At 52.2% G+C, this 57671-nt stretch carries 48 protein-coding genes (2 of these 48 cut by a window edge); 20 read left to right on the plus strand and 28 right to left on the minus strand.

Annotation, left to right across the window (positions count from 1 at the left end):
- From NSS79_RS05805 to NSS79_RS05875, 15 genes are all read right to left on the minus strand, one after another.
- A protein-coding gene (locus tag NSS79_RS05805; protein WP_342438628.1) for an STM4012 family radical SAM protein crosses the window boundary here: on the minus strand, positions 1-597 show its 5' portion. It extends 795 nt beyond the left edge of the window; only the first 597 of its 1392 coding nucleotides appear in the window; it begins with the start codon at positions 595-597; its stop codon lies beyond the left edge, outside the window.
- A 39-nt stretch (positions 598-636) separates the two neighbouring features.
- Positions 637-1422, minus strand: a complete 786-nt coding sequence (locus NSS79_RS05810) for an STM4013/SEN3800 family hydrolase (protein ID WP_342438629.1) — start codon at positions 1420-1422, stop codon at positions 637-639.
- Between the two features lie 64 nt (positions 1423-1486).
- Positions 1487-2791, minus strand: coding sequence for an STM4014 family protein (locus NSS79_RS05815; protein WP_342438630.1), 1305 nt, complete (start codon positions 2789-2791; stop codon positions 1487-1489).
- Entirely contained in the window at positions 2764-3609 is an 846-nt protein-coding gene (locus NSS79_RS05820; RefSeq protein ID WP_342438631.1) for an STM4015 family protein, read from the minus strand. The genes NSS79_RS05815 and NSS79_RS05820 overlap by 28 nt, the downstream gene beginning before the upstream one ends.
- Positions 3610-3829: 220 nt before the next feature.
- Entirely contained in the window at positions 3830-5239 is a 1410-nt protein-coding gene (locus tag NSS79_RS05825; RefSeq protein ID WP_342438632.1) for a nucleoside recognition domain-containing protein, read from the minus strand.
- Complete coding sequence (locus NSS79_RS05830) at positions 5217-5948, minus strand: FeoB small GTPase domain-containing protein (RefSeq protein WP_342438633.1); 732 nt, start codon at positions 5946-5948, stop codon at positions 5217-5219. The genes NSS79_RS05825 and NSS79_RS05830 overlap by 23 nt, the downstream gene beginning before the upstream one ends.
- A complete protein-coding gene (locus NSS79_RS05835; RefSeq protein ID WP_342438634.1) occupies positions 5945-6199 on the minus strand; it encodes a FeoA family protein in 255 nt (84 codons plus the stop codon). The genes NSS79_RS05830 and NSS79_RS05835 overlap by 4 nt, the downstream gene beginning before the upstream one ends.
- 314 nt (positions 6200-6513) lie before the next feature.
- A complete protein-coding gene (locus tag NSS79_RS05840; RefSeq protein ID WP_342438635.1) occupies positions 6514-6972 on the minus strand; it encodes an SRPBCC domain-containing protein in 459 nt (152 codons plus the stop codon).
- A gap of 127 nt (positions 6973-7099) precedes the next feature.
- Positions 7100-8056, minus strand: coding sequence for a WYL domain-containing protein (locus NSS79_RS05845; RefSeq protein WP_342438636.1), 957 nt, complete (start codon positions 8054-8056; stop codon positions 7100-7102).
- A gap of 112 nt (positions 8057-8168) precedes the next feature.
- Complete coding sequence (locus NSS79_RS05850; RefSeq protein WP_342438637.1) at positions 8169-10115, minus strand: ABC transporter permease; 1947 nt, start codon at positions 10113-10115, stop codon at positions 8169-8171.
- The gene (locus NSS79_RS05855; RefSeq protein WP_342438638.1) at positions 10090-10860 is read right to left on the minus strand and encodes an ABC transporter ATP-binding protein; all 771 of its coding nucleotides are present in this window, start codon (positions 10858-10860) and stop codon (positions 10090-10092) included. The genes NSS79_RS05850 and NSS79_RS05855 overlap by 26 nt, the downstream gene beginning before the upstream one ends.
- 156 nt (positions 10861-11016) lie before the next feature.
- Positions 11017-11220 (minus strand): hypothetical protein, encoded by a 204-nt coding sequence (locus NSS79_RS05860; RefSeq protein WP_342438639.1) that lies wholly within the window; start codon positions 11218-11220, stop codon positions 11017-11019.
- 129 nt (positions 11221-11349) lie between these two features.
- Positions 11350-12351 (minus strand): sensor histidine kinase, encoded by a 1002-nt coding sequence (locus NSS79_RS05865; RefSeq protein ID WP_342438640.1) that lies wholly within the window; start codon positions 12349-12351, stop codon positions 11350-11352.
- Positions 12348-13046: a response regulator transcription factor gene (locus NSS79_RS05870; RefSeq protein WP_342438641.1), complete on the minus strand. Its 699-nt coding sequence runs from the start codon at positions 13044-13046 to the stop codon at positions 12348-12350. The genes NSS79_RS05865 and NSS79_RS05870 overlap by 4 nt, the downstream gene beginning before the upstream one ends.
- Before the next feature lie 140 nt (positions 13047-13186).
- Positions 13187-14335, minus strand: a complete 1149-nt coding sequence (locus tag NSS79_RS05875; protein ID WP_342438642.1) for a phosphodiester glycosidase family protein — start codon at positions 14333-14335, stop codon at positions 13187-13189.
- A 251-nt stretch (positions 14336-14586) separates the two neighbouring features.
- Here NSS79_RS05875 and NSS79_RS05880 point away from each other — a divergent pair, with 251 nt between their 5' ends.
- The gene (locus tag NSS79_RS05880) at positions 14587-15165 is read left to right on the plus strand and encodes a histidine phosphatase family protein (RefSeq protein ID WP_342438643.1); all 579 of its coding nucleotides are present in this window, start codon (positions 14587-14589) and stop codon (positions 15163-15165) included.
- A 123-nt stretch (positions 15166-15288) separates the two neighbouring features.
- Positions 15289-16143 (plus strand): GGDEF domain-containing protein, encoded by an 855-nt coding sequence (locus NSS79_RS05885; RefSeq protein ID WP_342438644.1) that lies wholly within the window; start codon positions 15289-15291, stop codon positions 16141-16143.
- Here NSS79_RS05885 and NSS79_RS05890 read toward each other — a convergent pair.
- Both NSS79_RS05890 and NSS79_RS05895 read right to left on the minus strand, forming a co-directional pair.
- Positions 16140-17372, minus strand: a complete 1233-nt coding sequence (locus NSS79_RS05890) for an SLC45 family MFS transporter (protein ID WP_342438645.1) — start codon at positions 17370-17372, stop codon at positions 16140-16142. The genes NSS79_RS05885 and NSS79_RS05890 overlap by 4 nt on opposite strands.
- 4 nt (positions 17373-17376) lie before the next feature.
- Positions 17377-18114 (minus strand): glycerophosphodiester phosphodiesterase, encoded by a 738-nt coding sequence (locus NSS79_RS05895; RefSeq protein ID WP_342438646.1) that lies wholly within the window; start codon positions 18112-18114, stop codon positions 17377-17379.
- Between the two features lie 198 nt (positions 18115-18312).
- Here NSS79_RS05895 and NSS79_RS05900 point away from each other — a divergent pair, with 198 nt between their 5' ends.
- On the plus strand, positions 18313-18837 hold the full coding sequence (locus NSS79_RS05900) for an NUDIX domain-containing protein (protein WP_342438647.1): 525 nt from the start codon (positions 18313-18315) through the stop codon (positions 18835-18837).
- Positions 18838-18989: 152 nt separating this feature from the next.
- On the opposite strand, the gene NSS79_RS05905 is transcribed toward NSS79_RS05900, so the two are convergent.
- From NSS79_RS05905 to NSS79_RS05915, 3 genes are all read right to left on the minus strand, one after another.
- Positions 18990-20648, minus strand: a complete 1659-nt coding sequence (locus NSS79_RS05905) for an ABC transporter substrate-binding protein (protein ID WP_342438648.1) — start codon at positions 20646-20648, stop codon at positions 18990-18992.
- 158 nt (positions 20649-20806) lie between these two features.
- Positions 20807-21700: a carbohydrate ABC transporter permease gene (locus NSS79_RS05910; RefSeq protein WP_342438649.1), complete on the minus strand. Its 894-nt coding sequence runs from the start codon at positions 21698-21700 to the stop codon at positions 20807-20809.
- A gap of 44 nt (positions 21701-21744) precedes the next feature.
- Positions 21745-22608, minus strand: a complete 864-nt coding sequence (locus NSS79_RS05915; RefSeq protein ID WP_038598724.1) for an ABC transporter permease subunit — start codon at positions 22606-22608, stop codon at positions 21745-21747.
- Between the two features lie 313 nt (positions 22609-22921).
- Here NSS79_RS05915 and NSS79_RS05920 point away from each other — a divergent pair, with 313 nt between their 5' ends.
- The 3 genes from NSS79_RS05920 (at position 22922) to NSS79_RS05930 (ending at position 27529) form a co-directional block, all read left to right on the plus strand.
- The gene (locus tag NSS79_RS05920; RefSeq protein WP_342438650.1) at positions 22922-24502 is read left to right on the plus strand and encodes a response regulator; all 1581 of its coding nucleotides are present in this window, start codon (positions 22922-22924) and stop codon (positions 24500-24502) included.
- 20 nt (positions 24503-24522) lie between these two features.
- The gene (locus NSS79_RS05925) at positions 24523-26295 is read left to right on the plus strand and encodes a histidine kinase (protein WP_342438651.1); all 1773 of its coding nucleotides are present in this window, start codon (positions 24523-24525) and stop codon (positions 26293-26295) included.
- A gap of 106 nt (positions 26296-26401) precedes the next feature.
- On the plus strand, positions 26402-27529 hold the full coding sequence (locus NSS79_RS05930; RefSeq protein WP_342438652.1) for a family 10 glycosylhydrolase: 1128 nt from the start codon (positions 26402-26404) through the stop codon (positions 27527-27529).
- 140 nt (positions 27530-27669) lie between these two features.
- Here NSS79_RS05930 and NSS79_RS05935 read toward each other — a convergent pair whose 3' ends face one another.
- On the minus strand, positions 27670-28278 hold the full coding sequence (locus NSS79_RS05935) for a hypothetical protein (protein ID WP_342438653.1): 609 nt from the start codon (positions 28276-28278) through the stop codon (positions 27670-27672).
- Between the two features lie 210 nt (positions 28279-28488).
- On the opposite strand from NSS79_RS05935, the gene NSS79_RS05940 reads away from it, so the two are divergent.
- The 5 genes from NSS79_RS05940 to NSS79_RS05960 all read left to right on the plus strand — a co-directional run bounded on the left by NSS79_RS05940 (position 28489) and on the right by NSS79_RS05960 (position 33166).
- The gene (locus NSS79_RS05940) at positions 28489-28941 is read left to right on the plus strand and encodes a YhcH/YjgK/YiaL family protein (RefSeq protein WP_342438654.1); all 453 of its coding nucleotides are present in this window, start codon (positions 28489-28491) and stop codon (positions 28939-28941) included.
- Positions 28942-29089: 148 nt separating this feature from the next.
- On the plus strand, positions 29090-30007 hold the full coding sequence (locus NSS79_RS05945) for an AraC family transcriptional regulator (protein WP_342438656.1): 918 nt from the start codon (positions 29090-29092) through the stop codon (positions 30005-30007).
- A gap of 39 nt (positions 30008-30046) precedes the next feature.
- A complete protein-coding gene (locus tag NSS79_RS05950; RefSeq protein ID WP_342438657.1) occupies positions 30047-31123 on the plus strand; it encodes a Gfo/Idh/MocA family oxidoreductase in 1077 nt (358 codons plus the stop codon).
- 342 nt (positions 31124-31465) lie between these two features.
- Positions 31466-32197 (plus strand): ThuA domain-containing protein, encoded by a 732-nt coding sequence (locus NSS79_RS05955; RefSeq protein ID WP_038586852.1) that lies wholly within the window; start codon positions 31466-31468, stop codon positions 32195-32197.
- Positions 32198-33166 carry a sugar phosphate isomerase/epimerase gene (locus tag NSS79_RS05960; protein WP_342438658.1) on the plus strand — a complete coding sequence of 323 codons (969 nt, stop codon included), beginning with the start codon at positions 32198-32200 and terminating at the stop codon, positions 33164-33166.
- 374 nt (positions 33167-33540) lie between these two features.
- Here the strand turns inward: NSS79_RS05960 and NSS79_RS05965 are convergent, their stop codons facing one another.
- The gene (locus tag NSS79_RS05965; protein WP_342438659.1) at positions 33541-34050 is read right to left on the minus strand and encodes a GNAT family N-acetyltransferase; all 510 of its coding nucleotides are present in this window, start codon (positions 34048-34050) and stop codon (positions 33541-33543) included.
- A 145-nt stretch (positions 34051-34195) separates the two neighbouring features.
- On the opposite strand from NSS79_RS05965, the gene NSS79_RS05970 reads away from it, so the two are divergent.
- Entirely contained in the window at positions 34196-34891 is a 696-nt protein-coding gene (locus NSS79_RS05970) for a copper homeostasis protein CutC (RefSeq protein ID WP_342438660.1), read from the plus strand.
- Positions 34892-34915: 24 nt separating this feature from the next.
- Here the strand turns inward: NSS79_RS05970 and NSS79_RS05975 are convergent, their stop codons facing one another.
- The gene (locus tag NSS79_RS05975; protein WP_342438661.1) at positions 34916-36577 is read right to left on the minus strand and encodes a helix-turn-helix domain-containing protein; all 1662 of its coding nucleotides are present in this window, start codon (positions 36575-36577) and stop codon (positions 34916-34918) included.
- Between the two features lie 146 nt (positions 36578-36723).
- Entirely contained in the window at positions 36724-37752 is a 1029-nt protein-coding gene (locus NSS79_RS05980) for an ABC transporter substrate-binding protein (protein WP_342438662.1), read from the minus strand.
- A 280-nt stretch (positions 37753-38032) separates the two neighbouring features.
- Here NSS79_RS05980 and NSS79_RS05985 point away from each other — a divergent pair, with 280 nt between their 5' ends.
- Positions 38033-39088, plus strand: coding sequence for an SPFH domain-containing protein (locus NSS79_RS05985; RefSeq protein ID WP_342438663.1), 1056 nt, complete (start codon positions 38033-38035; stop codon positions 39086-39088).
- On the plus strand, positions 39085-40053 hold the full coding sequence (locus NSS79_RS05990) for a sugar kinase (protein WP_342438664.1): 969 nt from the start codon (positions 39085-39087) through the stop codon (positions 40051-40053). The genes NSS79_RS05985 and NSS79_RS05990 overlap by 4 nt, the downstream gene beginning before the upstream one ends.
- A gap of 100 nt (positions 40054-40153) precedes the next feature.
- Here NSS79_RS05990 and NSS79_RS05995 read toward each other — a convergent pair whose 3' ends face one another.
- Positions 40154-40615: a hypothetical protein gene (locus tag NSS79_RS05995; protein ID WP_342438665.1), complete on the minus strand. Its 462-nt coding sequence runs from the start codon at positions 40613-40615 to the stop codon at positions 40154-40156.
- A 206-nt stretch (positions 40616-40821) separates the two neighbouring features.
- On the opposite strand from NSS79_RS05995, the gene NSS79_RS06000 reads away from it, so the two are divergent.
- From NSS79_RS06000 to abc-f, 4 genes are all read left to right on the plus strand, one after another.
- On the plus strand, positions 40822-41733 hold the full coding sequence (locus NSS79_RS06000; protein WP_342438666.1) for a L,D-transpeptidase family protein: 912 nt from the start codon (positions 40822-40824) through the stop codon (positions 41731-41733).
- 330 nt (positions 41734-42063) lie between these two features.
- Positions 42064-42513 carry a DUF4362 domain-containing protein gene (locus NSS79_RS06005; RefSeq protein WP_342438667.1) on the plus strand — a complete coding sequence of 150 codons (450 nt, stop codon included), beginning with the start codon at positions 42064-42066 and terminating at the stop codon, positions 42511-42513.
- Positions 42514-42518: 5 nt separating this feature from the next.
- Positions 42519-43010, plus strand: coding sequence for a GNAT family N-acetyltransferase (locus tag NSS79_RS06010; protein ID WP_342438668.1), 492 nt, complete (start codon positions 42519-42521; stop codon positions 43008-43010).
- Positions 43011-43478: 468 nt separating this feature from the next.
- Positions 43479-45320 (plus strand): ABC-F type ribosomal protection protein, encoded by a 1842-nt coding sequence (abc-f, locus tag NSS79_RS06015; RefSeq protein WP_342438669.1) that lies wholly within the window; start codon positions 43479-43481, stop codon positions 45318-45320.
- Between the two features lie 139 nt (positions 45321-45459).
- On the opposite strand, the gene NSS79_RS06020 is transcribed toward abc-f, so the two are convergent.
- From NSS79_RS06020 to NSS79_RS06030, 3 genes are read right to left on the minus strand one after another with little or no spacing between them, the layout of a single operon-like run.
- Positions 45460-47784 carry a carboxypeptidase-like regulatory domain-containing protein gene (locus NSS79_RS06020; protein ID WP_342438670.1) on the minus strand — a complete coding sequence of 775 codons (2325 nt, stop codon included), beginning with the start codon at positions 47782-47784 and terminating at the stop codon, positions 45460-45462.
- Complete coding sequence (locus tag NSS79_RS06025) at positions 47774-48112, minus strand: hypothetical protein (RefSeq protein ID WP_342438671.1); 339 nt, start codon at positions 48110-48112, stop codon at positions 47774-47776. Before NSS79_RS06025 ends, NSS79_RS06020 begins: the two co-directional genes overlap by 11 nt.
- Positions 48096-48602 (minus strand): sigma-70 family RNA polymerase sigma factor, encoded by a 507-nt coding sequence (locus NSS79_RS06030; RefSeq protein WP_342438672.1) that lies wholly within the window; start codon positions 48600-48602, stop codon positions 48096-48098. Before NSS79_RS06030 ends, NSS79_RS06025 begins: the two co-directional genes overlap by 17 nt.
- Positions 48603-48931: 329 nt before the next feature.
- On the opposite strand from NSS79_RS06030, the gene NSS79_RS06035 reads away from it, so the two are divergent.
- Positions 48932-57016, plus strand: coding sequence for a chitobiase/beta-hexosaminidase C-terminal domain-containing protein (locus tag NSS79_RS06035; RefSeq protein ID WP_342438673.1), 8085 nt, complete (start codon positions 48932-48934; stop codon positions 57014-57016).
- Between the two features lie 159 nt (positions 57017-57175).
- Positions 57176-57671, plus strand: the 5' portion of a protein-coding gene (locus tag NSS79_RS06040; protein ID WP_342438674.1) for a YjgB family protein. 182 nt of this gene lie beyond the right edge of the window; the window shows 496 of its 678 coding nt (coding positions 1-496); it begins with the start codon at positions 57176-57178; the stop codon falls past the right edge of the window.

Consider the following 57671-nt stretch of genomic DNA (forward strand, 5'->3'; position numbering starts at 1 on the left):
CGCCGATTCGGCGGCGACGAAGCTCTGAATGCCCATGCTGACCCGGTCCACGGTATTGTCCTTCAGGATGGCGAGCTTCTCTTCCGTAATCGTCTCGGGTGAGGTTTCGACTGAGATTGAAGCAAGGGCGGTGTCCAGGCCCATGATCTCCCGGGCGATCCGGAACAGCCGGCTTAGCTGCGGTGCGGCCAGCAGGGTTGGCGTACCGCCGCCGATCGCGAACCGGGCATACGGCTTATGGCCGGTAAAGGCCGACCACTGCTTTGCCTGCCGTTCCAGTGCATCCACATAGGTGGCGTGGACATCTGCACGTTTGTCCGGCAGGGTGAAGAGATTGCAGAAGCCGCAGCGTGCGCCGCAGAACGGAATATGCATATAGAGAAAAAAAGAATCCGCAGGCTCTTCCAGCCATAGTTGTTCCAGCGGAATAGGAGGCTGGAATTCACGATAGGCTGTCTTGTGCGGATAGGAATAGAGATAATTGCGGTAAGGGTTAGCGGTAATCTGCTCTTTCCAGCGCTTAAGCTCCTCCGAAGAGAGAGACGGTCTTACGTCGTTGTCATTAGGATGCTGCAGGAAATTGCCGGTTGACGTCATACGTTTCTCCTTTCTTCCGGGTTGAACCGGGCTGTCGATCTAGAGGATGAATTCCCGGTAAGGGACATTCCACACGGTCTCATGTGCCAGACGGTGCCCCTGATAGCCATCTTCTCCATAGGCTGTGCCGTGGTCCGAGAAGGCCAGGCAGAAGACCGGATTGCCGCGTTCGCGAAAGCGCGCAAACAGGCGCCCCAGCTCTCCGTCGGCATAACGCAGTGCGGCACGCTGGCTGTCCACAGAATCCTTCCGGGCACCCGGAAGGAAGAAATGGTTCGGCCCGTGGATGGCTGACACATTGAGGAACAGGAACAGCCTTTGATCCAGCGGAGTATCGTTCAGCACCTTCAGGGCGTGGTTCACCTGATGCTCCGTGGAGCGCGGGTTCGTGACACCGAAGGTCATCCGCCAGTAGCTGTGCTGGAAATAACCGGGCAGCACGCGGGCAAGCGGGACCTTTTTAGTGAAAAAAATAACCCCGCCAATACATACCGTACGGTAGCCCTCGGCAGCAAGTCCTGATACAAGATCCGGCGTGTCGAACAGCCAGGTGTGCGGATGGGTCTTCATCCCGGTATTTCTGGAATGGAACAGCCTCACATGCGAAGCTTTGTCCGTGTCTGCGGGAGTCGGCAGGAAACCGCCGAAGAAGGCATGATGTGCGGCATAAGTGAAGCTGCCGGGCGTATGTCTTTTCTCCCAGGAACCGCTGCCGCACAGATTGGGGCAGTTCTCTTCCTCCAGAACGGCAGCATCGTAGCGCAAGGTATCCAGTGTGACCATCAGGATGTCATGGGTGCCAACAATGGCATTCATATCTGTCATAACCGTTATAAGCGCCCTTTCTTAATAGATATGGATTAAAAATAGCAATACACTATAAGGTCTCTCATTCATGATTCACAATGGCATTCAGCTTTTTCATTTCCCATTCATAGGTGCCGCAGCCGTCATATTCCACATCGTAGAGCAAGTCGCCAAAAGGATTTACGTCCGCAGCATAAGTGCGCCGGGAACTGCCGGAGGATACCAGGATATCAATCCCGGCAATAGCCGAGCGGGGGAAGGCGGCAAGGGCCTGCACGGCTGTACGCCGTACCTGCTCCTGCACCTCTTCTGTGAGCCCGGCTTCTGCCGGAGACATCCGCTGGCTGCGCAGATGCAGGTTCGTAATGGGCGTGGTGCTGACCCGGGCAACGGAATGGCAGGCTTCTCCAAGCACGACAAGCTGGCGGATGTCGAACGAAACTCCGGCTGCGCCCGGCTTGGGAATCCATTGCTCAGCATACGCGCCATGGCTGTAGAGCCAGTTGATGATTCCGGACAGGATAGCGGAGCCGGTATAACGCCGCAGTTTCCCCGAATTATAGTACACGGGAGGGCGAGTGATATACTGCTCGACCCCAATAGTAGTCACAGCGATTTCGGCTCCCGTAGCGGGATTGATCTGATAGGCGATGACGCCGGAAGCGGCAGAGCCGCAGGACAGCTTGATGAATACCCGGTGCATCCGCTCCGTGATCATCAGCTCCCGCAGGGACGCATAGTCTGACGGAGGATGTCCGCCGCCCAGGGGCCGGGGAACCGGAACACCGGCGTCAGCGAGAATCTGCTGAGTCCGGCGTTTGTCGGTCATGGCGGCTATATCCCCGGGATGGTTCTGCCACCGGGCTTCAGGCATCAGCTCTGCGGCCTCGCGCTGAAGCCTGGCCAGCAGCCGGCAGTAGCCGCGGAACCATTGAGATGGATGATGCAGCACGCCGGGCATGTCCTTCAGCCGCCCGGCGGCCTGGAGACTTAGCGGATGGGGATCAGGATGATGCCCGAAGGGGTGCAGCGAGTCATCCTGTTCCCCGGCATCCGGTGCGCCCAAGGCAATGAGGGCCTGCTCAATCTCGAAGCTGCCGCCGGGTGAATCCAGCCGCAGGAGAGGCGGAGCTGCTGCCGGACGTGAACCGGAAGGCTCTGGCCACAGGCCTGCCTCTCCGCTGGTCTGCAAGTGCAGCGCCTGCTCCAGCAGCTCAGCGAGCGAACTTCCCCGCAGCAGCCCCGAGTACGGGATGAGCAGGGCCGGAGGCATCCCGAGGCGGCTCCGCGCCTGCTGGATACCGTCCGAGCGCCTGTCGCCGGGACAACATAGCAGGATCAGCGGCTGCGGTTCCTGCATCATTCGGTGATGGAAGGATAACGCCAATCTTCCTCGTCATCGCTTTTTTGCTGGTCGCTGACATCGGCCGGCAGACCGCTTGCCTTCCAGCGGGCAATCATTTCATTCGACATATAATGATAGCTCAGGTTAAGTGCCTGCAGGCCTTTAATCCGCTCACTGGCCAGCAGCGCCTCCGCACCCTTGTCACTAAGCGTTCCAAGCGAAAGGTCCAGTGTATGCAGCTGATCCAGAATGGGCGCATCGGCCACGGCCGCAGCAATTTCATCCTGAATTTCACTGTTTTTCAGTCCCAGATAGGTAAGCTTAGGGAACTTATCCGGCTGGATCAGCGGGTAGAGATCTTCCAGTCTGCCATCAAAGCCATAGTTGTCCACGCCAAGGTACAGCTCCAGCTTGCGCAGATTCGGCAAATGACCTGCGGCGATTTCTGCCAGAACGCTTTTGCCAAGTCCGCCGGTAATAATAATCAGTTCCTCCAGCTTGTCATGCTGCAGACTGCTGAGGCTCAGATCATTTCCGCCTTGAATGGTGAGTGACAGAAGCTCTGGATATGCGGGGAGCAGCGGGGAAAGATCGCTTTGTGTAATCCACGAAATTTCGCATTCTTCATAACCCATCTCCCCGATAAACAGCTTTCGCAGAGCCGGAAAATTTCCGCTGTATTTCACAAGGGCTGACACCACCTCCTCGGAGCTGTTCTCATAGGCCTGTCCCCAATCTCCAATGATGAGGCTGGTTAGTTGCGCCGCTTCAGGACTTGTGCTCAAGCGTTCAATCTCCGTGCCTATTCTTTGACCTTCTTCAAATTCGTCGTACCCGACAGTAAGCTTTACTTCCGTCATTAACATTCCCTCCCGGAAAAATATGGCTTCAATTTCACCCTAACATCTGAGAAGGGGGGGAGTCAAATCACGGGACAGAACGGGAGTGGAGCATTGAAAGGAGCCTGTAAGGCAGTTGCAGCAGCAGCGGAAATTCCGCTTTCTCCGGAAATGTGCGGATACACAAAAACAGCCCGGCCCCTCCCTGTATACGGGAGAAGCCGGGTGCGTAAGAATTCTGTCAGACCCAGCCGAACAAGCGCGCTGCCTGTGCAACCAGGAAAGTAACGGCAATGGCTATGCCCAGCGGTATAACGGCTGAGAGCACTGCCCATTTCATGCTTTTGGTCTCTTTGTAGATGTTGATCAGAGTAGTGCCGCATGGATAGTGGAGCAGGGAGAACAGCATCATGTTGAGCGCGGTCAACCACGTCCAGCCATGGCTCAGGAAGATATCCTTGATGCTGCCGATACCGTCGACATCGACCATAGCGCCGGAGGACATGTAGCCCATAAGCAGAATCGGCAGCACGATTTCATTGGCCGGAAGCCCCAGGATGAAGGCCATCATAATGAAGCCGTCCATGCCGAGCAGATGGGCAAAAGGATCAAAAAAAGCGGCCATATGGTTCAGCACGCTGTCTCCGCCAACGAACACATTCGCTAGGATCCAGGTGATAATGCCTGCCGGAGCAGCTACGACGATTGCGCGGGTCAGCACATTCAGCGACTTCTCCTTGGAGGAGCGGACAATCGTCTTCCAGATCTGCGGACGGCGGTACGGCGGGAGTTCGAGCGTGTAGTGGGTGGGAACGCCGCGCAGCGCGGTTTTGGACATGACCCAGGACACCGTTAAGGTTACCGTGATACCGATCATTACGATTCCCATCAGGACAAGGGCTGTCGAGAAGGTCCGCAGCGCACCAGTGGTAGCGGCCCCCACCATAAACATGGAGGACAGCAGAATCAGGGTCGGCCAGCGGCCGTTGCAGGGCACGAAATTATTGGTCAGAATAGCCAGCATCCGTTCACGCGGCGATTCGATAATGCGGGTGGAGAGAATGGCGGCAGCATTGCAGCCGAAGCCCATCGACATCGTTAACGCCTGCTTGCCGTGCCCGCCGGATTTCTTGAACAACCGGTCCATGTTAAAAGCAACGCGCGGCAGATAGCCGAAATTCTCCAGCAGCGCAAATACCGGGAAGAAAATCATCATCGGCGGCAGCATGACGCTGATAACCCAGGAGGTTCCGCGGTACAGGCCAAGCACAAGCACGCCGTGCAGCCAGGCTGGAGCGCTCGCTGCTTCGAATCCGGCGGTTAAATAACCTTCGATGAAGCCGAACAGCGAGGCCAGCCAGCTCGAAGGATAGTTCGCGCCGGCAATCGTAATCCAGAAGACGAGGCCAAGCCCGGCGAGCATAATGGGGAATCCCCATATTTTGGAGGTGACAATATTATCAAGCTTATAAGTGCTGCCCAGCTTCTTTTTGTCCTGGTAGGTAACTGCATCTCTGCAGATCCCCGCAGATACACCATATATTCCGCTTACGATTTCATCACGGATTCCGCCCTTGTCTGCGAGATTCTTCGCTGCAGAGAGCAGGGAATCCATCGGATCGGGTCCCTTAATGACATGCGGTGACTCCATGGCTCACTACCCCCTTCGATCCGGAAATGTTCCTCTGTCCCATATTTGCTTTGAGCGAAGCAAGCAGGCTTTCGTCACCGTCCAGCAGCCGCAGGGCAATCCAGCGTGCCGGATATCTTGAACCGACCGTCTGCTCTACCATAGGGAGGAGCGCGGCGATGCCCTGCTCAATCTCATCGCTATACGTAATCCGCAGCGGCTCCGCTGTGTAAGCACCCGTAGCCACACGCTCGATTTGATCCAGCAGCGCCTCAATGCCGATTTCACTCCGTGCCGAAATTGCGGCTACCGGCACGCCGAGCCGTTTCGAAATAGCCTTCAGGTTAATATCAATGCCCAGCTTCTTCGCTTCATCGATCAGGTTGATGCAGACAACGGCCCGCCCGGTAATTTCCAGCACCTGCAGGGCAAGATTAAGATTGCGCTCCAGCGAAGTGGCGTCCAGCACCACCAGCGTGACATCCGGCTGTTCAAAAATAATGTAGTCCCTTGCGGCCTCCTCATCAGCTGAGTTGGAGTACAGAGAGTAGGTACCCGGAAGATCTACAGCCAAGTAGGTATTGTTCTTGTGGGTAAACTCGCCTTCGGCGGTGATGACGGTCTTGCCAGCCCAGTTGCCGGTGTGTTGGCGCAGGCCGGTCAATAGATTGAAGAGTGTGCTCTTGCCCGTGTTGGGATTGCCTGCAAAAGCTACAGTGTAACGGTTCATGCTCCATCACCTCCGATTAATTCTCCGTAAATCAGAGCGCTTTCTTCACGGCGCAGGGCAATGGTTGTATTGCTTACCCGGAAGGCGGTAGGATCTCCGAGAGGACTGCGCCGCAGTACCTCGACAGCATTGCCGACGACAAACCCGAGGTCGAGCAATCTTCTCCTCAGCACACCCTGCACTTCTATACTGCGGATACGCAGCGTACTGCCGTTCACAGCTTCAGATAATGGAATTACGGCTCCGTCCATAAGATTTTCCTCCGTTCCATCCAGAATGATTGAGCATGTATGATTTATTGAATTATGTTATGTACTTGGGTTAGATTCTTGTAGTCTGCCACAATATTAGTATACGTGAATAAATTTGTCCATGCAACAAAAAAGTTTCCCTAGGGAAAAATAAAAAACCCATGCGTAAAGGCAGCAATTGCTGCTTTTACGCATGGGTTGGGGACTCAGAGCATCCATGCATTCGATTAGACTGAAAAAAAATCCGCTTAAGTGGGGATGTACTGGCTATAATCTGATAAGCACAGAATTCGTCCATGTTCAGGTAGCTGCTTCTACTCCCAGCTACCAAAATCTAGCGTACTGCCTGTCTCTACCAAGGTCTTGATGTTGCTGAGAATCTGCCACCAGGAGCTTTCGCTGGGGCCGTAGGACGGATCATCAGGTTGCCATTGATCATGAATCAGTGTCAGCTTGGTACAGCCGCCAACCGGCTCCAGCAGCCAGGAGATGCGTGATTCATATGGTTCGCCGCCCTTGAGATAGGAGGGGCCGACCTTGTGGGTAAAGCGGAATGCCTGCTCTGGGGAGAATTCCAGCACTGTACCGTATACATGCAAGGTGTCGGGGCCATCTGCCCCCGGCCCGATATATTTCAGCGGCTCCCCTGCTGTAAAGCTGGAGTGGATCGTGCTGCCGTAATAGATTTGCTGTACTTTATCCGGTGAGACGAGGCTGTCCCACACCTGTGCTGGTGTTCCGCCGATATAAAATTGATATTTCAGTTCTTTCATGCTGTATTCCTCCTGCCTTTTATGTTCTTGTTTGCCTTGGCAAAGCCTTATGAATGCTTGCCTCAGGGATAAGCTCACTATACAAAAGAATCACTGACAGCTGCGGTCAGTGATCCGGAAAAAGATATTATTCTTTATAATAATCCGCAAGGTCCGCAGTGATAGCTGCCAGCTTCTGCCTTAAAGCTGCGGGTTCGAGGATCTTAAGCGCTTTGCCGTAAGGCAGCAGGAAATAGGGGGCGTAGCTGTATAACGAGGCTTCATCCAGCAGGAAGCGGGCTTGCTCCGGGGTTCGTTCCGCAAGCGTATGGCCGAACAGCCAATGGCTGCACAGATCATTCAGGACAGCTTCCGCGGACTGGATGATGACAGCCACCAGTGCGGAATCTTTATCCTGGCCGGGAAGCAGGCCGCGCAGCAGAAACTCGCGTGCGGAGAATCCGGCAGGCCGCACAAAGCCTTCCCCGGTCCGCCGCAGCCCCCCAATCCGGTCTACCCGGAAGCTGCGGATTTCCTGGCGTTGATGGCAATAGCCGGCCATATACCACTGGCCCTTCCACAGCACCAGCCCGTAAGGATCTATAGACCGGGCAGAAACATCCGCTCCGTTTCCCTTGCGGTAGTCCATCTGCAGCGTAAAGCTGCCTGCGATGCAGGCCTCCAACTCCTCCAGCAGCGGCTGCAGCGCAGCGCCAGGTGCATGGAGCATCTCCATGCCGGCTTCGTGGCGCTCCATTTGCGACAGCTGCGCCGCATTGCTGTAGCGTTTGAGCTTGGCAATCGCTCCGTCCAGGGCTGCGACATAAGGGTATCCGCTGCCCCGGGCAAAGGCGGAGGCCTGTACGAGCGCTCTCTGTTCCCCGGTGTCGAAGAACAGGGGCGCTGCACTGAAATGCTCAGGCAGGCTGTACCCGCCTCCCGGCCCGGCGTCGGCAATTACGGGAACACCGCTGGCACAGAGCGCGTCAATATAACGGTAGACGGAGCGGACGCTGAGCTCCAGCTCCTCCGCGAGTTCCGCAGCGGTTCTTCTCCGCTGCTGCAGCATCCACAGGATGGACAGCATATGATCGGCTTTGGACATCAGGCAGAACCTCCGGTACGCCTGTTATTCTGCTCTCTGGTTACAATCAAGCAGCGGCGTTTTATTCTCACTCACTGGGACACTGCATTCATTGTAGCCTAACGCCTCCGGGTTACACCATCATCTTCTTCAGACTATGAATATAGCGGGATCTGACAATGATGAAATACACGGTTTGCACTAACAGGAAAGCTGCCGATGTGATCAGTACAGGAACGGTAACATTCGTGATATCCATCACTTTCAGTACGGGACGGACAACTACAAGAGTCTGCACGGCTGCAATAAGAATAGGGATATAGAACAGCAGGGCAATCTGTCTGGTGGCGGAAGCCGACATTTCTCTGGTGCTGAGTCCAATCTTGGAGAGTGCATGGTACATCCGCATATCTGCGTTCAGCTCCGTATGCAGCTTGAAATAGAGAAAGCTGGCTGAAGAGAGCGAGAAGATCAGGGCGATAAAGATACCGATAAAGCTGAGCATTGAGGTTCCCTGCTTGATATCCATATAGCTATCAGCCCGTGCACTTATTAACGTATGCCAGTTGTCAGTCCCATGATTCCTGTCCCTGCTCCATTGCACCAGCTCACTGGAGATGACAGTCTCCGGCTCCCCGGTCTTAGGAAGCAGTGCATCCCACGCCGGGATTTTATAAAAGTAATTTATTTCGCGATCATTGGCTCTAGCCTTACCGGCAGCTTCTGCATACACACTGTCGCTGACAATCATCACGGACGGGTTGTATTGGCCAAAAGGCATGACCGAGGGATTGATAAGATGATTCAGGACGAGTTCCACATCTACTTGATCTGCCAGCAGAATCCTCTCTCCTGCGTTATATTCGAAAATGGCATTCTGGGGGTTAAGCAGCAGCACAGCTTCTCCGTCAGACAAAGGAGGGATTCCGGTGATATCCATTTGTCCTGCCAGTTGATTGAAGACGGACACCGTCAGCAATTGAACGTTGTCAAACTGGTCCACATCGTTAAGGCCCCGGATGGAAACGCGGATGAATTCCACTTTGTTCTCTGTGTACTGCAATCCGGCGTTTTCCAGGGCATCATGAATGGTGGTCAGTCCGGGTTCGGGATCGTGTCCATTGTCAACGGAATAGTCGATAGCGAATGGACTGTTCAAATACGTCGTATTGTTCGAAGAACTGATGGATAGAAGAAGACTTGCAGCCATGCAGGCCAATGAAGTGACAACCGTTACCAGAAACAGCATCCGCGCATTGTCTTTAACCTTGTAGCTCATTTCGTTGATCCAGAGCAGATTGGTTCCGCGCCATAGCCGTTTGCGGCTCAGCTTCAGCAGGCGGATGCCCAGCACCGACAACTGGGAGTAGAAGAAATAAGTGCCGGCGATGCCTGTGACGGCAGCGATCAGCAGTGTGTTCGGAGACAGCTCCAACCCGATGGAAATGGCTCCTGTTGTCAGCAGTGCAAGTCCGAGAAGCGAAAGCAGCCAGGATACTTTGGGCTCCTTCTTCGGCTTCACGCTTCCCTTAAGCAGCTCTAGCACCTGGTTCCTGCGGATGAACAGCAGGGTGAAGATTGAATTTATCAGGAATAACGCCAGAAAGGAAACGGAAGTGATCACGAGTGCTTTTACCGGCCAATAAAATGGCATATCTGCAATACCAATAATATTAGTGCTGAGCAGCAGGAACAGCTTGGACAGCAGCATCCCTGCGGCCATGCCGCTCAGGATCGACAGCAGGCCGATAATCATATTTTCCAGCAGAATCAGTCTGTTGATCTGCCCGGGACGCGCGCCCAGAATCATCAGGATGCCGAATTCAAGATTCCGCAGCTTGAGGAAAGCACTGATCGAGTACAGGACAAAGAAAAAGGCGAAAATGAAGACAATATAGGAAGCGATTTTCATCCCGGTAGCCGAATTACGTCCAAGCTCAATAGAGGTTACTTCAGGATGATAGATGAACACCGAATAGGAAAAGAAGATCATGACCATAAAGGCGCTGCTGAGGAAAAAGGCCATATATGCCCGCGCGTTGCGCCGCACATTGTTAAACGCGAATTGAGGAAAGCTCATGACTATTCCCTCCCCAGAATGAAAGTGTATCAATGATCTTCTGGAAGAAGGCCTGGCGGTTGTCGCCGCGGTGGATTTCCGCAGCAAGCTTGCCGTCCTTAATGAAGACGATGCGGTTGCAATAGCTTGCTGCCAGCGGATCATGCGTAACCAGCATCAGCGTCGTGCCTTCCTTGCGGTTGATGTCCTCCAGCGACTCCATTACGATCCGGGAGGAGTTCGAATCGAGCGCTCCCGTCGGCTCATCGGCGAGCAGAATGGCGGGCGAAGTTATAATTGCCCGGGCAATCGCCGTCCGCTGGCGTTGTCCGCCGGAAATTTCATAGGTCCGCTTATTCAGGATGTCTGTGATATTCAGCCGCCCGGCCACCCGCTGCAGCAGCGCGTCCATCTCGGACAGCTTGCGGTTGTCCAGAGTCAGGGGCAGGACGATATTCTCCCCTACGGTCAATGTCTCCAGCAGGTTGAAATCCTGGAACACAAAGCCAAGCTTTCTGCGGCGGAACAGGGCCAGCTCTTTTTTGTTCATCTGATAGGGATTGCTGCCGTCGATCTTCACTTCACCCGAGGAGGGCTGATCAATGGTTGAGACCATGTTGAGCAGGGTGGTTTTGCCGCTGCCCGAAGGGCCCATAATTCCCACAAATTCACCTTGTTCGATACTAAGATGAATATCGGTAAGAGCCTGCGTAAGCACTTTTCCCGGATATACTTTATTCATTGCCGTGACTTCGAGTACATTCATGGAATTCATTCCTTTCTAACCGAAAACGTGAGTGTCACCCATTGTCGCCTATAGGTGCTTATCTTCTGATTCCGAGTGTACAGGATGAGCTTCCGGCATGCTATGGTTTTACCTTAACGTTACCTTACAGCGCGGTTAAGGTTATGTTCGCTTTTGTCAGGAGAATGTTCGTTTGAACCATCCCCGCAGCAGAATGGATATTGAGAGCAGCAGCGGGAAACCAATTTGGAACAGCGGGTCAATCTTGAGGCTTGGCCCCAGGCCGATGGCACTGCCCCCGACTGGCAGCATCTGATCTTTAATCAGGCTGAAGGCGTCCTTAGCGGTAATGATGCCGCTCTTGGGGGCAAGCATTTCCATTAGCGGCTGCAGCACCGTCTGATTGACGGCATACGCGTTAACGAGCCCGCCGATATATATAAACTAGAGAGAGGGAGCTTAAAGATTCATTAGTGAATCTGCGGAAAACATCTGAGCGGATGCCGTAGTTCAGCCGCGAAGAGGATCAACTGCTCCTCCGAAAGTAATGCAAACCGTGGTCCCCTCGCCGGGCTGGGATTGCAGCTCTACTGTATGCCCGAGCCTTGCGCAGATCTCACGGACCAGATAGAGGCCCATCCCGGTGGATTCATGATACTGGCGGCCGCGTTCTCCGGTGAAATAAGGATTGAACACCCGTTTCAGGTCTTCGGGAGAGATGCCAATGCCCTGATCTTTAATCTTTAAGACGCTTCCGGTTCCCGTCTGCTCCACGGAAATGGTTACCGTCTTGCCTGTCCCGGCTGTATAATTTACGGCGTTTACGAGAATCTGGGCCAGCATGAATCTAAGCCATTTGGCGTCGCTGTATACAGAGAGTCCATCGTCAACGGTAATGTCTACCCGGACTCCCCTCCGGATGAACAGCCTGCGGTTATCGGCGACGGTCTCGCTTACGGCTTTGCGGAGCAATAGAGGCTGAACATGGAAATCATCCTCAAAGCGTTCCAGCCTGGAGGTGTAGATAACCATCTCCAGTCCCTTGCGGAGCCGCTCCACCTCCTCTTGGATGCTGCTGGCAGCATCCTCCTCCAAATTCTGAAGGGTAAGCTGGATGACGGAAAGCGGCGTCTTCATCTGGTGTACCCAGCGGTTGATGAAATCGATATGCTGATCCATCCGCCGGGTATGGGAATGCAGCTGGTCCAGATAGTAGCGGTGGTTGTGCTGCAGCATCTCCGTCACCGCTTCGGGCAGCGGCGCATCGTCAAGGGGAATAAGCTGTTCCCCCGGGGCTCCGCCGGGTCCGCTCAGGCGGGTATATAGCTTATAGTGCTGAACATACCGGAAGCCCAGATATAGAATAAGAACTGCAAAGCTGAGGGCCATACCGTATAAAATAATCGAGAAGGGTCTGTATTCGCCCGTAACCCAGTAGAGTACGGGGATGAGGATCATCTGGAGCAGATAGAAGAGCAGCAGCGGCCGGTGATCCTTAAGAAACAGTCTCATGGCGTTTCTCCGGAGAGGCTCAGCCGGTAGCCGGCACCTCTTATCGTTTCTACGATATCGTCAAGACCAAGATCCTTGAGCTTCTTGCGTACACGGGTGATATAAACATTAAGTGTATTATCATCGATGAAATGCTGATCCTCCCACATCAGGTCCAGCAGCCGTTCACGGGAGACGACGCGACCTTCCTTCAGCAGGAGTGTTTCCAGCAGGACAGCTTCCTTCTGTGTAAGCTCAGCGGACAGGCCGTTGTGCTGGATCACATAACGCTCCGGATACAGCGTCAGTCCTCCGGCTTGAAGCTTGCGTTCTTCCTGGCTGTGGGCGTAAGAGCCGTAAGCTCTACGCAGATGGCTGCGGATTTTGGCCAGCACGACCTCGTATTGGAACGGCTTGATAATGTAATCGTCGCCGCCGTTCTCCAGCGCCATCACCTGATCCATGCCGCTGTCGCGGGCAGATATGAAGAGGATGGGGCAGAGCGAGGATTTGCGAAGCTGGCGGCACCAATAGAACCCGTCATATCTCGGCAGATTGACGTCCAGCAGCACCAGGCTTGGGGTGCTGTCCTCAAAGGTTTCCAGCACTCTATTGAAGTCATCTACGATGACGGTATGAAAATCATATTTTGACAAATAACTGCTAAGCAGGTCTGCCAATTTGGCGTCGTCTTCGACAATCAGAATCGTTTCCATGAATTCACTCCTTTGTCCAGTATTACAGTAACATGCTAAGGGAAATTTATGCAAAACAGGATTCAGACGCAAACAACCTCCCGGGCTGCCGGAAAAAGATCCGGCTGCGGGAGGCTGCTTGTATGTTGCGGAAGGATGGATTAACGGGTTTTGATGACCAGCGCATTGCTGATCAGACGTCCCGGTGTTGTCAAATATTTGCCGTTGTAATACAATCCGCTGGAGGCGCCGCCATCCAGATTCATGGCCTGATAGGCACCGGCCTGCTTCATAATCTGCGCCAGCTGCGAAATGGTAGCCCCGCTGGTGGTCAGAAGAATCAGCTTGTGGTCGCGCGTCAAGCCCAGCGCGCTGCGGGCTCCGCCGCCGGTGCGGATTTTGGGATCCCTGAAGCCTTCGGCGGTCACATCCACTGCTACCTTCCCGTTAACCAGCAGCCGGGGGCCGGCCTGAAGCGCACCTTCGATGGTCCCGCTCTGGAAGCGCGATGCGAATTCAGTGCCAGGAATCAGCTCTGCTAATAGATTGCGGTCATAAGCGAATACGGCCCGCCGTTCTCCAGCGCCGTTCTTGAGCATCTTTCCGCCGCTGATGATATAACCATAAGGGACTTTGTATGCCCCTTTAGTGTAGGCATCAAAGTAGGTCCCGTTGATCGCAACGAGAGCACCGCTACGTTTGGCAATGCTGCCAAGGGACTCCGTCTTGCCGACCGTGTTGCCGGCAAGCACTACATCCAGCTTCACCGAGGGATGGAGCAGGGAAGCGGTGACTGTCTGCACTGTAAAGGAGCGGCTGCCGACCTTAAAGGTGCGTTTGCCGCTGACTACCGCCGGGGATTCCGCTTTAAGGAGTGCTCCGCTGAGTACGGGCAAGGTGGCGGAAGTTTCGTCCGCTGTCAGCGTGAGCGACGAGGCCTGCGGATTCCACTTCAGCTGAAGGCCCAGTGTTTGGCTGACCAGGGACAGCGGAACATACGTCGTGCCGCTGCCGCTGAAGACCGGCTCACTCAAGGTTACGGCCTTGTCGTTCACGGAAGCCTTCGCCGAGCCCGGAATCAGGCGGAGGGAAGCCTCGCCCTTTGTAATTTCTATCGTTCCGCCAGGAGTGAGGATCGACCGGATACCGGCAAAATCATTCAGGAAACGCAGCGGAATGAAAGCATGATTCTCCTTGTCCACATAAACTGCGAGCTTGGACGCAGGCGCTGCGGAGGCGCTTGAGGATGCGGGAGGAAGAACGTAAAGCGGGAGAAGCAGGGTAAGAATGAGGGTGACGATTTTTTTCATGATGAACAGAATCTCCTTTTAAGTGGCGGCAGCATAATCTGCCATGCAGGATGAATTTGGAACATGCTCCAGAATGAAGCACCGGGTCCTATTATCATATAAGGGAAGTCTAACCGTCAATTACTTAGGCTTCAGTGCGGCAGAACGGTGATCAACTGATGATCCTTATATCCGGTGGCGTATGCATCTTCCAGACTGTTCGTTTATAATCTAGTAAACTTACTTATTCTTCATAAAGGCGGGTAGCAACAATGACAAGAATCGGCTTGATTCGGCATGGCAGCACAGCTTGGAATAAAGAAGGACGGATACAGGGGCATACGGATAACCCTTTGGACGAGGAAGGACTTCAGCAGGCGGCGGCTATAGCAGAACGTCTCAGCGGAGAACAGTGGGACTATATCTACTCAAGCGACCTGCTGAGAGCAAGACAGACGGCAGAGGTGATCGCAGCGAAGCTGGGCCTGCAGGTAGCGGGAGTGATTCCGGGAATTAGGGAGATGAACGGCGGACTGCTTGAGGGCACCACGGAGCAAGAGCGGGTGGAACACTGGGGGACAGAATGGAAGTCGCTGGACCTCGGGCTGGAGAGCAATGAATCAGGCAAGCAACGGGGAAGCAAGGCGATTGAAGAGATTGCAATGAAGCATCCCGGCCACAACATCCTGATTGTCAGCCACGGCGCGATTCTGCGGAGCAGCCTGACCGGACTGGTTCCCGGACTTGATGTTAGTGTGCTGTTGAAGAATACCTCTATTACCCGCATCGTTAAAGGGGACAACGGCTGGACCTGCGAGCTGTATAATTGTGTGAAGCATATGGAGAACTAGACCCTTATCCAGACGGCGTCTTCCAAAACATTCCATGCAGGATCGGCCCGCTCCTGCCGATAATAAGCTTATCGCTTATTACTGTTAACCAGCTTTATTTTCATGTAAAAGGGAGTGCGCATCATGATGGAAGAAGCCCGTAATTATATATTGGCTCTATTTTCGGTTCTTATCGCAGCGTTGACTGTGTACAGCCTTCTCCGGCTGACCCGGAATTTCACCTATAAAAATCAAAGAGCCCGTGCTGTGCGCACGAGCCTGATAATACTGCTCGCCAGCGGCGGATTATACGGAATGCACTGGCTGGGCAAGCAGTCACAATCCGGCTTGAAACAGGCTGAAGGCAGCTTGTTTATCTCCTTGGTACTCTATACATTGACTCTCTTAGCCCTGACGTATCTGTTCTCCAAGCTTCGCCAGATCCTGACCGAAAGAGAGCAATTGAAGGAACTGGCCTACAGGGACACCTTGACAGGCCTCTTGAACAAAAACGGGATGGATCACTTCTGGGACCACTGCAAACCAAACGAGCAGCTTGCGGTGCTGTTCCTTGACCTGGACCGGTTCAAGTCAATCAATGACAGACTTGGCCATCATGTGGGCGATTTGCTGCTCCAGGCTGTCGGCGGCAGTCTGAAACAGTTCACCTCCAAAGGCAAACGGCATATCTTCCGGAACGGCGGGGATGAATTCGTAATTGTCGCCAAACGTTGCGGCCGTAAGGAAGCGGAGCAGCTTGCTATGCAGATTCTGGAGCAAACGACCCGCGTTTACAGTCTGGAACGGCATGAACTGTTTGTTTCAGTCAGCATCGGCATTACGTTGAGCCATGGCAGGATCGACCCGATGCGGCTGCTGAAGGAAGCCGATTCGGCAATGTACAGCGCCAAGCAGCTCGGAAAGGGCCGATATACCATACACAAGCAGGGAAACACGCTTCAATCTGTCAATTGGGCAGGCAGCTCCAAAGCCAATTAATTAAATTTGCTGCGTCCTTTCATCAGGAACAGGCAGAGCAGGGCTATTGCCATGCTCACCGCTGCCGCATAGAACAGGATAGAGTAGTCGGTAAGGTCAATCATCAGCCCAAGCAGCGGTGGGGAGGTGATGGCGGCCAGCGAGGAGACCAGATAATACATTCCGGTGCGTGTGCCGATGCTTTCCTCCGTGCCTGTCGCTACTACATAAGGGTATGAATTGATATTAATGCAGGCCCAGAACATCCCGCCAACGAGCAGCAGAATCCGCAGCACAAGCAAATTCTCCGCAAATCCCACGAGGGCAAAAACTGCCATCAGTCCGCAGACTCCGGTGACAATCATCTTTTTCTTCCCGAACCGCCCGCCCAGCCAGCCGCTCGGAATCGCAAACACTACGAAGGCCAGCGAAAAGAACGTCAGCGAGAAGGAGGCTGCCTGTTCACTGAGGCCAAGGTGATGTTTGCCGTACAATGTGAACAGCGTCTCTACACCTTGATAAGCTACGAACCAGAAGAAGATGGCTGCTAAGAGCCAGACTGTGGTACGGTCGAGCTGTTTTTTTAAGGAGATGCGTGTAGGTTTGACCCGTGGAATGTTACCGCTGCGTTGCGAATCTCCGGATAAACCTGTGACTTCCTCGGCACCCAGTGCTGCTTCTTTGTTCACCCCATCCCGTTCCTCCTTGATGAACTGTGACACGATGAACAGGCAGAGCAGCGTGATGAGACCGGCAACAATAAACGGCAATGCTGGGCTGGCCTTATAGAGGAATGAGCCGACGCCAAACGCCAGAATCGACCCAACCCCTCCCATGAAGTTAATCAGGCCGTTCGCCTTGGTGCGCTGCTTATCCGGCGTAATATCCGGCATCAGCGCGACGGTCGGCGAACGGTACAGGCTCATGGCCAGGTTCATCAGCATCATAAAGAGCAGCAGCGTGAACAGCCCGGTGTGGAACGGAATCAGCATCGTCAGTACAGCAGCCAGCGGCATTCCGATCAGCAGATAAGGCATTCTGCGCCCATAACGGCTCACCGTACGGTCACTGCGGTTGCCAATCCATGGCTGCAGAAACAGGGCGAAATAGTTATCAATGGTCATCATGAAGCTGATCAAGGCTACACTGTGTACATATTTCTCCAGGAAAAAAGGTACAAACGCATTATACAAACTCCATGTAATGCTGATGCTGAAAAAACCGAAACCCAGCAGCCAGACTTTCTTCACCCCATCACACTCCCTTGGCTGTAAGCAGTCTGTCCAGCACGTCCGGATAATCGGTAATGATTCCTGACACTCCGGCAGCGATTAATTCTTTCATGCGCTCCGGATCATTCACGGTCCAAGGATGATAGGCGATGCCATGCTCTGCCGCCTCGGAGACAAACTCCGGCAACACAGCGAAATGATAGGCATGCAGCGCATCCGCCTGCAGAGAGGCTGCGTAATCCCATGGCCGGTACAAGCCTTCTCCATATAAAATCCCGGTGCGAATCTCCGGTGCCAGCGATTTGCAGTGAGCCAGGGAGTAATGGTTGAAGCTCGACAATATGACGCGTTCACTCATGTTGAATTCCCGCACGGCGGCAATAACCTTTTCCTCCATCCCCGGGTACATAAAGACCCCGTTCTTAAGTTCAATATTTAGCACCGTATCGCTATCCTTGAGCAGATCCAGAAGATCTTCGAGGGTGGGAAGCAGCTCTCCCTTGAATTCTTCCCCGAACCAGGAACCCGCGTCCAGGTCAAGCAGTTCCTTAAGCGTGTGGTCTTTCACATTTCCGCTGCCGTTTGTCGTGCGGCCCAGCGTTTCGTCATGAATCAGAATCAGTGCGCCATCCTTTGTCATCTGTACATCAGTTTCAATCCCGGTCGCTCCAAGGGTAAGGCCCTTGCGGAATGCTGACATCGTATTCTCCGGACACACAGCGGATGCGCCGCGATGCGCAAAGTTAATTAGCGGATTCATTGTTTGCAGTCCCTCCAAGTTGTTTTTTAATAGAGCCCGACGAATCAGGCTACTCTTCTTATTCCACACTAGATAAAAAAAACCTGTCCAAAAATCCCCTCAGAACGCGAATTCCTAAAATTTTACCTAGCGATTACATATCCATGGACCTGTATAATAGAATAGAATTCAGTGTACTTGGAGAGGAAGAGATGTTTCTTGAAGTATTGTATAGAATGCGGAACTGAGCTGATCTTGAAAGAATGCGGCGGGGAGGGGCTGATCCCTTTTTGCGGGGCATGCGGAATGTTTCGGTTTCCTATTTTTAGCACGGCTATCAGTACCGCAGTGTTGAACAAAGAGATGGACAAGATTCTGCTAATCAAGCAGTATAACCGGCCGGATTACATCCTGCTCGCAGGTTACGTCAACAAAGGGGAGAATGCGGAAGCCACCCTTATCCGCGAGGTAAAGGAAGAGGTAGGGCTGGATATCGTGGCTTATGAATATATGCGCAGCCTTTATTTTGAGCCGTCCAATACGCTGATGCTGAACTTTATAAGCATGGCTGATTCGGAAGACTTGAGCCGGATGAGTGCCGAAGTGGATCAAGCAATGTGGTTCACACTTGAAGAAGCGGCCCGGGAGATCAAAAAGAACAGTCTGGCAGAGACCTTTCTGCTGGCAATTATTGAGAAGCTGAATGCAGGCAAGGTGGATCTCCTTAAACCCACCGAAGCTTAAATGCGAGGCTCCGGCCCGTTTCTTGGGCCAATTGATTCTGACTACAGCCGTATTCATTGATGTGTTTCCATTCTCATCCTCACAAAGCAAAGGGCGTCCCGCGGCCATTTACATGGCAGGGAACACCCTTGTTCTTTTTATAGCGGGACGGTTTAATTCCCTTTTATCTTTTTGATATTGTCCTGCCACTTCCCGGTTTCAAACTTCAGGAGCTTATCATAACCGGCTTTTTGGGCATCCTGCTCGGCTTTGTCGAGCAGGGCAATCACTTCCTGTTCATCCTTGGCGAACAAGGCTTTAGCCCGCACCTTATCGGCGATATCGGCTACACGCTGCATGATCATGCCCTCTTCTGAATCTGGAAGGGGCTGTATATTGCCGAATTCCGTGGCATCAAAGGAGGTCTTCCAGGCGATTGTAGTTTGGGAGACCGTAGCCCAGTCGCGCTTATCCTCAGGCAGACTCATTTCATTTTCAGCCTTGGCTCCATCAATAAATGCCGTATTTCCTGCCCATTGAAACGTATCCCAGATGGCCATGAGCTTGGAACGCTCCTCGGCTTCATTTTTATATTTTTCTGTGTAGATGGGTGCGCCTTTCTCATTGGTGCCCTGCCAGTACATGCCTTCAGGCCCCCAGAAAATAATACGCTCCCCTTCCTCGCCCGTCAGCCAGTCCAGATAGGCAAATATACCTTCTGGATTCTCAGCCTGTGTTGTGATGACACTGACATTCCAGCCAAGAGAATCAAATTCGTTGACCCATACCTTCTTCGGATCTACGCCGGCTTTATGCAAAGGCCAGATCATCGTGTATCCGCCTTCAGGATCTTTGGCGCGCAGCATGCTGTTCGCTTCCGTGCCGATAACGGTGGTATCGAAATCCCCGTAGATCGCTATGCGGCCATTATTCACCTTTTCCTTGACCTGGTCGCGGGTCTGCGTGATGGCATCCTGGGTAATCAGCTTTTCCCGGAACAATTTATTGGCGAACACCATGGTTTCGCGGTAGACCGGATCACTGAAAAGGGATTTCAGCTCATTCCCCTGGGGGACCACACGCAGAGAGACCTGCCCGACATTCCGGTCTTCCGCCATCCCGGCGTAGAGAAAGTCAATCCCTTGACCCAGCATCCCGACCTCGAATGGAATAATGTCAGGATACTTCTCTTTTACCAGCTTCAGATAGGCATACAGGTCATCAAAGGTTTCCAGCTTCGGCGATCCAAGTTCCTTGTAGATCTTATTATTTACAGCGTAGCCACCGTTGCCCATCGGATTTTTCGTGTACCAATTTGGGAATTGGTATAGTTTGCCGTCCTCAGAGCGGAGCATGTTGATTGTTTTTTCTCCTGCCCATTTTTTCAGATTAGGATATTTATCAAGATAGGGGTCCAGCGCCACAAGCTTGCCTGCTTTTCTCAGCTTTTCTACTTCGGCTCCGCGGTCTCCCCAGATGACATCCGGGAACTCGCCGGAGGCGATCATTGTATTGAATTTCTGCAGAGCCGCACCGCCGGACTGGATCGACTGGACCGTTACTTTCTTGTTCTCCTGAATCCATTTAGTCGCCGGATCCTGGCCCCAAGGATTCATCGTATACCAGTCATAATTACCGAAAAAGGAAAAGGTGAGCGGCGTTTCTCCGAAAACAAAAGGTTGGGATGAATCAGCCCCGGCAGTGTTGTTGCTTGGCTTTGCCCCGTCTTCACCGGTGTTTCCACCGCATGCGGCAAGCATGATACTCATACCCAGCATACATACCGGCAGCAGGAATGATTTTTTTGAAATATAAGAGTTTATATGCTTCACGCTATAAATTATCCTTCTATTTCTCGCTGAAACGGATACCGTCCTTTTGAGGACGGCGAAGCCGTTTCCACTTGTAGTGGACATCTTCATACCCCCATGGGATTGTTTTTTATGAATAAGCCGTGAGCTATGATTTGCTACACCGATCTTATCCAAGTTCATTCTTTAATGGAACCGATCATGACGCCCTTGGTAAAATATTTCTGCAAAAATGGATAAACCAGCAAAATCGGTACCGTTGCTACCAGCATGGTGGACATGGTGAGCGATTTGGTTGTGACGCTTTGGAGCCGGGCCATGTGGCCTTGAGCGGCTGCATTGGTCTGCATCATCTGTTCAGACATAATGTTGGAGCTTAGAATTTGCTGAAGCAGCGTTTGAATCGGGAGCAGATGCCCGGAAGTGATATAAATGCTGGCCGTAAACCAGTCATTCCAGTGCCATACTGCAGCAAATAGAGAGAGTGTGGCGATCACCGGACCTGAAATCGGAATGACAATTTTGAAAAAGATACCGAAGTGGCCGCAGCCGTCGATTTTCGCCGATTCCTCCAATCCTTCCGGCAGTTCGAGAAAAAACGTGCGGAAAATGATCATGTTCCAGACGCTGATTATATTCGGAACAATCATGACCCAGAAATTATTCATCAGGCCCAGCTCACGGTTAATCAGAAAGGAAGGAATCAATCCTCCGCTGAAGTACATCGTGATGATGCATAGGATCATATACCCTTTCCGCCCCATGAGCTGTTTCTTGGACATGCCATAGGCAAAGATTGATGTAATGGCAATGGATAGAATTGTGCCAATCACCGTTCTCAGTACGGAAATAAGGAAGCCTGTCATTAGCCGCTTATCCTGAAACACTACAATGTAATTCTCCAGAGTGAATTGTCTGGGCCAAAAGGTGATCCCCCCACGCGTCGTGTCCAAACCCACGTTGAATGAGATAACGATCGAATTCCAGAACGGATACAACATTACAAAAGCCATGAGAATGAGCATGGAGTAAATGAGACTGAGAAACAAATTGTCAGAAAAGCTGTTTTTCATGCCGTGATCACCTGCATTTCAATGTGTAGTTGCGATGCCGAAGACTACCACAGACTGTGTCCCAGTTTACGGGCTATCCGATTGGCAACTGTGAGCAAAAAGACGCTGATTATTGACTTGAATAAACCGACTGCGGCGGCGTAGGAGAAAAGCGAGTTGCGGATACCAACGCGGTAGACGTAAGTATCAATGACATCGGACACGTCCTGAAGTACAGGGTTTTTGGCCAGGAGCAGGATGTCCTCAAAGCCTGCGCTCAAGATATCGCCAACTGCGAGAATCATGAAGATCGTAACTACGCCGGAAATACCGGGCAGGGTAATGTACCAAATTTTCTTCAAGCGGTTTGCTCCGTCGATGGAGGCTGCTTCGTAAATTTCGGGATTGATGCCGGCAATGGCGGCCAGATATACGATGCCGGAGAAACCGATCTCCTTCCAGATTCCTGTTCCGATCAGGATGGCCCAGAAGTAGCCGGGAATGGACAGGAAATTGACAGGTTCGCTGATTAAATGCAGCTTTTGCAGCAGCATGTTCACGCTTCCGTTATCGGTTGCCAGCATGGAGGTCACAAATCCGGACACGATGACCCAAGACAGGAAGTGGGGCAGGTAGCTGATGGTCTGGATCATCCGTTTGAAGCGCGAGTGAATTACTTCGTTCAGGATAAGCGCCAGCAGTATAGGTGCCGGAAATCCGATGAGGAGTCTCAGGGCACTAATCACAATCGTATTGCGCATGACGGTCCAGAATTCGGGTGCCTCGAAGAACATCTGGAAATACTTGAAGCCTACCCATGGGCTGTGCAGAAATCCTTGAAAAATATCGTAATCCTGAAAAGCCATCAGCACCCCGTACATCGGCAGATAAGAAAAGATCACGATAAGAATCATTGCCGGGATGACCATCAGTTGAAGATCCAGCTGCCTGGAGAATCTGAACCAGAAGGATTTGCGGCTGGCTTCCGGTCGTACACCCGGAGGGACTCCCGGTGGTGAAGACGTGACGATGCTTTTTTTCATCTGAACACTTCCTTTGCAAATTTCTCTGCTGAAATTCATAGTATAGGAACCGTTCCGGCAAAAACACTGATAAGAACAACGATTTGTAGACTTCTGCAATGAGGATGAAGGTTTTGCAACACGGTAAAAATGAAATGTTATATGATGTGATCAATAGAAAGTGTTGGCTTTGATCACACGGCCGGATTGGAGGTCAAACATGTATAACGTATTGCTGTCAGATGATGAAGTGCTGGATTTAAGAGGGATGCAGCACTTTATACCCTGGAAGGATCTGCAGATGAATGTGGCAGCGGTGGTGAGCAGCGGTTTCGCTGCGCTGGATTATATCCGGAATCATCATGTTGATATTCTGATCACCGATATCCGGATGCCGATTATGTCCGGTCTGGAGTTGTCCCGTGAAGCATTGCAGCTGCTCCCACAGCTGAAAATCATATTTGTAAGCGGTTACGAAGACTTCCACTATGCTAAGCAGGCGATGGAGCTGAATGTGCAGAGTTATGTCCTGAAGCCTGTAGAGGATGAAGAAATGATCGAGGTGCTGCAGAAGGTGAAGGCCCAATTGGATCATGAGGCCCAGCAGTCGAGACTGGAATCGGATTACTATAAGACCTTGCCTGTACTTAAGAACAACAGGCTGCTTGGCCTGCTGGATGGTCAGCAAGACGGAGCAGAAACCATAGATGATCTAGTCCTTGCGCAATGCGGGATTAGCCCATCCTCTCCGCAGCGGGTCGCCGTGATTGAGATTGATGATGTGGCCTGGAAGCTGAATGCATACAGCGAGCTGGAAGCGAGGCAGATCGTCAATCAGCTGTATCAAACGGTACTGGATTATTGCACAGAGTGCCGGATTTGGTCGCTGTGCAGGCTTTCCAGCCGTGAATGTGCGCTTGTACTGCAGATGGAGGAACTGGCGGAATGTGAAGCGCTGCTCAGCGGTTTAATTGAACTTATTGGGGTCCGGTTTCCGGTCACCATCACAATAGGCCTGAGCAGCACAGCAGCTTCCACCGCTTCAATTCACACCTCTTATCAGCAGGCGAAGCAGGCGCTTGATTATAAAATGCTTGCGGGCAAAAGCCGTCTGATCCAATTTTCCGAGCTGGAGTCAGGCAGCGTGGAGGACGTGCAGAGTCTCGAAATGACGCTGGATGCCCTGTTTGCCGCAATGTCGAATTACAGGCTTGTCCAACTGCACGATGAACTTGAGAATGTATTCACCTTGGTCCGCCGGATGAAGTCCAAATCTACCGTCTACAACTTTGCCATTCAGATTATCTCCCGGCTGGATGCCTATCTGTCAGGACTGAACGAGAATCTATTCCAGATGCTGGGCATGCGAATGGAGAACCTGGACATTCTGTTCAAATTCGAAACCATGGATGATATCCAGTCCTGGCTGCGCCGGAGGGTATTTGAAATCTCTGAAACACTGCATGTAAAGAAGCAAAAGAAAAATAAGAAGCTGCTTGAATCGGTCTGCGCCTATGTGGAGAAACATCTGGACCAGAATATCGCACTCCGGGATGTGAGCAATCTGTTTAGCTTTTCCCCGAATCATCTCGGCGTGCTGTTCAAGCAGGGAACGGGTATTAATTTCAGCGATTACGTGGTGGAGAAGCGGCTGGAGAAAGCCTGCACTTTACTGCAGAATCCCCAATATAAAATTTTCGAGGTGGCCGGAAGGGTTGGCTATAAAAACCTGACTTATTTCAGCAGGCAGTTTAAAGACAAATATGGGATGACACCGGGGGATTATCGTAAGCAGTGCTGAACAAAGGAGAACAGCGGCCTATGAAGCAAAAGAAACGGTTTCTGTCATTCGGCTACAAGCTGATGATTTCTTATATTGTACTGCTGATTGTCCCGGTTGCTTTTGTCGGTGCCTTTGCTTATAACACGGCGGTTGAATCCATCCGAACACAGACAAAGGCCAATATCCGGGGCACGCTTCAGCAGATTCAGGATAATATCCGTTATAAGGTGGAGGATACCAAGCGGCTGACGGACTCACTGTATTATGACCGCACACTGGCGGATTCCTTAAGGCGCTACGATGACGGCTGGTACAGCTTTGAGACGCTGCAGAGCTATTTGATCCCGATGCTGCAAAATACGGTGCATTCCTCTAACCGCAACATTGCACTGTCCTTGTATATTCAGAATGAGACCATACCCGAGGTTTACTATTCTTACGAAGGGATGGACCCGCTGCGGAAGGGGAGGTTCTACCAGCTGTTTCACCAAAAGCGGATTCTGGGCAAGACATGGTTCAGCGGTTTTCCCCGGGAGCAATACGGGGTAACGATGCAGTGGCGCCAGATCGAAGATGATGAGTCCTACGGGAATATTTCCTTGCTCCGCAGATTGATGGATACGTATGAGCCCACTGCCCCGAGTCCATTTGGTTTTGTCCGGATTACCGTCAAGATTGCCGATCTTCTTGAAAGCGTGAAAGATGATAAGTTCCGCAAGGGCAGTACAGTGTATATAGAAAATGAAAATCAAGACATTATCCACCTTTCTTCAGGGGATAAGAATATGAAACCCGAGCAAATTCCACTGCTGGAGAGCAAGGATTATCTGCAAATCAAGGCGCCGGTCGAGGAGCTGAACTGGACGCTTGCGGTCAATATCCCCAATGAAGTTTTGGAGCAGGATATCCAGAAGGTCAAAAGCGTAACCATTCTCGTCTGCCTGATTATGATCGGTTTCTTTTCCGCAGCAGGTATGCTGCTGTCCGGCTATTTTTCCCGGCGTGTCGTCAAAATTGTGTCTGTCCTCCGTTCCTTTCAGGAAGGGGATTTGCATAAAAGGCTTAGTTACCGGGGAAATGACGAATTTAATCAGATCTCCCTGACACTAAATAATATGGGGGAGAATATGAACCGCCTGATTCAGGAAGTTTACCTCTCCAACCTGCACAAGAAGGAAGCAGAGCTGGAAATTCTTCAGGCACAGATCAATCCCCACTTTTTGTATAACTCGTTTTCTTCCATAAACCGACTGGCACAGTTCGGTGAGATCAGTAAAATCCGTTCGATGGTCAGCGGCCTTGCGAAATTCTACAGGCTGACACTGAATGAGGGCAGGACGATGATTCCGGTCGAGAAGGAGCTGCAGCATGTACAGACCTATATTGACATCCAGAAAATCAAATATGAGGATCATCTCACCTTTAATTTCGATATTGACCAGAAGGTGCTGGGTTTTGATACTGTAAGGCTGATTTTGCAGCCCTTTGTGGAGAACATTCTTGAGCATGCTTTTTACGGGGAGACCATTCATATCCGCATTACGGCGGAGGCTGGTCAGCAGGGAATTGTATTCAAGGTGATTGACGACGGCATCGGTATGACTAAGGAAACCATCCGGCAGATTTTCTCTCCAAGCGGGATCAAGATGGGGTATGGCATCCGCAACGTAGACCAGAGAATCAAGCTGCAATTTGGCGATTCATACGGTGTCTTGCTCTACAGCCGGCTTGGAATTGGAACAACTGTTCAAATCACTATCCCTTACTTTCATCATACAGAGCTCACCGGCAACGACGGGACACAGGGATAAGGCAGAAGCTTTCCGAGCTTTCAGTCTGTCTGGGAAAGGAGGAGGAATAAGGAATTCGTAACATCTAATCTGCACCCCATCTAATTATAGAAAGGCGGAGAAAACAATGACTAAAGGTAAAAGAAAACGGACTTTGCTGATGGCCCTGCTCGCGCTGCTGCTGAGCTTTATACTGAGTGTTCCGGCCCAGACAACATCTGCCCAAACAGGACCCTTCGTATCCGAGATCATCGTGCGGACGGGCGCCAATTTCAAAAACCATAATGATGTTGTCAGCTTCGTGAGCAATGCGGCAAAGAACAATATTTCCGTCATCAATTTGAGTGTGAAGCAGGATGAGGATGAGGAGGTTCCGTCCGGCTATGCATTTTATAAGAGCAAGATTGCGCCGGTCGCTTCGGGATACTCCAATTTTGACGCAGTCAAGGATGTTATTGCTGAGGCACATAAAAAGAATATTCAGGTGAGGGCATGGATTCCGCAGTTCCACGACCGTGCGGCCTTTGACAAGAACAGTGAGTGGCAGATGCGCGCGCTTGTGGACGGCAAGGTGAAACCTTTTACAGGCTCCAATGGCACTGAATATTTTGTGAATCCGCTCCATCCTGGTGTGCAAGCTTATGAGCGCTCCATCATCAAAGAAGTTGCGGAAAATTATGAAGTTGATGGCATTGTCCTGGACTGGCTCCGCTTTGACGATTACAACATGGATATGGGGGATTACACGAGAACACAGTATAAAAATCAATACGGCTATGATCCAATTACCATTAACTTTGCTTCGGATAATGCGAAGCGGGAGGAGTGGAATGACTGGAGAACGACCAAGCTTGGGGAGTATGTGCGTGATGTGAAAAGCGATTTGGACGGGATTACGCCAGGACTCTTTTTCGGGGCTTATATTCTGCCGCCGGAGTTTGTGGAAGTCGGACAGGATGCCGCTAAATTTATGCCATACATGGATTTCGTTTCTCCGATGGCCTATTTCGACGATTGGGAATTTCCGCAAAGCTGGGTTTATGACAGCGAAGGAATACTAAGCCAGACCCGGCAAAAAATCGGCAATGCCGAAATCATTGCCGCGTTGGATACCGATTGGAGCGATGCCCAGTATAAAAACGTACAACAGGGAATCCGCTCCAACTTCCCCGACATTTCAAATCTGGCTTTTTTCATTTATGGCAAGTGGACGAATACGGATATGAAGAATATCAATAAGCGCGCAAACTGGTAGCTGGATTTTTACTTATGGGTGCATTATTTTGCTGGAATAGCGCAAAGTAATGCACCTTTTTTTGTGAATGAAGAGAGAAGGGCGAGGATATTGGCAAGTTGAGCAAGGGGATGGAAAGCAATACGATGACCGCACTGTAACTATGCTGAGACAATATCCCGGATCATCTCATGCAAATGCTGTACTTCCATAAGGGCCTGGGAGTATTCCAGGTCCGATTTTTTGGCCGGTATCTGCCTTGGAAGAAAGGGAATCGACAGTACGGGCGTATCCTTGCTGCTGAGGTAGATTTTAAGCGTAAGCTCAATGATTTCCTCGGGTTTTCCGTCTTCCTGTCTGTTTGCGGTTCCGTAGACTGCGGCAGCATCCAGCACTTTACCTGTGCCGGCCTTTGCGCCGCTGCTGGTAATCCGGCTGGTTTTGCTGGCTTTGGTCAGGGTGAGGGCGTTCTCAACAATTTCAGAGCCTAAGATCACATCAAAGGTGTAAAGGACAGCTGAGGGCGTTGCATGGTTGTCAGGGGAATACATGCCGATAGCGAGCTGCTTGCCTCCTTCATCCAGGGCAATGATATGAGATTTGTCTGGAGTGATGAACCGCTTGGTGAATTTAAGGTTGAAATCAGCCAGTGTATGGATCAGCTTGTTCAAGTCAGACGAAGGATCGGACAGTTTATGCCGCAGCACCGCTGCCGCCAGCAGCAAGCCAACACCTAGTGCGGCGAACATGTACATCAGGATAATGAGCATTATACCGCCTCCTAAAAGTTTTGCGAGCTTAGCCTCATTGAATCCACTTCGGGCAAAACTTACTTCGAAAGCATAGACTTAAGTTTTGTGAGTTTATTAAGAATCTATGCCGGGGGTACGTGAACAAATACATAGACCTGCTGCGGGGAATCAACTATTCTTTTTCTATTCCGCGAGACGGGGATATATGATTATAGGAGGATTTCGGGCATGATAGTGGATACATTGGGGCATTTGCTGGAGAATGAGGCTGCTTACGGAGAGAAAATTCAGCGTGGACTGCAGTTCCTGCGGGATACGGATTTTGCAGGAATGGCTGCAGGCCGCCATGATGTGAATGAAGAAATGTTCTATTTCATCAATGAATACGAGACCAAGGACGCCGGAGACTGCTTCTGGGAAGCCCACCGGATCAATCTTGATCTGCATTATATTCTTGAAGGCACGGAGCGGATCGGTTATTCCGCTATTGAGCAGCTAAAGGTTAGAGATGAATACAGCCCCGAGAAAGAAGCGGTGTTCTTTACGGGCGCGCTGGTGTCGGCGGTAACAGCAGGTCCGGGAGCGCTTGTCGTCTGCTATCCGCAGGACGGGCATATGACAGGAATTGAAGCGGGGAAGAAGGAAGCGGTGCGGAAGGTTGTTTTGAAGATTAAACTCTGATTTGTTTTCGATATAAATAGGGTGTAAAAGAGAGCCCCGCGGGGCTCTTTTTTGCGCCTCTTGATGTGTCCTCTGCCGGGGGATAAGATAAAGTGGGGTTCAATGAAATTTTAATTACAGCTAATTACCCGGACAAGGAGCCGCGCTAATGAATATTTATCTCGAACTTCCGGATGTGGATAAGCATTTCCCCTTCCGCAGTTTAGTCTGCGGAGGTGACGATCTCACATATCCGCATTGGCATAAAGAAATCGAAATTATTTACGTCACCAAAGGAAGACTAAATCTGGGAATAAATGATACCCCGATCCGGATGGAACAGGGTGAAATACAGTTCATCAATGGCGGAGATGTGCACTATTTCCTCGCCTCGCCTGAAAGTGAACGGTTTGTGATCCAGTTTGATCTCGGACTGTTCCAGGAGGTTACTGCGCTCGGCGGCAATGAATATTCGCTTCGCGATCTGTTCACAGAGATGGAGCAATCCAGTTCAAGCTGGCCGGAAGCGGTAGCAAGGAAGGTGATTGGCCTTCTGGAGAGCATTTACGAGGAGGACACGCAGCGGCGTGAAGGCTATGCCTATCTCATCAAGGCGAGACTGTTCGAGCTGCTGACGGTTATTATGCGGGAAGTGCCGAAGAATAGCAGCAACAGAGGGCCCAAGTTCTCGGAGGATACTCAGATCCAGTCGCGGGAAACGCTGGAACGGCTGGAGCGGATTTTCATCTATGTCGAGCAGCATTACCAGGAACCGATTACGCTAAACGAGGTAGCCGGGCATATGGGCTTCAGTCCGTATTATTTTACTAAGCTGTTCAAGAAGAATACGGGCATGACCTTTGTTGCCTTCCTCAATGAATACCGGCTGAATAAAGCCAAGTGGATTCTGCTCAATGAGAACCTGCCCATGTCTGCCGTGGCGGAGGCGGCGGGGTTTGGCAGCGTGAAGACTTTCCATCATTTTTTCAAGGAAGCGACGGGAATATCGCCGCTGAAATACCATAAGACAATATTCAGGAATAACAGGGCAAGATTGCAGGAAGAAAGCCCTTCCGCGGATTTGTAAGATAGAGATAGTAAATCAACAAGTGGAGGTTAAGAGAGAATGACTTTAAAAGTTGGAATTATCGGCTGCGGCGGCATCGCGAACGGCAAACATATGCCTGCACTCAAAAAAGTGGAAGGTGCGGAGATGGTTGCTTTCTGCGATATCGTTCCTGAACGTGCCGAGCAGGCCAAAGCGGATTACGGAGATGCCAACGCTGCGGTATACAGCGATTATAGAGAGCTGCTTAAGGATGCAAATATAGATGTGATTCACGTGTGTACGCCGAACGTTTCCCATGCGGAGATTTCGATTGCGTCCATGGCGGCCGGCAAGCATGTAATGTGCGAGAAGCCAATGGCCAAGACGACTGCGGAAGCACAGGCGATGATTGATGCTGCGAAGCGCACCGGCAAGAAGCTGACGATCGGATATCAGAACCGGTTCAGAGCCGATTCAGCTTATCTGCATGCCGTATGCGAGAACAACGAGCTTGGAGAAATTTATTATGCCAAAGCGAAGGCCATCCGCCGCCGTGCGGTTCCGACCTGGGGCGTATTTCTCGATGAAGAAGCGCAAGGCGGCGGTCCGTTGATCGATATCGGCACCCATGCTCTTGATTTGACCCTGTGGATGATGGACAACTACAAGCCGAAGTATGTCGTGGGCAATGCCTACCACAAGCTGTCCGGCCGCAAAAATGCCGCAAACGCCTGGGGGCCGTGGGACCCGGAGAAATTCACCGTTGAAGACTCCGCCATCGGCTTCATTACGATGGAGAATGGCGCAACGATCGTGCTTGAAGCCAGCTGGGCGCTGAACACGCTGGATGTCGGCGAAGCCAAGACTGCGCTCTGCGGCACGGAAGGCGGAGCCGATATGGAGAAGGGGCTGCGCATTAACGGAGAGGCCTATGGCAAGACGTTCGAGAAGTATATCGGACTTGATGCGGCTGGCGTTGATTTCTACGACGGTGCCGGAGATGATCCTGCAGTGGTTGAAGCCGAGCAGTGGATCCGCAGCATTGTGAACGACACCGAGCCGGTGGTGAAACCGGAGCAGGCGCTGGTGGTTACACGCATTCTGGAGGCGATCTACAAATCGTCAGAGACCGGCATGCCGGTGTTTTTTGACTAAAGAATTTTGAGTAATAATGAAAGATACCTGCCTGATGCTTCATACATTAACAGGAAAACGGCCCGCTAATTGAGAGTCTGGCAGATTCAGATGACAAGTAAGGGGAATTGAGCCCGCTAATTTTTAAGGATCTTTCAATTTCACCGAACCCGGCAGAATTAAAGGGCCAATTTCCCTATAAGTGTCGAGAAATGACCATTCCCATGTATTTAGCGGGTGATTTTCCCGCTTTAAGAAACGTAGGACATTAAAGTCCCACATGTATATATGCTTATCGATTTTGCATTAACGGATAACTCAGCATATCCCTGAATTATAGCTCAAATTAGGAGTGTGTCCAAAGTGACCAGAGTAACCATATGGAATGAATACCGTCATGAATTGCAGGAGGAACGAATCCGCCGGGTGTACCCGCAGGGAATTCATGGACAACTGGCCGGATTCCTGCAGGAAGCAGGCTTTGATACAGCAACAGCAACCCTGGACGAGCCGGAGCATGGCTTGACGGAAGAGGTGCTGGAGAATACGGATGTGCTGGTCTGGTGGGGGCATGTTGCCCATCAGGAGGTCAGCGACGAGATTGTAAGCCGCGTGTACAACCGGGTTCTGAAGGGAATGGGGCTGATTGTGCTTCACTCCGGCCACATGTCCAAAATCTTCATGAAGCTGATGGGCACCAGCTGCGACCTGAAATGGCGCGAAGCAGAAGAGAAGGAACGTCTCTGGGTAATGGACCCGAGCCATCCGATTGCCGAAGGCATCGGCGAATACATCGACCTGGAGCAGGAAGAGATGTACGGGGCGCATTTTGATGTGCCGGCACCAGAGAGCCTCATCTTTGTCGGCTGGTTCGAGGGGGGCAATGTGTTCCCGAGCGGTTCGACTTACCGGCGCGGAAGCGGGAAGATTTTTTATTTCCAACCGGGCCATGAATCCTATCCGACCTATTACAACAAGGAAATTCAAAAAGTGATTATCAATGGCGTCAATTGGTGTGCTCCAACCAAACGTGATTATCCGGTATACGGTCATTCTGAAGCTTTGGAGCCAATCAGAGAAAAGGTGGGAATATAAATGAAGTTAGGTGTATTTGATCCGGTATTCGGAAGCTTAACACTCGAAGAGATGCTCGATAAAATTGCTGCCGCTGGCCTGAACGCCGTGGAAATCGGCTCGGGAGGCAATCCGGGCAATGCCCACTGTCCGACCGACGAGCTGCTGGCCAGCGAATCAGCCCGCGAGGCCTATCTCGAACAATTCACCAAACGCGGGATTATCATCAGCGCTTTCAGCTGCCACAATAACCCGATTTCACCGGATAAGGAAGAAGCCCGCCAAGGCGACGAAATTCTGCGCAAGTCGATCAAGCTGGCTTCGCTCATGGGCGTGCCGGTTGTCAATACGTTCTCAGGTACTGCCGGGGACAGTGACGACGCCAAAGCACCTAACTGGCCGGTAACTCCTTGGCCTACCGTATACAGCGATATTTTGACCTGGCAGTGGGAACAGAAGCTGATTCCGTACTGGAAGGAAATCGGCAAGCTGGCCGAAGAGCATGGAGTCAAGATCGGTATCGAGCTGCACGGCGGCTTCCTGTGCCATACGCCATATACGATCCTCAAGCTGAGAGAAGCTACCTGCGATGCCATTGGTGCGAATCTCGATCCGAGCCATCTGTGGTGGCAGGGTATTGATCCGGTAGGAGCGATCAAGATTCTCGGCAAGGCAGGCGCGATCCATCATTTTCACGCCAAGGACACCTATCTTGACCAGGACAACATCAACATGTACGGCCTGACAGATATGCAGCCTTATGGGGATGTACAGACCCGGGCCTGGACCTTCCGCTCCGTAGGCTGCGGGCACAGCATCTCCGAATGGTCGGATATTATGAGTGCGCTGCGCACTTACGGCTACGACTATGTGGTAAGCATTGAGCATGAAGATCCGCTGATGTCGGTGGATGAAGGATTCTTCCGGGCTGTCACCAATCTGCAGTCCATTCTCATCCGCGACCAGCCACTGGATATGTGGTGGGCGTAAAGGGATTTTAGTTCTGTCTATAGCAAAAGCCGGTGTTTCTGCGAATCGCAGAAACACCGGCTTTTATTTTAACCGCACGCGGGCTGCAAGGCGGAATGAAGGGTAAAAGTGCACTTGATTCCGCCGCATGCGCGCTGCAAGGCGGAATGAAAGGTACAAGTGCCCTTGATTCCGCCGCATGCGAGCTGCAAGGCGGAATGAAAGGTGAGCAAGCTTATTCACTATATAGAGTGAACTTAATAATCTAACTTACTGTATTGGTGAAACCATTGACCCGCGTTTCATCAGTAAGCATGTACTCATTCTTTAGTTCAGCTTATATAGCTTCTATTTCGACTTGTGCCCTGGCAAAGATGAGTGTGCCTTTTTTTTGTTCAAGTTAACTTATAATATAATACCGTAGCATCCAGTTGCCCGTTGGCTGACCGGCAATAATTCGGGATTCGGCCTGCCTCGATGTATCCCCGTGATTGATAGAGCAGGTTGGAGGGATCGCCTTCCCGCGTATCCAGTACAAGCAGTGTTCTGTCTGCTGCTGCTGCGGCTTGTTCGGCGGTGTCGAGCAGGAGTCCGGCGATGCCCTTGCGGCGGTGCTCCGGATGAACCATCAGTTTGGCAATTTCCGCCCGGTGCCGGGCATTGGCTTTGGCGGCTAAATGGAGCTGCACTGTACCCGCGACTTTGTCGCCCTCCATTGCTGTCCAGAGCAGGACATGCGGATCAGGGACGCTTTTCCAATAGGCTGAAGCTTCCTCAGCTGTGACCGGAGGGAGAAATCCGATCGAGGCGCCATCTTCCACTACTTCTGTCAACAGCCCGCTCAATTCAAGCTCTGTCTCCGGCAGTAATGTTTCCAATAGTACAACATTGATTTTAGGGTTCATCGGATTTAGTTCCTTTCACCAATAAAATGTAACAGCTAAATACAATAGAATGAATTCTGTATCATTCTCATTATACTTATGGGAGGTAAATTAACAAAAGATTAAAAGGCATGGATGAATATAATCAAGGAGAGGAAGTGGAGCAATGCTGTTAGAGGTCATTGCAACGACCGTAAATGATGCCGTCCTTGCCGAACGGCATGGAGCAGACCGGATTGAGCTGATTTCAGGCATCCTGGAGGGGGGACTGACTCCCAGCCTGGGGCTGATGGAAGGCGTGCGCGAAGCCGTGGACATCCCGGTCAGAGTCATGGTGCGGCCGCATGCCCGGTCTTTCCGGTATGATAAAGCGGATGCGGAGACGATGCTGCGCGACATCCGCCATATTGCCGCCATAGGAGGGCTGTCGGTGGTCATGGGAATGCTCGGCCGCGACCGGACGGTGGACGAAGAGCTGCTCAAACAGCTGCTTCAGGCTGCAGACGGCATGGAGGTGACCTTCCACCGGGCCTTTGATGAGGCCGCGGATCAGCTCGAAGCCCTGGAGGTTCTGTCACGCTACCCTCAGGTGACGGATATTCTGACCTCCGGAGGGCAGCGGACTGCGCCCGAAGGCGCGGAAAGGATTGCGGTGCTTGAGCGTTTATCCTCCGCGAAATCCGTCTCCATTCTGGCCGGAAGCGGCCTCACAGCTTCTGGCCTGAGAGAGTTTCTGGGTGAAACAGCTGTGGAACGGGTGCATTTCGGGTCAGCGGTAAGAGAAGACGGCGATCCGCTGCGGCCGATTGATCCCGGGCGGCTGCAGGAAGTCCGTTCGATTCTGGATCTATGGGGAAAGTGAACTGAATGCAGGCAGCTCCTTCGTTCATACCGGCTGACCGCCTAGCAGCTTGGGCAGCAGATTGAGCAGCTTCTCCCGGGTTAACGCGTCTGCAGAGTTCCATTTCGCGTTCTCTAGCAGATAGACTTGGCTTTTCCGCACGGCGGGAAGGGTGTTCCAGAGCGGGCTCCGCATCAGCTGCTCCATGGCCTCCAGCGAGTCCTTGCGCTCCGGAATGAGCATGAAGATCCGGTCTCCCGCATAGGTATGCAGCTGCGACGGATCGACCTCGGCGAATCCGAGCTCTTGATCCAGAATGCCCCGGATCACCTTAGGCGGCTGCAGGCCGCCAGGGGCATATAGGGCACTGGAAAGCCCGGTCCTTCCCATGGCGAACAGATGGTTTCCGTGGTCGTATATCAGCGCGGAGGCCGTCTCTCCGGGCTGGAGTGTTTCCTCGTAAAGACGCTGCCACATGGCGGCGTTTTTGGCATGGAAGGATGCCAGCCAAGCCTCGGCTTCACGCTGCTTTCCCAGCCAGCTTCCCAGTATCCGCATCCGCTGTTCGAGAGGTGCAAAAGAATCGAAGGTTAGTGCCGGAGCTATGCTTGAGACGATCCGGTAAGCCTGCTCATCCGCGTTGGCAAAAATAATCAGATCGGGATTTAGTGAGGCAGTCAGCTGCGGGTCCAGCGGAAAACCGACATTAGCCAGCTTCTTGAGCCGGTGCTTATAAACGCTGTTCCGCGCAAAAGCCTCATCTCCGCCGACAGGCTTCACGCCCAGCGCGAGCAGATCGCCCAGCGTTTCTCCGTGATAGACAACACGTCGTGGCCGTTCAGGTATCTCCACCTGATGGCCGGTCCAATCCTTGACCGTCGGCTTCCGGCGCTGCGTATAGGCGTATTGTCCAGGGGTGACCCCGGTCTTCTGGCGGAAGCGGCGGCTGAAATAATATTCATCAGAGAAGCCAACCTGCCGGGCGATTTCCCGCAGGGGTTCAGCGGAGTCCAGTAAAAATCGCTTCGAATGGTGAATGCGCAGCTCGGTCAGATAATCAAGCGGTTTTGTGCCGGTAAGCTTTTGGAAGAGCGGAGTATACTGCCAGAGCGAGATGCCCGCAAGTTCTGCCAGCTGCTTCACCGTGATGCTCTCCATATAGTGCTTCTGCATATACTCCACAGTTCTTTCCACGGATTCTGCAGGACTTGGCAGCTTTCCGGAAGGATAATTGTGCTCGAAGAGCAGCAGCAGCAGTTCTTGAAATTTCAATTGCTGCTTGTAGTGCTGCACATCGTCGCCGCTGTTGTCCTTCATCACCAGTTCTTCCGCCAGGCGGATGACTCTGGTGAACGGATGAACGATTAATTCCCGTCTGCCCGGCAGCAGCTCCCCGGCATAACGCTCCGGACGTTCGGCCGCATGAATGGCTGTAAAAGAGACAAGGTAATAATACAGAGTCATCTCCGGATTGTCCGCGCTATAGGAGGTTCCGGGAGACAGCAGGTAACACTTATCGGCACTCAGCGGTGTAATCTGGCCGTCAATATGCAGCACTCCGCTGCCGCCCGTAAAGACAAGAAGCGTATGACAGAGTGGTATCTGCTGTACTGGGCAGGAGTCGGCAGGCTGAATAATCAGTTCGGCGTTGGACAGCTGAAACAATAGCGAGCGAAGAGGGAGAGGTGGCAATGAGGGATGCTGCAAGGTACGGTCTCCCTTCAATAGTGAGAATGATTATCAATAAATACATTGTATATAAAACAAAGAAGCTTATCAACTGGCGTTGACAAGCTTCTTTTTGTGTCAGATATGTCCCCGTGTAAACACCGGGACCCTAAGAAATGGATGAATTATTTATTATTCAGCAATTTAGGGATTTCTCCCAGCAGCCATTCCCGGGTAGTTGCATCGCTTGATGTCTTCATAATGTCTTGTGTGTAGACATAGCCGTTCTTGACAGCGGGAAGACTCTTCCACACCTGACTCTTCAGCATTGCTTCTGTGGATTGCTTGGCTTCATCGGCAACAGGAGTTAGCAGGAAAATCCGGTCTCCGGAATATTGTTCAAGCGCCTCCATAGATACTTCCTGGAATCCCATACCTTCGTCAAGCACCTTCTGGATCGCGGGGGTTGGCTTGAAGCCATTCTCACCATACAGCACCTGCGACAGTCCGGTTGTGGCCATTACGAACAGCCGGTCACCGGGATAATAGGTGAAGACAGCTGCGGTTTCTCCCTCTTTCATCAGACCGCCGCTTTTCAATTGCTCCCACATGGCGGTTTCCTTTGACTGGTACTGGGTCAGCCAGGCTTCCGCTTCAGCCGATTTATCAAGAAGTCCGCCGATTTCCGCCATCCGTTCCTGTAGCGGGGCGAAAGTATCGAAGATTACAGTGGGTGCAATTTTGGACAATGCCTCGAAATCCGCTTCGTCCGTTCCTGCATAGATGATCAAGTCGGGTTGAAGCGACAAAGTCTTCTCCAGGTTAATCGGGAATCCTACATCCTCGACACCCTTCAATTGGTCTTCGAACACCTGGCCATCGCCCATCGAAAGCGGATAACCGACTGCTTGCACACCCAATGCCAGTAAGTCACCATAAGTTTCTCCGGAGTAAACTACACGTTTCGGTGTAACCGGAATCTCCATAGTATGGCCTTTGTAATCCGTATAGGAGCGGGTTTTCGCTGCAGCTTCACCAGTGTCAGCGTCGGATGCCTCCGGAGCAGGTGATGCGCTCGCGGCGGTATTGCTGCCAGCAGAGTTAGCCGCAGCATTGCCGGCAGATGGTTCCTCTGAATTTCCGCACGCGAGCAGAAGGGTGCTCATCACGAAGATGACACATAACGCGGCGAAGGGTTGTCTTGCCTTTTTCATAGAATCTTGCCTCCCCAGAAATAGATAACGATTAACAATAATGATAATCATTCTCGTTAGAAACCAATCTTAAAGGAAACCCGTTCTTTACTCAATGGACAAAATTCAAACCGTCCTTTCATTTTGTACAAATCTGTTGCTCCCGGATGGGAAGAAGTAGTTGCGTTGCTTCAAAAAAATTAGTTGTAGTATGTTATTAACAACTTGATAATATCAAAAATTCATGCTATACTGTTGTTAATAACAAAATGTTAATAACATAAACCAGGAGGTTTTGTCCATGTTCGGATTCCGATTCGTGAAATTCCAGCCCAGCGATTATGTGCTCAAGGTGAAGAACGGCAAAGTCGTCCGTGAAGGCATCGGTCTCTCTTTTCATTATTACGTGCCGACTACGTCGGTTGTTGTAGTGCCGGTATCCTCGATTGATGTCCCGTTTATGTTCGAAGAGATTACGAGCGATTACCAGACGGTAACTGTCCAGGGCCAGCTGACCTACCGGATCATCGATTACCGCAAAACCACACAAATCCTCAATTATACCTACAATTTGAAAAAGAACACGTACCTGTCCGATGATCCCGGCAAGCTGGCCCAGCGGGTCATCAACATCGCCAAGGTGCTGACCAAGAAGCAGCTGGAGCAGCTGCCCCTGCGGGAAGCCATCCAGTCAAGCGAACGTCTGGCCAAGACCATTACCGGGGAGATCGAACGGAACGCGGAAATTGAGAAGCTGGGGATCGAGCTGATGGGGCTGTCGATTCTGGCGATTGTTCCGAACAAGGAGACCCTTCGTGCCCTGGAGGCGCAGGCCAGAGAAGAAATTCTCCGCAGCGCAGACAATGCGCTGTATGAACGGCGCAATGCCTCCATTGAGCAGGAGCGGCGGGTGAAGGAAAACGAGTTGAATACGGAGATTGCTGTTGAGACGAAGAAGAAGCAGATCCGTGAGACCCAGCTGGATGCAGAGCGTTCAGTAAAGCAAAAGCAGAACGAAATGAAGGAAGAGCAGCTCAGCTTCGATACCGCACTGGAAGAGAAGAAGCAGGAGCTGATCGGACTCACTGTGGCCAACCAAAGAGCGGAAGCAGATGCCAAAGCCTACGAGCTGTCGGCGGTGATGAATTCGCTGCAGGGAGTATCGCCAAATGTGCTGCAGGCACTGACCCATGTCGGCATGAAGCCGGATAAGCTGATCGCCATCGCCTTCCAGGAACTGGCTGAGAATGCCGGGAAGATCGGCCAGCTGAACATTACGCCGGATCTTCTGCAGGGAATTATGGCCGGATCGGCCGGAAACGGGGCAGGTGCGGCGAGAGGAGCGGGAGGGCGATGAGCGGCCGGATGTCCGAGAATAAGATCATTCTGATCAAACGCAAAACACGGCTGGAAGAGCTGGTGGTCCGCTACAATACGATCCAGCAGGCCCAGTTCTATATTGAGCGGCTGGGTGCGGATTTCAGCGACTATATCAGCGAAGATCATCATTACCGCAAGGCGGTGGAGACGGCAGTGATTGAGCTGAGCGCCATAGGCAGAGTTCAGCTGCTGGAGCGGCAGCATGTTCCGAATTTCATCTTCGGTGATGAGGATACAGTGGTTGTGCTTGGGCAGGACGGACTTGTAGCCAATACACTGAAATACTTGCGGGAGCAGCCGCTGATTGGTGTCAATCCCGATCCGCAGCGCTGGGATGGAGTGCTGCTGCCGTTCACCGTCAAGGATCTGCGGCTCCTTCTGCCTGAGGTGTTCCGGGGCCAGCGCCAGGTGCGCGAAGTGACGCTTGCCCGGGCGGAGCTTAATGACGGCCAGAGCCTGTACGGTGTCAATGATTTGTTCATCGGCCGCAAAACCCATGTGTCTGCACGTTACCAGCTTCAACTGAATGATGTAACCGAGCAGCAGTCCTCCAGCGGCATCATTGTCTCCACCGGGATGGGTTCCACCGGCTGGCTCAAGAGCGTCCTTGCCGGAGCGACGGGCATTGTCCGCAGCGCAGCCGGGCTGCAAATGGATGCGGAAGCGGAGGCAGTACTTGGCTTGGCCGGTTCCGGGCAGCGGCTGGCCTGGGATCATCCGCATCTTTATTTCACGGTGCGGGAACCTTTCCCCAGCCGTACGACCTCCGCCGGAGTTGTCTTCGGGCAGATCGGCGCTCAGCAGCCGCTGCGGATTACCTCGCAGATGCCGGAGGACGGAGTCATTTTCAGCGATGGAGTTGAAAGCGACTTTCTGGAGTTCAATTCCGGTGTGGAGGCCACCATCAGTCTGGCTGAGAAAAGAGGGAGACTGGTAGTGTGAAGCTAGGATCAACAGCCGATTTGCCATATGGATAAGCACAAAAGGCTGTCTCAAGCAGAATAATCTGCCGGAGACAGCCTTTTCGAAAGATAAGCAAGTCCTATTGAAAGTTCCGTCCTTGATTCATCAATGAGCCATAGTTTTGGCCGGTAGGAGAACCGGTATGCGATGGCATCGGATTGAACGACGGGTTCAGCGGGGTATGCACCGAATGCATAGGCTGCTGTTGACCATAGGAAGGGTTAAAGGATGGGTTGAGAGACGGATTAAAGCTTTGAGCGCCTGTAGTATTTCCGGCAAATTGAGAGGACTGCTCAAGCTGTCTAAGCGTCTGTGTAACCTGCTGCAGCTGCTGAATGGCTGTGTTATGGCCCTGCAGCGCATTTTGAATAATTTGACTCGCCTTGTGCTCACGTTGGGCCAGTTCTTCCAGTCTTACCGCATTCTGCTGCTCCTGCTGGAGAAGCTGCTGATAATTCTGGCTGGCTTGCTGTGTCTGGCTCACAAGCTGTTGAATGATTTGTTCGCAATGACTGATCTGGCTGGAAAGGTTTGAATTCAAAGTAATTTGCCTCCTTGGGCGTTTGAGTTTGAGCTTGCGGATTTATTATCTCTGAGGGGGCGGCGGAATATTCATGCAAATTCAGGTTTTGGGAGTATGGGACAAACAAGAACGAATAGGTACAGGCAACGGTGCAACTAATGAACTCTGATTTCGTCTATGTAGATGAGTTTCCTTAATCACCCATAACCTGGAGGTGGGGCAACATGAATCTGCATGATACGGCCGGCTGGTGCAAGGCTTATTGGGCACGCAGTCTCAAGCTGGCGCTAATGTTTGTGCTGCTGTTTACGGCTTGCTTTACCGGAGCGGCGGCAGCAAAGGCAGCATCGTCAGAGCTGATCATTGTCAACAAGAAGACAAACAAACTCGGTTATTTCAGCGGCGGCAAGCTGGAGAAGATTTTTCCGGTTGCAACGGGCAAGACAAAAAGCCTGACCCCTGAAGGCAGCTTCCCGATTGTGGTCAAGGTCAAGAACAGACCTTACTACAAGGAGAAGATTCCCGGCGGAGATCCGGCCAATCCGCTCGGTGACCGCTGGCTCGGACTGAAAGTGAACGGCACGATGGGCACAACCTATGCCATTCACGGCAACAATAATGAATCCTCCATCGGCAAATATGTCAGCGCCGGCTGCATCCGGATGCATAATGACGATATCCACTGGCTGTATCCGCGGGTGGCCAAGAATACAACCGTTATTATTACGTCCTCCTCATCGGATATGGAAACCATTGCTACCAAAGCAGGTTATACACTCGGCCATAAAGTGTTCGCCGGGACGTTCATCATTCACGGTGAAAGTGTAAAGCTAAAGGATCCTTTTGTAGTGGAGGACTCCAAAGTCTTTATACCTCTCAGAGAATCCGTCGCCCTCTGGGGCGGAACATTGAAACTTCAGCCAGGGACCGGTGCACTTATTATTACCATCGGGGATCGCACCGTGATTCATAAACCGCAGACTGCTCAAGCAGTAGTTAATGGAAAAGTGGTTGCAATAACAGCTTCACGGCTGGAGAGCAGCAGGCTGCTCATTCCGCTGGACAACGTCACCGGGTTATTCGGATTGCAGTTCACCTGGAAGCCGAAGGAGCAGACTGTGGCTTTCGCGGACTAATGTAACGTTCATCGTAATTGTAAGACCGCAGACGGGAAGGCGTCCGGCTGCGGTCTTTTTAACATATATATAGATAGAACTTAAAAACTTGAGATAAGGGAAAGGAGCAGCGAAGGGGAATTTTGGAACTGGAGGAACGGTAGTGTCCGCCTTTGTCTTCGGATTTCTACCGCTAATTGTGGTTAAAATCAAGAAATCCGAAGACAACAGCGGCCGGAAGTCCAAATATTCCCCGTAGTTGCGACGTTGTTCGTTTCTCGGGAATAGGGCAGGATTTTACAGGATAAATATTGAAGTTAGTAGGTAGGTAAGTGCAAAAGGAGGTTTTCGATGAAAGCTTTGTTTACAACCCTTTACGTTATAATCTGCACAGCTACGCTGCTGGCCTGCAGCCGTTCCTATGATCCTGACGAAGCTGCGGAACGCGGGGATGTTGTAGACCTCCATGGGATGATTACCAATGCAGAGCGACTGGATGAGTTTCTTGGCAATATAGAGGAGAACCACTCCGATAAGGTCAGGGTTACACAGTACACGGAGGAAGCAGACCCGATCTATATTGATCTTGCCTATGACGGAGAAACGGTGAAATTTAAATATGACAATACCCACGATGAGTATGCAAAAGGTAAAGTCAGGACCAGTGTCTGCAAAGGAATCAGTAAAGAGGTCACCGATAAGAAGATTGAATATAAGCTGACTGGATGCTCCGGCAAAAATAGTGATCTGGCGGATTCTTTCAGTCTGAGGATACAAGGAAAACAACTGAGTGAGGAGTGAGCTGTATGACGCTGAATTTGACCAGCCGGACTTTAGCACAGGAGGATCTGGACTCCATCTGTACGTTTGTCCGGGACGCCGAAGAAGTTTTTTGTGTAAGCCCGAAATTCCGGTATCCGCTGACAGCGGAGCAAATCCTGAAGAGGCTGGAGAACAGATATAGTCCGACAGTCATTGTATCCGGGGATGCGCCGGAGCCGCTTGCTTATGCCAATCTTTATGATAAGGATGAGGAGAGCCATACAATTTGGCTGGGCAATGTGATTGTAAGTCCAAGCTACCGGGGCACAGGGGTTGCGGCTTACCTGATCCAAACCATGATGGATACCGCCAAGCAGGAGCATGGGGTCCGGACGATGAAGTTATACTGCCACAATACGAATACAAGAGCACTGCTGTTCTATTGCAAGCAGGGGTTCAGCCCCTGCGGATATAAGGTGCTGGTCAAACCGGATGGCGAGAAGCTGGTAGGGATCGCAATGCAAAAAGACCTATAACCCTGCGAGACTGAGACTGTTATGATTTCCTATGAGGAGATCCCACTCGGAGTTGATGCTGTTCACAGGTAACTCTTAATTATAATTATTCTTGACCTTGCTTATCGGGTCCCTGCTTCTATATACTGTAAATAATAATAATTCGGACAATTACGGAGGTTCACCCGACTGATGAATAACTAACACGTTTCCCAGCAACAGACCAGTTAACTTGTGATGTGCTTATGCACAAGCCACGGGACGCCCTTGTAGGGTGTACGGTCAGGGGATACGTGTGTCGTTCGGGGCCTATACGATGCTAATAGAGGATTGAAGCTGGTGTTGACGGCTTGCCCTGCAATTAAACAGGGGGAGGTTACGTCCGCACCACTGTTTCCTGGCATCTCTCCCCCTTCATACACAACTCTACCGCAGGCCGCTGGCTGCGGTTTTTTTAGTTTCGGGATTTGATGAAGCGGAGGAATGAATATGACCAAGACCTTAATAAAAGCCAAAAATATACGCAAAGAGTGGAATGGCATTGCCCTATTTGAAAGTGTGTCGTTTGAAATCACAGAAGGGGAACGCGTGCTGTTATTCGGACGCAACGGGATCGGCAAGACGACGCTGCTGCAAGGACTGCTCGGCCGTCTGGCCTTTGAGGAGGGCAGTGTCTCTTACGGGTTGCCCGCGGAGGAATGGGGTGTGCTGGACCAGCAGCTGGAGATTTCAGTTGAAATGTCCGTGCTGGAGTATGTTTTCTCCGGCTGGAAAGAGCTAGCTGCACTTAAAGGCAGACTGGAGACACTGGGCAAGCAGCTTCAGGATACGGAAGGTGCCGATGCGGAGGCGGTGGCCGAATATGGAGAAATCTATGAGAGCTATCTGCAGTTGGACGGCTATGGCTGGGAAGCCAAGGTGGAGAAATGCCTCAGACAGCTGAAGCTTGATCCTGCGCTATGGGGCCAGCCGTACCGCCTGCTCAGCGGCGGCCAGAAGACACGGGTTCAGCTCGCTGCGCTGCTCGCCCGGCAGCCGAAGCTGCTGGTGCTGGATGAGCCGACGAATCATCTGGACAGGGAAACGATGGAGTGGCTGGAGGAATGGGTACGGAGCTATCCCGGTACGGTATTGTACGTTTCCCATGACCGTACTTTCATTGACCGGACAGCTACTGCTGTGCTGGAGCTGACTCCACAGGGCTGCCGCCGTTATCCCGGCGCCTATAGGGAATACCGCGAGCAGAAAGCGCTGGAGGCCCGCACGCTTGAAGGACAATACAAAAAGCAGGAGCAGGAGAAAGAGCAATTGCTGGAGAGCATCCGCCGTTACGCGGAATGGTTCCAGCAGGCACACCGCTCCGCCGGGCAGAACGATTTCCTGCGTTCGAAATCGAAGAAAAATGTTTCCCGCCTCCATGCCAAGGAGGCCAGCCTGGCAAGGCTGGAGAAAAACCGCGTGGAGCTGCCGAAAGCAGCACCCAAGCTGAGCATGAAGCTGGAGAGTGAAGCTTTCCAGGGAGATGCGCTGCTGAGCTTACACAATATCCGCTGTGCCTATGGAGACAACCCGGCGCTGCTGGAGGACTTCAATCTCTCCTTGCGGCGGGGCGACCGGCTTGCCGTTCTGGGACCGAACGGTGCCGGGAAGTCCACGCTGCTGAAGCTGATCGCAGGAGTTGCACAGCTCTCCGGCGGTGAAGTGACCCAACATCCGCGTACTCAAATCGGGTATTTTGCTCAAGAGCTGGATCACCTCGATCCTGAATCAACCTTACTTGACAGCCTGCTGGAATTGCCGGGGATGACGCAGACGGAGGCGCGGACGATTCTGGGCTGCTTTTTATTCCCCCGGGAAGATGTCTTTAAGCACATTGGCGACCTTAGTATGGGCGAGAAATGCCGGGTCGCGTTCCTCCGGCTCTACTTCGGTAGAGGCAATCTGCTGGTGCTGGATGAACCGACCAATTACCTGGATATCGACACCCGGGAACGGGTGGAAGAGGCGCTTGCGGCCTATCCGGGCGGGCTGGTTATCGTCTCCCATGACCGTTATCTGCACGCTAAGGTCGCCAACCGTCTGCTGCTGCTGGAGCCTGGTCGGAGACCGCAGTTCTTCCCGGGCACTTATGAGGAATATACTGCAAAGGAACGCGGCCGGGTGCTGACCCCTGAGGAGCAGACGCGTGAAGGAGAATTGCAGTTGCTGGAGATGAGCCTGGCCCGGCTTATGCGGAGCGATGCCCTGGAGACAGAGGAAGAGAACCGGGAACTGATGGCGGAGATTGTGAATCTGCGGAAAGCCATCGGGACGCTGTTGGAGGAAAATTGAATATTTTGGAGAATAATTTCTTGCCGGAACATATGTAGTAAATAAAGCCGCACTGGATGAACTAAAGTAAGCCGAAAAGGGATAGAAACGGGTTGTTAACTACCCGATTCTATCCCTTTACTTGTCTCCGAAAAAAACCTTAACTAACTTCAAGTACGGCCTTCATGAAGTTTTTCAGTGCTGAAGGCTCACCCTCCTTGGTCCATTGTTGCAATGCCTCCGATTCACCTGCGACATAGGAAGCAAGCTTCTCGTGCAGCAGCTTGTCAAAAACCTCCGGCTGCTTTTCCCGCTCAGATTGAAGTTTCAAGATCAGCAGAGGCCAGCGGTAACCGCTTGTTCGATACCCGTGCTCAGGATAACGTTTTGCCAGCTCCAGCACGGAGGTGAGCGGCTGGCCGGCGGCTAGTTCCGCCGCCAGATAGCTGCCGATAAAGCGGTGGCTGAGGTCTTCCTCCAGCGCAACGGCAAACTGCTTGCGGGCCTCTGCCAGTTGCCCCTGAAACATAAGTGCGGTGGCATGGATGGCCATCTCATAAGAGCTTGGTTTTTCCTGAATAAGCTCATTATACATGGAGTAATATTTGTTATAGTTCACCCAGTCGGCGTGGTCAAAGTAATGATCTACAAGTGAAAAGGTAAAATTGGCATCCGGACGCAGCTGAACGAGCTGGATTAACAAGGGGATTGTCGCATCCTCCGCTTGTTTATCTTTTGCATAGGAGGCTTTGGCTCTCAGGAGATGAGTCAGCATTTTCAGAGCATGGGCATCCTTCGGATTTGCGGCATAATCCCGGCGATAGGCCTGCAGTGCCTGCTCGGGCTTCTTGTTCTTAACAAGCTTGTCTGCGGCAGTAAGTGTACGCGACTTGTAATAGAAGAAAGGCAGATTGCCCACGGTATCATCGTTCAGCCGGTAGCCGTTGCTGCGGGTAAGCAGCTTGCCTTGCTCATCAAAAGCATCGATGGTCCACGAGAACCGGCCTTCAGGGTCTGCGAACCCAAGCAGGGAGGATGGTTGAATAGTTTTCCAGTCATCTGCGCCGCCGCTGATGGAGAAGCCGCCGGCATCGTATAACTCTTCCGCCGGGATGGATACCTTGTTGTCCTTAATGTTCTGCCGAACTATGGTTGTGAATGAGCCATCTTCTATATTAACGGTGCCGCTCAGGTTGTAATATGCCGCAGTTTTGACCGGCTCCCATTCAAATTTAACGGAGGAACCGGTAACCACTTGTGAATTGACAGGAGATTTCAGTTCAAGCAGCGGCTGCAGAACGATATTTTCGGTTAAATCGTCCCCCGGCTTGATTTCAAGCCAGTCATCAGACTGTACTGGCCAGGCCCAACTGTCGATCTGGGCAAAGCTGACGCCGATCTGAAGCTGATAGAAGCCGGGAATGACCCCGCTGAATTGATAATGTCCGCTCTCATCGGTAACGATTTGATAGGGTTCGGTATTGCGCATAACACTATGATGGACCTCACTTTCTGCACGGAGAAAGATGCCGGCCCGCGACACCGGGGTTCCATCGCTTTTGGTGAGTGTACCCTGTAGGGTCGCCGGTGTATGGATACCCATATCTACAGCAGATTGCAGTGCCGTCCGAAGGGCAATAAGTCTGATGTCGCTGTCAGTAGTTCCCTGCTCGAAGGCTTCGGCGCTGCTGCCGTTGCCGCTTTCCCCTGAATGGATTGACTGTAGTTCGTCCCCGCCATATTCCTTTTTGAGTTCTTTCCATCCCACCCGGTATTGTTCCAGCGCGGTTGTAACCAGAGTTAATGCCTCACGGCTTTTCCCCTGGGCAAAAAGCAGCCGTCCGCTAAGCCAGGCCGTACGGGCATCCATTTCCAGATCGTTGTTCTGGACAGGGGAATCCGCTTGTTTCAGCAGGTCGTCCGCCGCTGTGAAATTACCGCTGTTCAGTGCCCGTTCTACCCGGATCAGTGTCAGTTCCTTTGCCAAGGAAGAGGAGCTGCTAATCCGCTCCACCGCAGCTGCCAGTGCCTGGTCAGCCTCATCATCCATTGTGCCAATTACGTCGTACTCATAGAGCAGCTGCTTGACCGCATTCAGCATAGAATAGTCAGCAGGGCCTTGCATAATATACTCCTGCAGGAATTTGATCCTGTCTCCGGGCAGCAGAGGGGAATGAATTTCTTCGTTTTCACTTTGTGATGACTGGGTCATCGAAGCTCCGATATACACATTGAAGCTGTACGAAGTATCTAGATTGCCGGGTTCAATGATCTTTGTGCGGATCAGCTCCATCCGTTTGCTGCCGGTGCTGCCATTTAGAGTATTGAGAAGTTTTATTCGATCATCCTTGGCTGTGGAAGCCGTTAAGGCGGGGTTTCCTGTTCCGGATCGTGAGAAAGGCAGTGTAACAGCTACTATAGCCAACAGAGAGAGGGGCAGCAGCACGAACAGCACCAGGTGTTTGACCTTTAATCTAATTTTCATACCGTTTCACCGCCCGCTCATAGATGTCTTTCCAGTACATATTGCCTCCGGCTTTGATTAATTCACGTTGTCCCGGCTGCTGAACTGCTTGCTGGGTTTCAGTACCGGTATGCGGTGAATATAACAGCAGTGCTCCTGTTACGAGGATTGCCGTGCATGCGCCAACAGCTTTGAGAGGAATTTCCAGCTCCTTGTTCCACAGTGCCAGCAGACGGGCCCGGCCCGCAGGAGGGTGGGTTTGCCGCAGTACCTGTTCATGACCTGTAAAAGTGACGGGAAGGAGCTCCTCATCAAGCCGCTGTTTGATTTGTTCACGATCCGTATTCATAGGAAATGCCCTCCTTCTCCAAAGTCTGCTTAAGCAGCATCCGGCCTCTGGCCAGACGGGATTTAACCGTATTCTCCGCTGTATTCAGCTCCGCGGATATTTCGCGGATACTCATTTCATGGAAATAGTACAAGGTCAGACTTTCACGATAGATGTAATCCAGGCTTCGGACGGCTTCAACCAACCGCACATGATGCCATTCCACCATAAAATGTTCTTCCGCTCCAGTGGAGGTACCGGACTCATCCATCCATTGTCCGCTCTCTGCCGCAGGAAAAATGCTCCGCCAGCTCCACGTCCGCTGCTTCATCCGGCAGCGGTTGACAACGATGGAAACCAGCCAGGCCTTTAGCCGCTGCGGATCCTGGAGCTGGGCCATTTTGGCGTAAGCCTGAATAAAGGTATCTTGCACGGCTTCTTCGGCAGATTGCTGGTCTTTAAGCAGCAGGCAGGCGGTTCTGAGCAGCACATCACCATAAAGCTCCATCAACAGGCGGAGAGCCGACTCATCCCTAGCAATAATTCTTTCTATAATATCCAGATGAAGCTCCCCTCCCTTTACTATTAAGATGCGTGCTGGTGGGTTATGGTTGCGTTAGCAGGCGATTTTTTCCTGAGATGCTAAATCAGAGTTGAATAGTAGATCGAAATAACTCAAAAGTAATTATGCGGAGTTGTCCAAACAGCTGCTTTTTTTATTTATTTTTTTAAATGATAAATTTTTAGAGGATTTAGGCGTAGGATGTCGAATTATGGGATATTAAGTTTGTTCACAAAATTGTCAGTTTCATAGACGAGATCACATAATGGAGGCAGCTAATGATGAAAAGAGGTTTAAGTTATTTTTCTGTTGGAACGATGTTGCTTGGAGTTCTAACGCTGTTCTTGTTTCACCCGCAGGCTGTAAATGCTGCTAATCCGGCACCGGATTCTTTTACGCTGAAAAGCTACGACAATTTACCATCCAGTGCAATGTCGGATCTTGCCTATGGCAATAATACGTATATCGCAGTAGGTTACTACGGGGCGATTATTAAATCTGCGGATGCAGAGACCTGGGTGAACGTAAAAACAAAAGCAGACATCACCTACACTGGAGTGGCAGATCCGAGCTCATTCACTTTTAACGGGGTAGCCTATGGAAACGGATTATTCGTCGTAGGCGGGAGCGCGGGAGTCATTCTGACCTCACCCGACGGCACAACATGGACGCAGCGCACCTCCAATGTGAGCAAGGGGATAGGGAATGTTGAATTTCTTCAATTTAACGGGAACAGTGCATTCTACGCCACAACAGAGGGGAAATATTTAACGTCGGCAGACGGAATTACTTGGACCTCAGTCGTCCCTACTGGCCTTGCTTCTAGCGATTATGTAACGAGAATAACGGTAGGAAATAATGGATCCAGACTGGCTATTGGCGCCGGGAACGGGAAAATATATTCCACTACAAATGGCACAACCTGGACTGTAGCACAGCCGTCAGGCCCTTCAGGACCATCCATTGGTACAAACATGATCACCTGGATGAAGGACCGCTATTATATTTCAGATCCTTTGGCATATATTTGGACCTCTACAGACCTCTCAACTTTCACTTTGCTGGGTGCCCCCTTTAAGCAGAATTCCTCTCAATATAATAATCAGATGTTTAATGGATTTTATGATGGAACGAAATATTACTTGTTCGGCTATGAAGCTCCTAATTATGGAGCGGTGTATACTTCGACGAACGGAACCACATGGACGATGCAGCCGTTTAAGAATTATTTTGTGACGCAGAGCTCGATGTTCGTGAACGGAAAGTATTTCCGTCTAGGAAATGAAGGAATGATGGTATCCCCTAACGGCTCGGATTGGAGCTATAAATGGGGGGGAGCTTTTTATGAAGTTATCCATGACGGATCCCAATATGTCGCTGTTGGCAAAGAGGGTGGAGATGGGGCCATATGGACTTCGGGTGATTTGGCTTCATGGAGTAAAGCCGCTTTACCCTCAAGAACAGGAACCTTTACAGCCGCAGCATATGGCAACAACAAATACGTGGCTATCGGCGATGTGAGTCAAACGACAGCAGCACTGGCCACCTCAACCGATGGTTCAGCGTGGACTGTGCGGAGCAGTATAAATGATTCCACATCTTTGACAGACATCGCTTTTGGCAACGGGAAATTTGTTGCAGTTGGGGCAGGCTCTGGTTCGGTGCCCAAAATAAAAACGTCGGTTGACGGGGTGGTCTGGAATGAGCCCGTGCTGCCTGTACAATCCCTTGATGCTCTATATACCGTAACCTATGATAATAATCAATTTATAGCTTTAGGATATGGTTATGATAGCAGCGGCAATGTAGACCAGGCCGGTATCTGGACCTCAGCGGATGGGGACACCTGGGTAAATCACTCAGGTGTTTATCCAAATCAAACGGATGCTTTTAATAATATTGTTTATGACGGAAGTAAATATGTCCTGACCGGGTATAATTCAATAACTTATGAAGTATTCTCCCGTACGAGTGATGATCTCTCGGCATGGAGCGCCCCAACTTTAACTGGTACTTATAGTTTCTATGGGGCTTCTACGATGATGGGACAAAAGGGAAACAATATTTATATGGTAGCATACGACAGCAACAATGTTCCGGGGATTTACTATACGGGAGACCAGGGCTCTACCTGGCAGGATGCCGGAGTTGATTTCTCGGACATTGATACCAATGCGATTTATGCACTGATGGAGCTGAATGGTGGAATTGTTATCTCCGGGAATTCGCAATTAGTGATGTCGGCAGCCGGATCCCTAGCACAAGTTGATGCGCCAACAGCGAATCCAACCGGAGCCGGAGGCGCAGTGGCGTCGGGCACGGAGGTGACGCTGAGCAGCGCAACCAGCGGCGCGGTGATCTACTACACGACGGATGGCACAACGCCAACCAGCAGCAGTACGCTCTACAATGGAGCAATTACGCTAACGAGCGCGACGACGATTAAAGCGATCGCAGTGAAACCGGGGATGACAGACAGCTCGGTGCTGAGTGAGAGCTACACGATTATGGCGCAGGTGGATGCGCCAACAGCCAGCCCAGCCGGAAGCGCAGTAGCGTCCGGCACGGCAGTAACACTGAGCAGCGCCACCAGCGGCGCGGTGATCTACTACACGACGGATGGCACAACGCCAACCAGCAGCAGTACGCTCTACAGTGGAGCGATTACGCTAACGAGCGCGAAGACAATTAAAGCCATCGCGGTGAAACCGGGGATGACGAACAGCGCGGTGCTGAGTGAGAGCTACACGATCATGGCGCAAGTAGACGCGCCAACAGCTAGCCCAGCCGGAGGTGAGGTAGCGTCTGGAACAGCGGTGACGCTGAGCAGCGCAACCAGCGGAGCGCTGATCTACTATACGACGGATGGCACAACGCCAAGCAGCAGCGGTACGCTGTACAGCGGATCGATCACGCTGACGAGCGCGACGACGATTAAAGCGATCGCGGTGAAACCGGGGATGACAGACAGCGCGGTGCTGAGTGAGAGCTACACCATTATGGCGCAGGTTGCAGCGCCGACAGCAAATCCAGCCGGAGGCGAGGTTGCGTCGGGCACGGCGGTGACATTGAGCAGCGCCACCAGCGGCGCGGTGATCTACTATACGACGGATGGCACAACGCCAACCAGCAGCAGTACGCTCTACAATGGAGCAATTACGCTAACGAGCGCGAAGACGATTAAAGCGATCGCGGTGAAACCAGGGATGACGGATAGCGCGGTGCTGAGCGAGAGCTACACGATTATGGCGCAAGTGGACGCGCCAACAGCCAGCCCAGCTGGAGGAGAGGTAGCTTCCGGTACGGCGGTGACGTTGAGCAGCGCCACTAGCGGCGCGGTGATCTACTATACGACGGATGGCACGACCCCAACCATCAGCAGCACGCTTTATAATGGAGCGATTACGCTGACGAGCGCGAAGACGATTAAAGCGATCGCGGTGAAACCAGGGATGACGAACAGCACGGTGCTGAGCGAGAGCTACACGATTATGGCGCAAGTAGACGCGCCAACAGCCAGCCCAGCCGGAGGCGAGGTAGCGTCTGGAACAGCGGTGACGCTGAGCAGCGCCACCAGCGGCGCGTTGATCTACTACACGACGGATGGCACAACGCCAACCAGCAGCAGTACGCTTTGTAGCGGAGCGATTACGCTGACGAGCGCGAAGACAATTAAAGCCATCGCGGTGAAACCAGGGATGACGGATAGCTCAGTGCTGAGCGAGAGCTACACCATTATGGCGCAAGTGGACGCGCCAACAGCCAGCCCAGCTGGAGGCGAGGTAGCGTCCGGCACGGCAGTAACACTGAGCAGCGCCACTAGCGGCGCGGTGATCTACTACACGACGGATGGCACAACGCCAACCAGCAGCAGTACGCTCTACAGTGGAGCGATTACGCTAACGAGCGCGAAGACAATTAAAGCCATCGCGGTGAAACCGGGGATGACGAACAGCGCGGTGCTGAGTGAGAGCTACACGATCATGGCGCAAGTAGACGCGCCAACAGCTAGCCCAGCCGGAGGTGAGGTAGCGTCTGGAACAGCGGTGACGCTGAGCAGCGCAACCAGCGGAGCGCTGATCTACTATACGACGGATGGCACAACGCCAAGCAGCAGCGGTACGCTGTACAGCGGATCGATCACGCTGACGAGCGCGACGACGATTAAAGCGATCGCGGTGAAACCGGGGATGACAGACAGCGCGGTGCTGAGTGAGAGCTACACCATTATGGCGCAGGTTGCAGCGCCGACAGCAAATCCAGCCGGAGGCGAGGTTGCGTCGGGCACGGCGGTGACATTGAGCAGCGCCACCAGCGGCGCGGTGATCTACTATACGACGGATGGCACAACGCCAACCAGCAGCAGTACGCTCTACAATGGAGCAATTACGCTAACGAGCGCGAAGACAATTAAAGCCATCGCGGTGAAACCGGGGATGACGAACAGCGCGGTGCTGAGTGAGAGCTACACGATCATGGCGCAAGTAGACGCGCCAACAGCTAGCCCAGCCGGAGGTGAGGTAGCGTCTGGAACAGCGGTGACGCTGAGCAGCGCAACCAGCGGAGCGCTGATCTACTATACGACGGATGGCACAACGCCAAGCAGCAGCGGTACGCTGTACAGCGGATCGATCACGCTGACGAGCGCGACGACGATTAAAGCGATCGCGGTGAAACCGGGGATGACAGACAGCGCGGTGCTGAGTGAGAGCTACACCATTATGGCGCAGGTTGCAGCGCCGACAGCAAATCCAGCCGGAGGCGAGGTTGCGTCGGGCACGGCGGTGACATTGAGCAGCGCCACCAGCGGCGCGGTGATCTACTATACGACGGATGGCACAACGCCAACCAGCAGCAGTACGCTCTACAATGGAGCAATTACGCTAACGAGCGCGAAGACAATTAAAGCGATCGCGGTGAAACCGGGGATGACGGATAGCTCGGTGCTGAGCGAGAGCTACACCATTACGGCGCAGCAGGTTGCAGCGCCAACAGCAAATCCAGCCGGAGGCGAGGTAGCGTCCGGAACAGCGGTGACGCTGAGCAGCGCCACCAGCGGCGCGTTGATCTACTATACGACGGATGGCACAACGCCAACCATCAGCAGTACGCTTTACAGCGGAGCGATTACGCTGACGAGCGCGAAGACGATTAAAGCCATCGCGGTGAAACCAGGGATGACAGATAGCTTGGTGCTGAGCGAGAGCTATACCATTACGGCGCAGCAGGTTGCAGCGCCAACAGCAAATCCAGCCGGAGGCGAGGTAGCGTCCGGAACAGCGGTGACGCTGAGCAGCGCCACCAGCGGCGCGTTGATCTACTATACGACGGATGGCACAACGCCAACCAACAGCAGTACGCTCTACAGCGGTCCGATTACGCTGACGAGCGCGACGACGATTAAAGCCATCGCGGTGAAACCGGGGATGACAGACAGCGCGGTGCTGAGTGAGAGCTACACCATTATGGCGCAGGTTGCAGCGCCGACAGCAAATCCAGCCGGAGGCGAGGTTGCGTCGGGCACGGCGGTGACATTGAGCAGCGCCACCAGCGGCGCGGTGATCTACTATACGACGGATGGCACAACGCCAACCAGCAGCAGTACGCTCTACAATGGAGCAATTACGCTAACGAGCGCGAAGACAATTAAAGCGATCGCGGTGAAACCGGGGATGACGGATAGCTCGGTGCTGAGCGAGAGCTACACCATTACGGCGCAGCAGGTTGCAGCGCCAACAGCAAATCCAGCCGGAGGCGAGGTAGCGTCCGGAACAGCGGTGACGCTGAGCAGCGCCACCAGCGGCGCGTTGATCTACTATACGACGGATGGCACAACGCCAACCATCAGCAGTACGCTTTACAGCGGAGCGATTACGCTGACGAGCGCGAAGACGATTAAAGCCATCGCGGTGAAACCAGGGATGACAGATAGCTTGGTGCTGAGCGAGAGCTATACCATTACGGCGCAGCAGGTTGCAGCGCCAACAGCAAATCCAGCCGGAGGCGAGGTAGCGTCCGGAACAGCGGTGACGCTGAGCAGCGCCACCAGCGGCGCGTTGATCTACTATACGACGGATGGCACAACGCCAACCAACAGCAGTACGCTCTACAGCGGTCCGATTACGCTGACGAGCGCGACGACGATTAAAGCCATCGCGGTGAAACCGGGGATGACAGACAGCACCGTGTTGAGTGAGAGCTACACGATTTCAACAGCCAATAACAGTTCAATCAGTCCGAAGAATGCAAGCTTCGACAAGAATACGGGCAAACAGGCGGATGTTGTAATAACGATGATGCTGAATGGCAATAATCTCACCAGCATCTCAAACGGTGTGGCATATCTTGCCGCAGGAAGTGATTACACCGTGTCAGGCAACACAGTAACCCTCCAGAAGGATTACTTGGCTACGCTGGCAGAAGGCACGACGAGCTTAACGTTCAACTTTACAGCGGGCGCAGTGCAGACACTTGTTGTTACAGTAACCGATACGTCGGTGCCTATCCCGGGAGTGCCGTTCCTGCAATCCGCTTTTGCCGGTAATGGCGAGATTAACCTGATCTGGAGTCCGGTTACGGGTTCAACAGGGTACAAGATATTCCAAAGACTTTCTTCCTCTGAATATGGCAATGAAATAGCTACAGTCAGCGGTTCGGTATACAGCTATAAGGCGGCAGGATTGAATAATGGAACAGCCTATTATTTTGTGGTCAAAGCAGCCAATGAAGTAGGGGATAGCGCAGCTTCGAACGAATTGAATGCTACTCCAAAAACGGTCCCTGGCGCGCCAACGGATATAACCGCAGTAGCTGGAAATGGACAAGCGGTGGTAAGCTTTACGGCCCCGGCAGAGACCGGAGGCAGTGCAATTACCGGTTATGAGGTTACGGCTTCACCGGGCAACATTGTGGGGGTTGGAACAACGGGTCCCATTACAATTACAGGACTGACAAACGGCACGGCCTATACTTTTACGGTAAAAGCGATTAACGGCGCAGGCAGCAGTGCCTCATCCGCTCTATCGAACGAAGTTACGCCAATCGCGCCATCCGCGCCATCTGGTGGAGGAGAGAATGAGACCCCGCCTGTAATCACGACTCCAGTGACAAACGACGGTGTTGATGTTTTTGTTAATGGCAAGGTGGAAAGAGCAGGAACAGCAACAACCTCCACCGTGAACGGGCAGAGTGTTACAACTGTCGTAATTGATCAGAAGAAGCTGGAAGAAAGGCTGGCAGCCGAAGGCCAAGGAGCTCTGATAACGATTCCGGTGATCAGCAGTTCTAATATTGTCATAGGCGAGTTAAGCGGCCAAATGATCAAGAGCATGGAACAAAAGCAGGCGGTGCTTGAGTTTAAAAGCGGAAATGCCACCTACACGCTTCCTGCGGCGCAAATCAACATTGAGTCTATTTCAACACAGCTCGGAGCGTCAGTTGCCCTTGAAGATATCAAAATTCAAATTGAGATCGCTAAGCCGACAGCGGATACGCTGAGAATAGTGGAGAATTCGGCGGCTGCAGGGGAGTTTACGCTTGCTGCTCCACCACTTGATTTTGTAATCCGGGCTCAATACGGGGATACCACGGTTGAAATAACGAAGTTCAACGCTTATGTAGAGCGGATGATTGCTCTTCCGGATGGTGTGGACCCGAACAGAATTACAACCGGGGTTGTGGTTGAGCCGGACGGATCGGTGAGACATGTGCCGACAAAAGTGGCTAAGATTGATCAACAATATTTTGCCATCGTCAATAGCTTGACCAACAGCACCTACTCGATTATCTGGCATCCGCTGGAATTCAAGGATATGGACGGTCATTGGGCAAAAGATATCGTCAACAACATGGGCTCACGCATGATTATTGACGGCGTTGGGAACGGAGCGTTTAATCCTGCTGCAGAGATTACGCGGGCCGAATTCGCCGCAATTGTTGTACGGGGGTTAGGTCTGAAACTGGAGAACGGTACGGGTGCTTTCTCGGATGTGAAGGCTTCGGATTGGTATAGCAGTTCAGTGCAGACAGCGTATGCCTACAAACTAATCAACGGGTTTGAAGACGGCAACTTCCGTCCGCTGGACAAGATCACCCGTGAACAAGCAATGACGATGATTGCAAAAGCAATGCAAATCACCGCGTTGAAAGATAAGCTCCAGAATAAAGAGGCTTCTGAGCTGCTGAGTTCCTTTACGGATGCAGGCAGCGTTTCGAAATGGGCAGTGAGCAGTGCTGCAGATAGTGTTGCCGCCGGAATTGTTTCCGGCAGAACTTCTACACGATTAGATCCGCAGGCATCTATCACAAGAGCCGAAGTTGCCGCAATGATTCAGCGGTTGCTGCAGCGGTCGGATTTAATCTAGACAAGCGGATAAAACATTCCGATTGCGCCACTTGGCTGCTAAGGCTGCCAAGTGGCGTTTTTTCTTGTGCCTAAAGTCGTTCTTAGATTTAGGGTGTCTCTGCAACCTTTCCCTAATTCCCTCCGTCAGTACTAGCAGTTCAGTCAAGGAGATGAGAAGATGACAACAACATTTAGAGCAATAGCCGGCATCTTTATATTGGCAGGGGTGATCGGGCTCGCGGCTTGTGATTCCTCTGATCAACAGGCGGCGGCCTCTGCATCGCCGGCAACGGCGGCTGGTACGGATGTACCGGCAACCTCACAGCCGGAAGCGAGCGCTTCATCTGCTCCAGCCTCACAGCCGGAAGCGGCAGCCTCACCAAGCCCTGGAGCAGGAGGATCTTCTGCCGCAGCTCCGCAGGATAGCAGCAAGCAGCTGGAAGAACTGCTCCAGCTTGCCAAGCAGGGCAAAGTGCCGGGTGTAGAATATGCTGCGCACAGCGGATTAATAGATGAGGTCGAAGCAGCATGGGGAGAGCCGGACACGAAGGATTCGGCGGGTAAAGGGATGTATTCAGTCTACAGCGACAAACATGTCGTATTTGGCTTCAATAAAGGCAGCCGGATCTTCGATGTCCGCTCAAGCGCTGCTGAGCTACAGAAGCTGACTCTGA

It is taken from the genome of Paenibacillus sp. FSL L8-0436, from assembly GCF_038593025.1.
Lineage (GTDB): Bacteria > Bacillota > Bacilli > Paenibacillales > Paenibacillaceae > Paenibacillus_AQ.

Excerpts from the sequence above, each read along its gene's own strand:
- NSS79_RS05810 (WP_342438629.1), bottom strand. The coding sequence starts at position 1,422 with ATGACAGATATGAATGCCATTGTTGGCACCCATGACATCCTGATGGTC.
- NSS79_RS05820 (WP_342438631.1), bottom strand. The coding sequence starts at position 3,609 with ATGACGGAAGTAAAGCTTACTGTCGGGTACGACGAATTTGAAGAAGGT.
- NSS79_RS05825 (WP_342438632.1), bottom strand. The coding sequence starts at position 5,239 with ATGGAGTCACCGCATGTCATTAAGGGACCCGATCCGATGGATTCCCTG.
- NSS79_RS05830 (WP_342438633.1), bottom strand. The coding sequence starts at position 5,948 with ATGAACCGTTACACTGTAGCTTTTGCAGGCAATCCCAACACGGGCAAG.
- NSS79_RS05835 (WP_342438634.1), bottom strand. The coding sequence starts at position 6,199 with ATGGACGGAGCCGTAATTCCATTATCTGAAGCTGTGAACGGCAGTACG.
- NSS79_RS05840 (WP_342438635.1), bottom strand. The coding sequence starts at position 6,972 with ATGAAAGAACTGAAATATCAATTTTATATCGGCGGAACACCAGCACAG.
- NSS79_RS05845 (WP_342438636.1), bottom strand. The coding sequence starts at position 8,056 with ATGTCCAAAGCCGATCATATGCTGTCCATCCTGTGGATGCTGCAGCAG.
- NSS79_RS05850 (WP_342438637.1), bottom strand. The coding sequence starts at position 10,115 with ATGAGCTTTCCTCAATTCGCGTTTAACAATGTGCGGCGCAACGCGCGG.
- NSS79_RS05855 (WP_342438638.1), bottom strand. The coding sequence starts at position 10,860 with ATGAATGTACTCGAAGTCACGGCAATGAATAAAGTATATCCGGGAAAA.
- NSS79_RS05860 (WP_342438639.1), bottom strand. The coding sequence starts at position 11,220 with ATGGAAATGCTTGCCCCCAAGAGCGGCATCATTACCGCTAAGGACGCC.
- NSS79_RS05865 (WP_342438640.1), bottom strand. The coding sequence starts at position 12,351 with ATGAGACTGTTTCTTAAGGATCACCGGCCGCTGCTGCTCTTCTATCTG.
- NSS79_RS05870 (WP_342438641.1), bottom strand. The coding sequence starts at position 13,046 with ATGGAAACGATTCTGATTGTCGAAGACGACGCCAAATTGGCAGACCTG.
- NSS79_RS05875 (WP_342438642.1), bottom strand. The coding sequence starts at position 14,335 with ATGAAAAAAATCGTCACCCTCATTCTTACCCTGCTTCTCCCGCTTTAC.
- NSS79_RS05880 (WP_342438643.1), top strand. The coding sequence starts at position 14,587 with ATGACAAGAATCGGCTTGATTCGGCATGGCAGCACAGCTTGGAATAAA.
- NSS79_RS05885 (WP_342438644.1), top strand. The coding sequence starts at position 15,289 with ATGATGGAAGAAGCCCGTAATTATATATTGGCTCTATTTTCGGTTCTT.
- NSS79_RS05895 (WP_342438646.1), bottom strand. The coding sequence starts at position 18,114 with ATGAATCCGCTAATTAACTTTGCGCATCGCGGCGCATCCGCTGTGTGT.
- NSS79_RS05910 (WP_342438649.1), bottom strand. The coding sequence starts at position 21,700 with ATGAAAAACAGCTTTTCTGACAATTTGTTTCTCAGTCTCATTTACTCC.
- NSS79_RS05915 (WP_038598724.1), bottom strand. The coding sequence starts at position 22,608 with ATGGTCATCCCGGCAATGATTCTTATCGTGATCTTTTCTTATCTGCCG.
- NSS79_RS05920 (WP_342438650.1), top strand. The coding sequence starts at position 22,922 with ATGTATAACGTATTGCTGTCAGATGATGAAGTGCTGGATTTAAGAGGG.
- NSS79_RS05925 (WP_342438651.1), top strand. The coding sequence starts at position 24,523 with ATGAAGCAAAAGAAACGGTTTCTGTCATTCGGCTACAAGCTGATGATT.
- NSS79_RS05930 (WP_342438652.1), top strand. The coding sequence starts at position 26,402 with ATGACTAAAGGTAAAAGAAAACGGACTTTGCTGATGGCCCTGCTCGCG.
- NSS79_RS05935 (WP_342438653.1), bottom strand. The coding sequence starts at position 28,278 with ATGCTCATTATCCTGATGTACATGTTCGCCGCACTAGGTGTTGGCTTG.
- NSS79_RS05940 (WP_342438654.1), top strand. The coding sequence starts at position 28,489 with ATGATAGTGGATACATTGGGGCATTTGCTGGAGAATGAGGCTGCTTAC.
- NSS79_RS05945 (WP_342438656.1), top strand. The coding sequence starts at position 29,090 with ATGAATATTTATCTCGAACTTCCGGATGTGGATAAGCATTTCCCCTTC.
- NSS79_RS05950 (WP_342438657.1), top strand. The coding sequence starts at position 30,047 with ATGACTTTAAAAGTTGGAATTATCGGCTGCGGCGGCATCGCGAACGGC.
- NSS79_RS05960 (WP_342438658.1), top strand. The coding sequence starts at position 32,198 with ATGAAGTTAGGTGTATTTGATCCGGTATTCGGAAGCTTAACACTCGAA.
- NSS79_RS05965 (WP_342438659.1), bottom strand. The coding sequence starts at position 34,050 with ATGAACCCTAAAATCAATGTTGTACTATTGGAAACATTACTGCCGGAG.
- NSS79_RS05970 (WP_342438660.1), top strand. The coding sequence starts at position 34,196 with ATGCTGTTAGAGGTCATTGCAACGACCGTAAATGATGCCGTCCTTGCC.
- NSS79_RS05980 (WP_342438662.1), bottom strand. The coding sequence starts at position 37,752 with ATGAAAAAGGCAAGACAACCCTTCGCCGCGTTATGTGTCATCTTCGTG.
- NSS79_RS05985 (WP_342438663.1), top strand. The coding sequence starts at position 38,033 with ATGTTCGGATTCCGATTCGTGAAATTCCAGCCCAGCGATTATGTGCTC.
- NSS79_RS05990 (WP_342438664.1), top strand. The coding sequence starts at position 39,085 with ATGAGCGGCCGGATGTCCGAGAATAAGATCATTCTGATCAAACGCAAA.
- NSS79_RS06000 (WP_342438666.1), top strand. The coding sequence starts at position 40,822 with ATGAATCTGCATGATACGGCCGGCTGGTGCAAGGCTTATTGGGCACGC.
- NSS79_RS06005 (WP_342438667.1), top strand. The coding sequence starts at position 42,064 with ATGAAAGCTTTGTTTACAACCCTTTACGTTATAATCTGCACAGCTACG.
- NSS79_RS06010 (WP_342438668.1), top strand. The coding sequence starts at position 42,519 with ATGACGCTGAATTTGACCAGCCGGACTTTAGCACAGGAGGATCTGGAC.
- abc-f (WP_342438669.1), top strand. The coding sequence starts at position 43,479 with ATGACCAAGACCTTAATAAAAGCCAAAAATATACGCAAAGAGTGGAAT.
- NSS79_RS06020 (WP_342438670.1), bottom strand. The coding sequence starts at position 47,784 with ATGAAAATTAGATTAAAGGTCAAACACCTGGTGCTGTTCGTGCTGCTG.
- NSS79_RS06025 (WP_342438671.1), bottom strand. The coding sequence starts at position 48,112 with ATGAATACGGATCGTGAACAAATCAAACAGCGGCTTGATGAGGAGCTC.
- NSS79_RS06035 (WP_342438673.1), top strand. The coding sequence starts at position 48,932 with ATGATGAAAAGAGGTTTAAGTTATTTTTCTGTTGGAACGATGTTGCTT.